The organism is Ruegeria sp. AB10 (genome assembly GCF_056542745.1).
The window spans coordinates 57,445-111,559 of the sequence record NZ_JBQGAI010000006.1; the positions used below are offsets into that span (position 1 = coordinate 57,445).

Here is a 54,115-nt window from a genome sequence, read left to right on the forward strand (position 1 = left end):
AGCCCGGTGCGATGGCTGATCCGGGCCAACGTGTCGTTGACATGTGCGCGGTCCGGACCGGTGGCGACGAACCACAGGTTCCAGTCATCCTCGCGCTGGTAATTGTGGTTCACGCCGGGTTCCGCGTCGATCATTGCGGCGACCTCTTCCAGGCGCTCATCGGGTGCGGCGACGGCGGCCAGAGTGCTGGCGGAAACCGCGCCGGGCGCGATTGTCGCCCCTACCCGCGTGATGCGGCCGGTTGCGCGCATCCGGGTCAGGCGGTCGATCACTTCGGCCTCATCCAGGCCCAGCGCAGTGCCCAGAACCTGAAACGGACGGTCGGTGATGGGAAAATCGCGCTGAAACTCATCCAGCAGGCGGCGGTCGATGGGGTCGGTGATATGATCCATCGGTCACAGCCCCGTTCTGTGCGCGCGTGCGGTGAAGAAGATGCCCGAGGGGCTGTCCGCATCGATCTCGCGCAGTTTTTCGAAGGTCTGCGTGTCGTAGACCATGACCTTGTTTGCATCGCGCACGCTGAGCCAGACCTCATGCCCGCGGGGCGTGAACTCCATGTGCAGCACAGCCGGCCCCGGTTTGAATTCGTGGATGATCTCTTTGCTGACGCTGTCGATGACCTGAATCGTGTCGTTCAGCGGGTGGGCGAAATTCACCCAGACCTGACGCCCATCGGGCCGGGCCATGGCAAAGACCGGCTGGCCATGCGTCTTGGTGCGCCCGGTTTCGGTCAGGGTGTCAGAGTCGATCCACAGAACCTCGTGATGGCCAACGGCGGGCAGAACAAACTCGCGCCCGGTCAGAGCCCAGCCTTCCAGATGGGGCATCTTGTAGACCGGCATTTCCTCTTGCCCGCGCCCATAGTCGGGCAGCACGCGGATGGGTTCGGGATTATCGGCCCAGAGGTCCAGCGCGGTCAGGCCATCCTCACCGAACAAGCCAGTGATATAGGTGCGGCCGTTGGCTGTGATCAGCGCGTCATAGGGGTTTTTGCCCATGTCGGTGATCTTGGTGATCGCGGGGTCGCCCTTGGCAAAATCGGCAATCCAGGTCTCGCCCGTATCCCACATGGTGAACACAAAGCGACGGCCCGGCGCGTCGACCAGACCGATGGTCTTGCTGTCGGTGGGGATGTCGGCAACCATCTCCAGCGTCTCGGCATCAAAGACACGCACGCCACCGGGTTCATAGTTCGACACGGCGACCAGTTTGCCATCGTCCGAGATCGCGCCACCGATGGCGTTGCCTGCCTGCACGACGCGGTTCACGATCTGGCGGGTGACGATATCGACCTTGGTCAGGCCACCGTCACGCCCAAACACATAGGCAAAGCGTTCATCGGGCGAGTAGACCAGCGAGGCATGGGACAGATCGCCCAGCCCCTCAATCCGCGCGAGCGCGGCCCGGTCGGATTGGTCGACCAACAGAACCGACCCCTTGGCGCGTTCAATCACCAGGCCCAGGTCTCCGGTTGCGGTCGGTTCGGCATGTGCCGTTGTCATCATCAGTGCGGCTGCAAGGCCGAGGACGAGATGTTTCATTGTGCCTCCTGTTCCAGCAGGTAACGGGCGATCCATTCGGCCTCTTCTTCGCTGATCAGAGGCCGCCATGGGGGCATCGCAGTGTCGGGAATGCCATCGAGGATGACGCCGGTCAGAACGTCAGGGTCATAGTGTTCCAGCGTCTCAGATCGCAGATCAGGACCAAGGCCACCTTTCAGCGACAGCCCGTGGCACGAGCCGCAATCCTGGTGGACAAGCCGTTTCAACGCGTTGGGGTCAATCGCATCGGCGGCAAAGGCGGACGTGGCCAGAACCACGGCGGTCGTCAGCACGGCGTGCACCATCCAGCCCGGACGTTGGGCCGGGCGATGCCCCGTATTCTTTTGACCGAGCCTAGCCATGAGCCTGTTCCAGCAGGTCCGCCAGCGGTCGTTCTGCATAAAGTGACACCACCTTGCCGATGATGAACAAGGTCGGCGCTTTCAGCTCTGCCTTGCGCACATCCGCCGCCAGCTGATCAAGGCGGGAGACCAGTCGGCTCTCTTCGGGCGTGGTGGCTTTGCCCACGGCCAGAACGGGGGTCGAACCGGGCAGGTTCTCGGTCATCAGCCCCACGGCGATCTGGCCGATATTGGCCACGCCCATATAAACCACCAGGGTCGAATCGGGATCGGCCAGCCGTTTCCAGTCCAGGTCCAGCACCTTGTCGGCCTGACGGTGGCCGGTGACATATTGCACCGAGGTCGCCAGCCCGCGATGGGTCAGCGGCACGCCGGTCGAGCACGAGGCCCCCTGTGCCGCCGTGATGCCCGGCGCGTATTCAACGGTGACACCGTGGGCCATCAGATAGGCCGCTTCTTCCGAGCCACGGCCAAAGATCATGGGATCGCCGCCCTTCAGGCGCGCGACGGTGTGCCCGGCCAAGGCCTCTTCTTTCAGGATTTCGTTGATACGGTCCTGCGGTACGGTGTGGCATTGGGGGGCCTTGCCCACCGGGATCAGCCGCGCACCGTCGGCATGGAGCTCGAGGATGTCGTCCGAGACCAGCCGGTCATAGACTACCACGTCGGCCTCTTGCAGCATACGCAGGGCGCGCAGGGTCATCAGCTCGGGGTCGCCGGGGCCGGCGCCAATCAGAAAAACCTTACCGCTCATGTGCAAACTCGCTTGTTCTGAATGTCTTCGGAACCCGGACCTTCCGGCAGCTTCCACGCGCGAATAGGGGACGTTGCTGGGGGGACCGGGCGTGTCATGAGTGCAAGTTGGCGCAATCGTAAACCAACCTCCTTGACATAAGTTAAGGAGCGCGGGATTTGCGCCCGCGCTCCTTTGAACTTGCCTGTATTATTGCCTCGGCTCAGGGTTCGACGGTGATCATGCCGATCATGTTCTGCGTTTCCCAATGCGGCCCGCACAGATATTCCTGCGGCCCAGGCGTGAGGAAGGTCATGTCCACCGATTCCTCGGGGAACAACCGGTCGCTTTCCGGTTCGCTGCCGTCTTTCAGCAAAACCGAATGGCTGGTGCGTTTGTCCACATTCACCCAGCGCACGGTGGTGCCCGCCTTGACGGTCAACTCACCGGGGCAGAAGTTGTATTTGTACATCAGCACCACCTCGGCGTCCTCGACGGCGGAAGAAGGCTGACCGAACTGCTCGGCATAACGCTCTTCGGCCTCGGCGCAGATATCGGCGGCTTCATCGGCCCAGGCGGGCGCGGCCAGAAGCAGCAGCGCGGGAAGAAGGCGGTGGGGTTTCATCGTCCATGTCTCCTTTCCAAAGGGGAAGGGGCCGGATCATCCGGCCCCCTCATTTATTGTTTTACCACGTTGATGTTAGCCGAGTCGTCGTCCAACGCAAGGCTGGTGTTCAGCGTCACATGGTGGAACCGCGCGGCGGCAAAGTCGTCGTGGATAGCAAAGCCGACCGTGTAGGTCTTGCCGGCCTCCAGCGGCACGTCGCCGGGCGCGCCAGAGTTCAGCGGGCGGCTGAAGACCACCGTCCACATACCACCGGACAGCTCGGCCGAGGCGGCGATCTCGCCGTCATTGACCACGCGCTGTTCCAGCAGATAGCCGTTGGTGGCGCTGCCGTCCGCATAGACACGCATCAGGTCAAGATAGGTGCCGTCGGCCAGATACTGCTCGATCTGCTCGGCGGTATGCAGTTTGTCCCAACCACCCATCGGCTTGCCGCGGCGGCCCTTGGTATCAACCTCGGTGCGGCTTTCGCTGATGTATTTGGTCACCGTGTCCTGTGCGGCTAGACGACCCGAGACGTCACCATTGGCGGCAATTGCATCCGCCTCGGGCGCGAAGGGCATATAGGTATTGTCTGCGTGGCACGAGGCCCAGCAGCCCACCTGATCGCCCAGCTCGATACCGGTGCCGGTGATCATCATGGCAACCTTGATCTGGTTGTCGGGGTCCATCTTGCCACCGTCCACGAACGGTGCCGGGTTGTGGCCTGCATCCGGCCATTGCAGGCGGATATACAGGTTCTCGTCGTCATGTGCGGCCTGAACGGTTGCGTCGATCACACCACGTTTGCCAGGGATCGGCGTCGGTTCCAGCTCACCACCGGCGACAATCTTGTTGCCGATCGTGTCCAGTTCCTTGGCGTGACAGGTCGAGCACTGATCGCCGCCTTTGGTCAGCGGACGGGCCCCACCGTGGAATTTGCCGTTCTGCACCCATTCAAACGAAGCCTGACCGGGGTAGAACAGTTTCAAATCCGCGCTTGCTACGGCGTTCCAGTCGACGTCGCCACCGACATCACTGCCACCGCCGCCTGCGGGCGCTGCGGCCTCTTCTCCGCTTGCCTTGGCGCGCTCTTCGGCAACAGCTGCGTCAACAGCGGCTGCGATCTGGGCCTGAACGGCCTCTTGCTGCGCAGTCTTGGCGGCTTTTTCAGCCTCTGCGTCGGCGGCTTCCTTGGCTTCGATCTTGGCAAGGCTTGCCAGGTATTCCGGCGGGATCGGGCGGATGAAGGCCGGATTCGGGGCTTCAAGCTCTTCCAGATACTCTTCGTCGGCCCGGTCACGGGCATCCGAGTGCGCAATCCCCTTGTGGCAGTCGATACAGGTCTGACCAACGGTCATCGCGTTCAGGTGCTGCTGACGTGCGCGGGGTTTCTGGAATTCCGGCATCATCGATTCGAAATCGTGACAGTTGCGGCATTCGCGCGAGTCCGAGGACTTCATCCGCTCCCACTCGTTCATGGCCAGATGTACGCGCTTGGCTTCGAACTTTTCGCGGGTGTTGATAGTACCGACCATCTTGCCATAAAGCTCTTTGGACGCCTTGATCTTGCGGATGATCTTGTGGGTCCAGTCCTTGGGCACGTGGCAGTCGGAACAGACCGCGCCCACGCCGGAACGGTTCACGTCGTGGATCGTGCCGGTGTATTCCTCATAGACGAAATCGCGCATCTCGTGGCACGAGATGCAGAAATCCTTGGTGTTTGTGGCTTCCATGGCGGTGTTGAACCCGCCCCAGAAGATGATGCCGCCGACAAAGGCCGCGGCGATTCCGGCCACGGGCATTCCCCACAGGAAATACCGGCGCCAGATTGGTGGTTTTTTATCCGGTTCGGAGGTCATATCCGGGCTCCGTTATGGCTGTATTGACTGGCCCGGTATGTCGGGCGGGCGTGTTTGGCTGAATTGTCAAACGAGGAAAAGGGCGGGCGAGGGGCCCGCCCTTTCCGGTTCTTGTATCAAACCCGTCAGGTGACGTGGTTCGAGCGGTTGTAGACGTTGAACTTGCCGGTCGGGGCATACAGCCCTTCGATGCGGCCGATTTCTTCCAGCGTCTTGGCGTCGAAGATCACGATCTGACCGTTGGGTTCTTTCGAGTCCGACAGGTTCCACTTGGAGACCCAGACCTCGGTACCATCCGCGTTGAACTCGAAGTGAACGGCAGCGCTGCCTTCATCTTCGGTGATCTGGATGGTTTTCACGATCTCGCCGGTCTCTTTCGAGATGACCTGCACCGATTGCTGAATTTCAGGCTCGGGGTGCTTGGTCTGGTCCGCCCAGATGTAATCCGAGTTCGGGTGGGTCCGAACAAACAGGCCGGGGCCGTCGGTTTCCACTTCGTAGCAGGTTTTCCAAGCCTGATCCGGATGGCCTTCCGGGTCGTTACCCCAGACGGTTACGGTGCCCACGCCAAGGTGGGTTGTACCGGCCACAGGACCACAGTTCGGGTCGATCCAGTTCGCGCCCGGTCCGGGGTGCGGCAGGGCAGCGGTGTCGATCATCGCTTCCAGCTTGTGGGTCTCGGTGTCGACGACGACCATCTTGTTCGACGCGTTTGCGGCGATCTGGAAGTACCGGCCTGTCGGGTCAAAGAACCCGTCATGCAGGAACTTGGCCGAGTCGATCTTGTCGATCCGCAGGTTGTCCAGGTCGGTATAATCAACCTGCCACAGCTGGCCCAATTCCTTGATCGCGACGATCCAGGTCGGCTCGTTCGGCGTTGTGTAGATTGCGGCCACGCGGGCCTCTTCCACATAGTCGCCGTCCACGTTCACGCCGCGGGTCGAAACAACCTTGACCGGTTCCATTGTCTGGGCATCAACGATTGCGAAATGCGGCGGCCAGTAACCACCACCGATGACGTATTTGCCGTCGCCGGAAACGGCCACGTCACGTGCGTCATAGGCGATCTTGACTTCCGAAACCAACATGTTCTCAGGCTTCTGCCAGAGGTCGATCTTGGTCATCTTGCCGTCGCGGCCCATGGTGTACCAGAAGCGGCCGGGGTGTTCAGGCTCGGTAATGCTGTGGTGTTCCGATGCTTTCAGAACGTGCACGGCGTAACCGGTCGGGATGTGGGTCAGCACTTCTTTGGTGTCACCGTCGATAACGGCCACCTTACCTACGTCACGCTCGATGACGACGAAGAAGTTTTCCCAGTTGCGGCCGTGAAGCGGCTCGGTCGGGTAGTCGGCTTCTTCGACATAGACCTTGCGGGTCTCTTTCATCTGCTCCAGCGACATCTCCGGCGGCTTGGGAGCCTCCATCTGGATGTAGGTCGCCATATCCTTGATTTCCTGCTCGGTCATGATGTCCGAGAAGTTGTTCATCCCGCCTTCGGTACCCCAGGCGATGATTTTCTCGAGACGTTCCTGCCCAAGCGCAAGGGTTCCGCCTTCGGTCACGGTGCCGTCGGCTGCGGTTTTCTTCCAATGCGGCTCAAGGCTCTTGCCTGTGGCGCCTTTGCGCAGAACGCCGTGACAGCCTGCGCATTGTTCGAAATAAAGCTGTTTGGATGATTCAAACGCTTCCTCGCTGAGGGTTGGCTCTTCGGCGAAGGCTGGTGCAGCGACGCTGCCCAGCAGCATCGCCAAACCGGCCCCAAAGGCGCGGCCAGTTTTGTTGTAGCTGATTCCAAGTGACATGATCACTCTCCATTTGCGTGGTGAGGCACCTCCAAGGGTGGGACATCGCGCGGTAGCGCTCCTTGACGAAAGTCAACACAAAGGAAGCAATTCGGGCGGCAACCGGAAAAAACGCCAAAAAAACCTCGGGAAATTCTGAGTCTTAGGGGCATGTTTTCCGGTGTTTTGATTTTGGTTAAGTCGCCGGTTCGGTTGCGCTGCTAGGATTTGGAAAACCGTCGAGGAGAGCAGCCATGCCCGCAATGATCACCCGTGTTCTTGGTGAGGGTTTCCGTGTTTTCTTTCTGTCCGCCGGTCTCTATGGCCTGTTTGTCGGCGTGGTCTGGGGGCTGTGGCTGGCGGTGCCGTATATGGCGCCGGACTATGGCATGACGCCACCGATGTGGCACGCGCATGAAATGATCTTTGGCTATGCCACTGCCGCGCTGGGCGGGTTCTTTCTGACAGCTGTGCCCAACTGGACCGGCGCGCCCGAGGCGCGGGCACGCTTTATTACTCTGGCCGCTGCGCTGTGGCTGGCGGGGCGGATGGCCATGTGGTTTTCCGGGATGCTGCCACCGGTGTTCGTTGCGGTGGTCGATCTGGCCTTTGTGCCTGTTCTGGCAGCCAAAATCCTGACTCAGCTGATCCGTCGCCCGAAGCCGCAGAACATGATTTTCCTGCTGTTGCTCAGCCTGATCTGGGTCGCGGACCTGCTGACGCATCTGGAATGGATGGGAATCACCGCTGACACGCTGCAAACCGGGCTGCGCGCCGGGTTGCTGAGCTTGTGTGCGATGATCGCCATCCTGGGCGGTCGGATCACGCCGGCTTTCACCCGCAATGCGATGAAGCGCGAGGGCGTGCCCGAGGCGGATTGGCCAGTGTCGGTTGCAGCCCTGGACAAGGCAGGCATGATTCTGGCCCTGATTCTGCCGCTAAGCGCCCTGTTGTTCGGCGCCGGGCCGGTGGCCGGGGCAGGGGCGCTGGCATTGGGCGCGGTGCAGATTCTGCGCATGGCCCGCTGGCGCACACGCTGGGCCGCACGGCAGCCGATTCTTCTGGCGCTGCATCTGGGGCTTGGAATGCTGGCGGTGGGCCTGATTCTCTGGGGATTTTCGGTGCTGGGCATCGGCAATGAGGTCGCCGCCCTGCATGTTCTGGGAATCGGCTGCGTCGGAGGCATGACCCTGGCTGTCATGAGTCGCGCTGCGCTGGGCCACAGCGGTCGTGCGCTGATCGCGCCTGCCCCGATGGTGGTTGCATATGGGCTGATGGCCGTGGCCGCCCTGTCGCGCTGGATCGGTGCCGAGCTGAACGCAGGCTACATGGTGGCAATGTTGCTGTCTGACGGCCTGTGGGTCTGTGCCTTTGCCCTGTATCTGATCGCCATGTGGCCCGCCCTGACGGGGCCCAGGGCGCAGCGGGCAGGATGAATTCTAATTACTTCCGCTGGTCTTGACTTTCGTTAAGGAGACACCATGGCCCAACCGTCATGTTGTCCAGACTAGCTAATCTGCGCAAAGGAGAGCGCAATGCGAGAAGTCATGACCAAGAGCATGGCCCGCAACATATTTTATGGCGGGTCACTGTTCTTTATCCTCATCTTCCTGGCCCTGTCGGCCCATTCCCACTGGTATATCGTGAATTCCGAGAACTCGGCAAAGCTCGATGAAAGTGTGGTTCGGGGCAAGCATGTCTGGGAAAAACACGCCTGTATCAACTGTCATACGATCCTGGGTGAAGGTGCCTACTTTGCGCCCGAAGTCGCGAACGTAATGACCCGCTGGGGTGTCCTCGACGACCCGGAATCGGCCTTTGAATCCCTTAAAGGCTGGATGGAGGCGCAGCCGACCGGCATTCCCGGTCGTCGGCAGATGCCGCAATTCAACCTCAGCGACGAAGAACTCCGCGACCTGACCAACTTCCTGATCTGGACGGACAATATCGACGCTCAGGGCTGGCCGCCCAACGAGGCAGGCTGAGAAAGGGAACGGAGCAATGAAATACGAATCCCAAAAAATCGCCTATGCCTACTTTGCGGTAGCAATGGCCCTGTTTGCGATCCAGGTGATCGGCGGCCTGCTGGCCGGTCTGATCTATGTGTTCCCAAACTTCCTGAGTGAGCTTCTGCCGTTCAACATCGTACGGATGCTGCACACCAACTCGCTGATCGTCTGGCTGATCCTGGGCTTCTTCGGCGCCGCCTACTTCCTGATCCCGGAAGAATCCGAGCGCGAGATCCACTCGACCAAGCTGGCCTATCTGCAGCTGATCATTCTTGTGGTCGGTACTTTGGGCGTGGTTGTGACCTATGTCTTCAACCTGTTCGAAGGCAACTGGCTGCTGGGTAAAGAGGGCCGCGAGTTCCTTGAACAGCCCAAATGGGTCAAGGCGGGCATCGTCGTGGCCGCGCTGATCTTCCTTTATAACGTGTCGATGACCGTTCTGAAGGGCAAGAAGACCGCCATCACCAACATCCTTCTGTTGGGTCTGTGGGGTCTGGCGCTGCTGTTCCTGTTTGCCTTCTACAACCCGGGCAACCTGGCCCTGGACAAACAATACTGGTGGTATGTCGTCCACCTGTGGGTTGAAGGCGTGTGGGAACTGATCATGGCCTCGATCCTGGCCTACCTGATGCTGAAGCTGACCGGTGTCGACCGTGAGATCGTTGAAAAATGGCTCTATGTCATCGTCGCCGCCGCGCTGTTCTCGGGCATCCTTGGGACAGGTCACCACTACTACTGGATCGGTACGCCTGCGTACTGGCAGTGGATCGGTTCGATCTTCTCGAGCCTCGAGGTGATCCCGTTCTTCGCGATGATGGCCTTTGCCTTCGTCATGGTCTGGAAAGGCCGTCGTGACCACCCCAACAAGGCCGCACTGCTGTGGTCGCTGGGCTGTGCCACGCTCGCCTTCTTCGGCGCCGGTGTCTGGGGCTTCCTGCACACGCTGCACGGGGTGAACTACTATACCCACGGCACGCAGATCACCGCCGCACACGGTCACCTGGCCTTCTACGGTGCCTATGTCTGCCTCAACCTGGCGATCTTCAGCTATGCGATGCCGATCCTCAAGAACCGCGATCCCTATAATCAGGTTCTGAACATGGGTTCGTTCTGGCTGATGACCAGCGGCATGGTCTTCATGACCTTCGTGCTGACGTTCGGCGGTACCGTGCAGACACACATGCAACGTGTGGTCGGTGACTACTTCATGGACGTGCAAGACCAGATCGCGATCTTCTACTGGATGCGTCTTGGTTCGGGTGTCGTCGTTGTCCTCGGTGCGCTGCTGTTCATCTACTCGATCTGGGTTCCCCGGAAAGAGGTCATTGAATCCGGCGCAGCTGAAACCCCTGCGGAGTAATGGATATGGACGGCTCCATAAAACTGAATGAGGGGGCGGCTAACGCCCCCTTCTACCTGCCCCAAAGCGATGAATGCGATGTGTTCACCGCTGCTTACAACAACGATCTGCCGGTTCTGCTGAAAGGACCGACAGGCTGCGGCAAGACCCGGTTCGTGGCCCATATGGCCGCCAAACTTGGGCGCCCGCTTTATACCGTGGCCTGCCACGACGATCTGGCCGCTGCCGATCTGATCGGGCGCTACCTGCTGAAAGGTGGCGAGACCGTCTGGGTCGATGGCCCCCTGACCCGCGCGGTGCGCGAAGGCGCGATCTGCTACCTTGACGAGGTGGTCGAAGCCCGCAAGGACGTCACCGTGGTGCTGCACCCGCTGACCGACGACCGGCGCATCCTGCCGATCGACCGCACCGGCGAAGAACTTGAAGCCGCCCCCGGCTTCATGCTGGTGGCGTCGTACAACCCCGGTTACCAGAATATCCTGAAAACCCTGAAACCCTCGACCCGGCAACGGTTCATCTCGCTCGAGTTCGACTTCCCGTCGCCCGAGATGGAAGCCGAAGTTGTCGCCCAGGAAAGCGGGCTGGCGCTGGAGCGCTGCAAGCCGCTGATCCGGCTGGCGAACAAGCTGCGCGGGCTCAAGGGTCAGGACCTTGAGGAAGGCGTTTCCACCCGTCTGGTTGTCTATGCCGCGACACTAATCGCACAGGGCATGTCGACCGACCGCGCCATCCTTGCCGCTATGATCGAACCTCTGACTGATGACGAGGACATCAAACGCGGGCTCCTCGATCTTGTCACGGCCGTCTTTGGGTGAGGCCGGCCGATGGTCAGGATCGAATTTGAGCCATGGGAACCCGAAGAAACGATCGGGAAACTGTGGCACACCCTTGCCAGCCGCCTCGATGCACCTGAGGTGCATGTTGGAGCCGCGGTCGACCTCTCAGAGGTCGCGGGGCGGCTGGCAGTCCTCTTCCGAGGGCTTGGGGGTAGTCCGGGCGTTGAATTGCGCCCGGTCTCGCCCGAGGTTTCACGTCACCGCCTAAGCTGGCGCCGCAAGCTGGCGACCGAAGTCGAACTGATGCCGCGCGCCTCGTTCGATGGCGAGGTATTGCGCCTGCCGGATCGGTTGACTGTTTTTCCTGCGCGCGAGGCGAATGGCGCGCTTTATGTCTGGCTGGCCGCTGCGGCGGCTCATGCCGGAACCCGAATTGACGAAGATGACCCGCTGCGCGCCGATCTGCGCGCTCTGGCGGCAGCGCAGGCGATGGTCGAGGCCACACTGGACGACGCCCCGGGCCTGCGTCCCCTTTACACCGAATTGTGCAAGGGGGTGCTGCACCAGCGCAGCGTTCCCGATCTGCCGCCGGTCGAGGCCGCGGTGGAAGGTATCGTGCGCCATATGCTGGGCGATCCCGAGCCGTTGTCCGACCGCGCGAGGACGTTCTTGGAGATGGACGCTGAGATCACGGCCCCACGCGGCTATCAGCCATTTCGCCCGGTGCCGCTATGGCCCGAGCTGCGCGCTGTCGGCTTTTCCGAGCATAACGAGGTCGAAAATCCGGAAACCGAGGGCGAGCCCGAGGAGTCCGGTGAAAAGACCCACCGCGCCCGCCGCCGCAAATCCGACCAAGCCGAGCGGAAAGACAGCCTGATCCTGCACAAGTTCGAAGCGATCCTCAGCTGGGCTGAGTTCCTGAACCTCAACCGCCGGGTCGATGATGACGACCCCGACAACGCCAAAAAGGCTGCGGACGATCAGGAAGAGATCGGGCTGGGTCAAATATCCAAAGCACCGCCGACCAAGCTGAAACTGCATCTGGACCTTGCGCCCGAGGATGTGAACCGCGAGCGTTTGTCAGGCCGTATCCTCTATCCTGAATGGGACGTGCGCACCGGGCAGTACCTGCCGGATCACGTGAACGTTCTGCTGTCGGATGCCGATATCCGCGAAGACGCCGCCGAGTTTGGTAAAGATCCGGCCACCGCCCGTCGCATCCGTGCTGTCAAACGCCAGTTTGAGGCCCTGCGCCCGGGCCGCGTCATGACGCGTGGCCATCTTGACGGCGATCAGCTGGACATCGAAGCCGCGGTACGCGCTGAGACCGACCGAATGGCCAGCGGCGAAGGCAACGAACGCGTCTGGATGCAATCCCGCCCCGTGGCGCGTGATCTGGCGGTGTCGATTCTGCTGGATGTCAGCCGTTCTACCGAAAGCGCCGTCACGGGCCGCGCGGTGATCGACATCGAGCGCGAAGCACTGGCCGCGCTGGCCTGGGGTCTGAACGCCTGTGGCGATGATTTCGCGGTCCATGCCTTCAGCTCTCTGAAGCGTCAGCGGGTCTATGTGCAACGTTGCAAGCGGTTTGATGAGCCGATGGGCACAAGGGTCGAACAACGCATCGCATCGCTCCGCCCCGGCCACTACACCCGCCTTGGGGCCGCGATCCGGCATTGTTCGTCTGATCTGGCAGAGCAATCCCGCAAACGCCGGTTGCTGCTGGTGATCACCGACGGCAAGCCCAACGACCTGGACCATTACGAGGGCCGCCACGGCATCGAAGACACCTGCATGGCTGTACGCGAGGCCCGTCGGGCTGGGCAATCGGTCTTTGGCGTCACCATCGACAAAACCGGCAAAAGCTGGTTCCCGCGTATGTTCGGGCAGGGCGGCTTTGCCGTCATCCCCGACCCGCACCGCCTGACAATGGCTCTGCCGCAGATCTACCGCCAACTGGTCGGCGCATGAGCGAAACCTCTCTGATCGACGAGCTTCCGGGCGAGTTGCTGATGTGGGTCCTGATCATCTCGGAACTGCTGGTCTTCGGCGCCGGGATGATCGCCTTCATGGGGGTGCGGCTCACCGACCCGGCGGGCTTTGCCGAGGCACAGTCGCATCTGCACCGCACGGGGGCCGCGTTCAACACCGCCGTTCTGGTCACGTCCGGCTATCTGGCCGCACAGGCCCTGCATTGGCGCCAGGCTGCCCGACGTGGGGCGGCGCGTCTGGCCCTGATCGGGGCGGCTCTGCTGGGCGTGGTGTTCCTGATCATCAAGGGCACGGAATACGCAGACAAGGCGGCGCAGGGGATTGGATTCGAAACGCATCCGTTCTTTCTGTTCTACTACCTGCTGACGGGCTTTCACGCTGCACATGTGCTGGCCGGGGTCGGCATCCTTCTGCTGGTCTCCTGGAAGGATGATCCTCGCAATATCGAGGCAGGCGCCCAGTTTTGGCATATGGTCGATCTGGTCTGGATCATGTTGTTCCCCGTGATCTACCTGCTGGGATGAAAGCGATGCGCGTTTCTTCATCTTTTCCCAAATACTCCCGCCGGAGGCTCCCAAGCCCAATCACCCGCGCCTGGTTTGCCCTGCTGGCGCTCAGCGTCGCATCCGCCTTGCTGACATTGATACCCATACCACCGAAGCTATTGGGCGCCGGGATTCTGATCCTTGCGTTGACCAAATCCCGCATAATCCTTGCCCAATATCTGGACCTTTCCCACAGCCCGGGTTGGCTGCGGGGGTTCACCATGGTTCTGACCGCGTTTGCGGTGCTGATTTTCGGCCTCTACCTGATCTGAGAAAGAAAAAAGCCGCCCATGAGGGCGGCAGTCTTCCAAGCAAGGGGCGCTTTGGTTATTGGGCGGCCATCGGCATCCGTGCGATCTGGCACCGTTGCCACAGGGCTGACAGCGCATTGACCAGATGGTCGATATCGGCATCGGTGTGAACCGGTGACGGTGTGATCCGCAGACGCTCGGTGCCTTTGGGGACGGTCGGGTAGTTGATCGGCTGGATGTAGATGCCGAACTCTTCCAGCAGCGTGTCCGAGATGAATTTGCATTTCACCGGATCACCCACCATCACCGGGATGATATGGCTGGGGTTCGGCAGATGCGGAATGCCCTCGGCGTCCAGACGGGCGCGCACCTGCGCCACGCGGGCCTTTTGCAGGTCGCGCTCGGCGTTCGACTGTTTCAGGTGCCGGATCGAGGCCGCAGCACCTGCCGCGATCGACGGGGGCAGGGCGGTGGTAAAGATGAACCCGCTGGCAAAGCTGCGCACAAAATCGCACAGCGCGGCCGAAGCGGCGATGTAGCCGCCGACAACGCCAAAGGCCTTGCCCAGCGTACCCTCGATCACGGTCAGGCGATCCATCAGGCCTTCGCGTTCGGCAATGCCGCCGCCGCGCGGGCCATAGAGGCCAACGGCGTGGACCTCGTCCAGATAGGTCATGGCACCGTATTTGTCGGCCAGATCGCAAATCTCTTTGATCGGGGCGATATCGCCGTCCATCGAATAGACCGATTCGAAAGCGATCATCTTCGGCGCATCGGGGTCAGCGGCGGCCAGTTTCGCCTCGAGTTCCTCAAGGTCGTTGTGTTTCCAGATGACCTTTTGGGCGCGTGAGTGGCGGATGCCTTCGATCATCGAGGCGTGGTTCAAGGCGTCTGAAAACACGATCAGACCGGGGATTTTCGAAGCCAGCGTGCCAAGAGCGGCCCAGTTCGAAACATAACCCGAAGTGAACAACAGCGCGGCCTCTTTGCCGTGCAGATCGGCCAGTTCGGTCTCTAGCAGCACGTGATCGTGGGTGGTGCCCGAGATGTTCCGCGTGCCGCCCGCGCCTGCGCCGCAGCGGTCCAGCGCATCATGCATGGCCGAGATCACTGCAGGGTGCTGCCCCATGCCTAGATAATCGTTCGAGCACCAGATGCGCACGTCCCGCTGGACCTGACCATCGGTTTGGCGCGCGTTCGGGAAAGACCCGCAGCGACGTTGCAAGTCGATGAAGACACGATAGTTTCCTTCTTCCCGCAAACTATCGAGGCTCTGGCTGAAAAATCGCTCGTAGTCCATCTTTCTAGCTCCCCGGAATACTGGCTTTGGGGTGAAGGTATGCGCGTTGACGCCGCCGCAACATGACAATAGTCAAGTTGACCCGGGAAAAGACTGGTGCGTTGGGCTGAGCTTTGGCATAGCCTGAGCTTGAAGGATGTACCGGTCAGAAGATCGACTAGGGAAAAGGGGAACCTTCTTGGCCCACGAAGCGCAAAAAGCAATCGCTCGGCAATCGCTCCTGCTCAAGAGCTTGCCGGAACAGCATGTTGATACTCTGCTCAGCCACGCGATCTGGCGCAGCTATGATCGCGGTGAGACGATTTTCCTGCAGGAAGAAGAGGCCAAGGCCGTGCACGTGGTACTGGCCGGCTGGGTCAAGCTGTTCCGCATGTCCCCCACCGGATCCGAGGCTGTGGTCAGCGTATTTACACGCGGCGAAAGCTTTGGCGAGGCGGTCGCCCTGCGGAATGTCCCGTACCCGGTCTCTGCCGAGGCTGTGTCCGCCTGCGAGATCATGCATATCCCCAGCCCGGTGCTGCTGTCGCTGATGAAGGAAGACCCCGAGATCGGCGTGTCGATCCTGGCCTCGACCTTTACTCATCTGCACGCGCTGGTGGCGCAGTTGGAACAGCTCAAGGCGCAGACGGGTGCACAGCGGGTGGCCGAGTTTCTGCTGGGCCTGTGCGATGCCGATGCTGACGCCTGCGACGTGGAACTGCCCTATGACAAGATGCTGATCGCCGGGCGTCTGGGGATGAAACCGGAAAGTCTGAGCCGCGCCTTCTCGCGGCTCAAGACCGTTGGTGTGAAGATCAACCGCAACCACGCCGAGATTGCCGATATCGAACGCCTGCGGGACTATGCCGAAAGCGATCCGTCGGAAAAATGATCCCGGATCAGCGTTTCGGGGTCCATTCGGGTGTTAAAGAGGCAACGTGGAGAGAATTGGTGTCTGAGTACGTTGGCTTCCCTCGAAATGATGCTGAAATGAAGCTGGCTGCATTACCTTTGTCTGTGCTTATCTCTTATGCCCATTCGATCATTGAAAACCCGGAACACTGTGAGTTGATCAAAGCAGGTTGGGATCGAAACCGAACATCTTCTTGGACTGACGAGCAGCACGCGAAACAAGCTTGGAAAGAAGAGGAATTCGGTGAGGCCTTTCTGAAGACCGTTGGTTATGGTGGCCTTTACCGGCGGCATTGCCTAGCGCTGGCCCAGGTGGCAAAGGCGACCTTCAAATATCTATGCTCCACGCATGAGGACTTTGAGTCGTTTATCCTGAAGGAAATAAAGGATTCGCCATTTGTGAAGGAAATCACTTGATAGTGCGGAAAACCAGACGTCACTGGTCGATCCGATCACCATCCGAAACCGATGCGCCTATGAGTTATCTACGACTGGTAATTACCAGTTGGGTGGCACGATGCGGCTTGATCCGCCAGTGGTTACTATAAGTGTGGAGAATACGACACCGGATCAGATTGTCACTTCGGTTTCCGTGAACATCAACTCGACCGTAGATCAACCCGGAGTCCGTGAATTTGCGATGCCACGGACAAAATATACACCGGGGCGCACAGTCACAATTCCCGAGAACCGCTTCTTGATCGGTGACCTATGGATCGAGCCTGGCCGGTGGGGGACCGCAACTATTTCCAGATCTGACGTTGCAAAAGTTCTGCCGAATCTCACTGCAGCATTTGCTAGTGGCACCCTGGATCACCAAGCGTATTCCTGAAACTACCAATCCTACAGACACATTGAAATCAAGGTTAAATAACGCGGCAGAGCAGGTGCAAACAATGTAGCTTGCCTCGCTTGGTCAAATTCACAGCAAGGGTTCGGCGTGCATTTTACGCGTGCCCATGTGGTGGTAGCGGGGACAATGCACCCTAGTGGTCAAGCGAAGTCAGAACCTAGGGGAAATCCTGGTGCTGCTGGAGAGAATTGAACTCTCGACCTCTCCCTTACCAAGGGAGTGCTCTACCTCTGAGCTACAGCAGCGCTGTGGGCGGGTGATTAGACTCAAACGAAACGGGGCGCAAGGGTGTCTGGACGGTTTTTTTCGCCTCCTGTAGAGAAAGATTATGGCAGATAGAAATACACCCAAAAAACACGGCAAATCCGGGGATGCGCGCGAAGAGCGGCTGAAGGCGGCGCTGAAGGCAAATATGGCGCGGCGCAAGGCGCAGGCCAAGGCGCGTGCAACCCAAACCGACAAAGCCGACAAGGACGAGGGATAAGAGCAGATGGATTCGATTCTGGTGACGGGTAACGGGCCGCTGAACGGTCAGATACCGATTGCGGGGGCCAAGAACGCGTGTCTGACGCTGATGCCCGCGACCTTGCTGAGCGAAGAACCGCTGACGCTGACCAATGCGCCGCGGCTGAGCGACATCAAAACCATGACAGCCCTGCTGCAGTCTTTGGGGGCCGAGGTGTCTTCGCTGCAGGATGGGCAGGTGCTGGCGATGTCCAGTCACGACCTGACCAGCCACACTGCGGATTATGAGATCGTGCGCAAGATGCGGGCCTCGAACCTGGTGCTTGGCCCGTTGCTGGCCCGGTTCGGTGAGGCGGTCGTGTCGTTGCCCGGTGGCTGTGCGATTGGCGCGCGGCCGATGGACCTGCATGTGGAAGGGCTCGAGGCGCTGGGCGCCGAGATAGAGCTTGAGGACGGTTACCTGCACGCCAAGGCGCCGGGTGGTCTGAAAGGTGCGGTGCATGAGATGCGCTTTGCCTCTGTCGGTGCGACCGAGAACATCGTCATGGCGGCGACGCTGGCCAAAGGCACCACGGTGCTGAAGAACGCCGCGCGTGAGCCCGAGATCGTCGATCTGGTCGAATGCCTGCGCAAGATGGGCGCGCAGATATCGGGCGAGGGCACCTCGACCATCGAAATTCAGGGCGTTGATCGTCTGCACGGCGCGACTCATCAGGTTGTGACCGACCGGATAGAGTTGGGCACATATATGCTGGCTCCGGCCATCTGTGGCGGTGAGGTTGAGCTGCTGGGCGGGCGGATGCGCCTTGTCGAATCCTTCGCTGAAAAACTGTATGCGGCAGGGATCAGCGTTTCTGAAACCAACGAGGGTCTGAAAGTGGCCCGCAAGAATGGGCGCGTACGCGCGGTGGATGTGATCACCGAACCGTTCCCGGGTTTCCCGACCGACCTGCAGGCGCAGATGATGGCGCTGATGTGCACGGCCGAGGGCACCTCTGTTCTGGAAGAGCGCATATTCGAGAACCGCTTCATGCATGCCCCTGAACTGGTGCGTATGGGTGCGGAAATCGAAGTGCATGGCGGGACGGCTACGGTCACCGGTGTCGAGCAATTGAAGGGTGCGCCGGTCATGGCGACGGATCTGCGGGCCTCGGTATCGCTGATCCTGGCGGGGCTGGCGGCCGAAGGGGAAACCACGGTCAGCCGGGTCTATCATCTGGATCGCGGATATGAACATGTAGTGCGCAAGCTGGAAGGCGTGGGCGCCAAAATCGAACGGATCAAGGGCGAATGACAGACGCAAGTTTCCACGACGGGCGCGAGGCCCCGCTGAACCTGGGCGCGGAGGATGGCGATGACCTGCAGGTCATCTCGACCCTGACGCAGGATGCCGTATTCCCGGTGACCGAGATGACATGGCAACCGTCGCAGCGCCGTTTCGGCCTGCTGCTGAACCGCTTTCGCTGGGAGGACAAGGACGCCGCCACCCGCCGGAGGCGTGCGTTCGAGCGGGTGCAGTCGGTTCTGGTCTTCGATTCAGTGCTTTCGGTGGCAAGCCAGGGTGTGGATCGCAGCGACAAGGACATGGTGATGTCCCTGCTGTCGGTCGATTTCGAGCCGGGTGAGGACGGCGCGGGTCAGATCATCCTGACGCTGGCCGGTGACGGCGCGATCCGTTTGTCGGTCGAGGCGATTGACGCAACCCTCAAGGATGTGACGCGGCCCTATCAGGCCCCATCGGGGCAGGCCCCGCACCATCCGGAATAAGCGCGGCATATCGCAAGCGTTCTCGGGGCCGCCGACGGGTCTGGAAGTGCGTCGCGCGACCGTGTTCGACGTGTTCGATCTGAGCCGGGTTCTGATCCGCTCAATCACACAGCTGTGTCAGGCCGATCACCGGGGTGACCCGCAGGCCATCGCGAAATGGACGGCGAACAAGGACCCGGAGACGATCCGGGGCTGGATTAGGGATGGCGCGCAGATCTGGTTGGCCGAGCGCGTGGGGCAGGTCGCTGCCGTTGGTGGCCTGCGCGACGATGAGATCACGCTGCTCTATATCGATCCGGATCACGCCGGGCATGGCATCGGGTCGGCGTTGCTGCATCAGATGGAACAGGAATTGATCGCTTCGGGCCATACAGAAGCTCGGCTTGAGGCAACGCAAACGGCGCAGGTGTTTTACCGGCAGCACGGCTGGCAACCCACCGGACAATGCGGTGCGCGTGGCGATGTTTCCTGTTTCGCCATGCGCAAATCGCTGCACCCTGCCGAGAAGGGTTGAGGCCGGCCCATCCCGGCGATATGTCCCGGTCAAACGCCCCGGAGAGCCTGACCATGCCCGTTTTCCTCGATTCCTCATCGCCCGAGTTCGAAACCGCCTTTCAGGCGCTGTTGTCGGCCAAGCGAGAAGACAGCCCGGATGTGGACGCCACCGTGGCGCAGATCATCGAGGATGTTCGTGCGCGCGGTGACGCGGCAGTGATTGAACTGACCGCCAAATTCGACCGGCTGGACCTGACGCCCGAAACGCTGGCCTTTTCCGCTGTTGAGATCGCGGATGCGGTGGCGCAGGTCTCGGACGCGGACCGTGCGGCGCTGGAACTGGCGGCCGAACGTATCCGGGCCTATCACGAAAAGCAGATGCCCGAAGATCACCAATGGACCGAGGCCACCGGAGCGACCCTGGGCTGGCGCTGGTCGGCGGTCTCGGCGGCGGGGCTTTATGTGCCGGGTGGTTTGGCCTCTTACCCGTCATCGGTCTTGATGAACGCGATCCCGGCCAAGGTGGCGGGGGTCGAGCGGCTGGCCATTGCGGTGCCGACGCCGGACGGGCAGGTGAACCCGCTGGTCCTGCTGGCGGCGCAGTTGTCGGGTGTGGATACGATCTATCGCATCGGCGGTGCGCAGGCGATTGCGGCGCTGGCCTATGGTACTGAGTCCGTCGCGCCGGTGGACAAGATCACTGGCCCCGGGAACGCTTTTGTGGCAGCCGCCAAGCGCCGGGTTTTCGGCAAGGTGGGCATCGATATGATTGCCGGGCCGTCCGAAATCCTGGTGATCGCGGACAAGGACAATGATCCCGACTGGATCGCGCTGGACCTGCTGAGCCAGGCCGAGCATGACGAAAGCGCGCAATCGATCCTGATCACCGATGATGCCGGATTTGGGCAGGCGGTGGCAGAGGCCGTCAAAATACGTCTGGAAACCCTGCAACGCCGCGTGATCGCCGGGGCCAGCTGGCGTGACTTTGGCGCGGTTATCACCGTGCGCGATCTGGACGAGGCCGCGGCGTTGTCCAACCGCATTGCCCCGGAACACCTTGAGCTGTGCGTCGCCGACCCGGTTGCGCTCAGCCAGAAAACCGTCCACGCGGGCGCGATTTTCCTGGGCCAGTACACACCCGAAGCGATTGGCGATTACGTCGGTGGCCCCAATCATGTGCTACCGACGGCGCGGTCGGCGCGGTTTTCCTCGGGCCTCAGCGTGATGGATTTCCTCAAACGCACCACGCTCAGCCAGATGACACCGGAAGCGTTGCGGGCAATTGGCCCCGCGGCCGAGCAACTGGCACAGTCAGAAAGCCTGGAGGCGCACGGCCTGTCGGTCACCGCGCGGCTTAAACGTTTGAATGGCTGAACCTTATATGGCCTGCCGGCCACAGCGTCATTCAATCTGATGTCCGGCAAGCCGAAAAGGCTTGAACCGGATTGCCGACCTGCGGCGCAGTCGCAGCGGCAATCTGGTGGAAGGAGTTGAATTTGGAGCGCGTCGCTACCCTCTGGATCGGCAAGAGGTTCAGTTTCCTTGAACACCTGTGCCTGAAGTCCTTTGCCGATGTCGATCAAAAGCTGATCGTCTACCACTATGGAGACCTTGAGGACATTCCGGACTATATCGAAGTCCGGGATGCCCGAGAAATATACGATGCGCCAGAGATTTACCGCGATCCGATCCACCGATCCGTGGCGGTACACGCAGACTTGTTCCGGCTGAAACTGCTTCAGAAAACCGACTATATCTGGGTGGATGCGGATATCTATGCCCTTCGCCCACTGACAGCAAAGGACGGCTACCTTTTCCCTCTTGGAAACAAAAAAAACCAGCGGCTGATCAACAGCGTCATGGCCTTTCCAAACGACAGCCCGTCCCTCCAGACCATGTGCGATTTCGCATTTGACAGTGATCTGGTGCCACCTTGGTGGACGGACGCGCACAAACAGGCCTATCTGAAACTATATGGAAAATCCACGTATTGGAGCTTGCCTCTGTTTAGTCTGGGGCCGCCTATGCTGTATTATTTCATTAGCCAGAGTGGTGAAATGTCACGAGGGGTCCCACGCGCGGAATTGTATGCTTTGCCTCCACGATTCCGGCATCTTTGGAATGACCCGGACATGTCCAAGCTGGATTTCCTGGATTGGCAGAACAAGATGTCGATCCACTTTCATGGATCGTGGTTTCGGAAAATATTTGCTGATGCTCAAAGCCTGAACCGTGGCGCGCTGGTGGACCATTTGTTGCGAAAGCACCAGATCGATCCGAATATGCACCCGATTTAGTTTATTCCCGCGTTGTTCATGGTTTTCAGTTGCGATAAGTCTGTCTCGACCCGAACGGACCTGACGCAGATGACCCGCATTTCGCATATCGAACTGGATGACCGTAACCTGCCCCCGCCGACCCCCGAGATCGAGCAGGAGCGCAAGGTTGCCATTTATGACCTGCTGGAAGAAAATCGCTTTGCGCTGCCCCAGCGGGACGGGCGCGAGGTGCCTGAAGGGCCGTATCACGTCCAGCTGTCGATCCGGGACAAGCGGCTGGTGTTCGATGTCGCCACCGAGGCCGAGGAAAAAGCGGCCGAATTCCACCTGTCGCTGGGGCCGTTCAAACAGGTGGTCAAAGACTATTTTCAGATCTGCGAAAGCTATTTCAACGCGGTCAAGACCCTGCCGCCCAGCCAGATTGAAACCATCGATATGGCCCGGCGGGGCATCCACAATGAAGGCAGTCGCGTGCTGCAGGAACGGCTGGAAGGAAAAGCGGATATCGACACCGACACCGCCCGTCGCCTGTTCACGCTGATCTGCGTGCTGCACTTCGGGGGCTGACGGGTGACGCCTCTGCCGCAGTCGGTCCTGTTCTGTTGCGACCATAACTCGGTCCGGTCTCCGATGGCCGAAGGCATCATGAAGAAGTTCTATGGCACCGGCACCTATGTGCAATCTGCCGGAGTGCGCAATGATCTTGAGATTGACGGGTTCTGCATTTCTGTCTGCCAGGAGATCGGGGTCGAACTGTCCCGCCACCGGACGCGCTCGTTCGACGAGATGCAGGAATGGGGCGATGACCTCAGTTCCTTTGACCTCGTGGTTGCCCTGTCGCCCGCCAGTCAGCGAAAAGCGCTGGAACTGACCCGGATTTTTCACCTGGATGTCGATTATTGGCCAATAATGGACCCTACCGGGCTGGGCGAGAATCGCGAAGAAAAGCTACATCACTACCGACAGACCCGCGATCAGATCATCGGGCATCTGAAAGAACGCTGGGGCGAACCTACGGAGTGATAATGAACCAGACCGTCAAAACCTATTTCGAGGCATTCAACGCTGGCGATGTGGACGGCATGCTGGCCTGCCTGTCTGATGACGTGGCCCATCATGTAAACGAAGGCCAGATCCGTGTCGGCAAAGAGAAATTCGCCGCCTTCTGCGATCACATGAACCGCTGCTACCGCGAGAACCTGACCGATATCGTGGTGTTCGACGCCCAAGGCGGTACTCGCGCCGCAGCCGAATTCATCGTGAACGGCACCTATCTGGAGACCGATGAGGGCCTGCCCGAAGCACATGGCCAGACCTATCGTCTGCCCGCCGGGTCGTTCTTTGACCTGAAGGATGGCAAGATCACCCGCGTTACCACCTTCTACAACCTCGCCGACTGGACCAAGCAGGTCTCGAATGGCTGAGGTCACCGCCGTCCGCCCTCTGATCGGAGCGGCGCTTGAGGCCGCTCTGGACGACGTGGCGCGTCTGCGGATCGAAGTGTTTCGGGCGTGGCCGTACCTGTATGACGGTGATCTGGACTATGAACGCAGGTACCTGCAATCCTACCGCGACAGCGACAAGGCCATCGTGGTCGGCGCCTTTGACGGCGACCGCCTGATCGGAGCCTCGACCGGGGCGCCTCTGAATGAACACGCCGACGATTTCGCCGCGGCCTTCGATGGGTCCGGGCTGGATCTGTCCGAAATCTTCTACTGCGCCGAATCCGTTTTGCTGTCTGACTATCGGGGGCAGGGTGTTGGCCACAAATTCTTTGACCTGCGCGAGACCCACGCTCGCGCGATGGGGTTCAGCAAATGCGCCTTCTGTAGCGTGCAGCGCCCGGCAGATCATCCGATGCGGCCGGAAAGCTACCGCCCACTGGATGGCTTCTGGCGCGCGCGGGGATATGAACCGCTGCCCGGCGCGGTGGCGCAGTTTTCGTGGAAGGATGTCGGTCAAGAGGATGAGACCCAGAAACCGTTGCAATTCTGGATCAGGGATCTGTAAGCGCGTTTTTCAGCATCCGCTGTAATTCTTATTTCCGCTTGGCGTGATCGTATATGTCCCGCCGCGCGGACCGATATAGCACGTGCGCGATGCCGAGCGTTGCACCGGCGCGCGGTATCGCTTGGCGTTTTCTGTAAGGGTTCTACCCCACTCACAGGCCAACCCGTCTCCGTCCGCATCCAGATTGTTGGGATCTGACAGCGGACCGCCTGCGGCCAGAAACGCCTTTTGCGCCTCGGCGGCTGAGGCAAAGTCGCTGCAATCCAGATCACCGGATCGCTCGGCGTCCCGTTGGTACCGGGGCTTTCCATAAGCAACAGCCGTGCGCTGGCCCAGATAGGACACCCCAGAGCTGCGCTGCCCCCGGCTGGCCAGTTCAGCTTCGATATAAGCCAGTTCTAACGGCGATTGTGCTGCGCTATGCTGAACCCAAAGGTCCGAGGTGCTGGCTGTTTGATAGGCCGTTGGCGCAGTGCAGGCTACGAGCAGAGCACAAGCAAGGCTGGTCGGAAAGAGTGTTTTCATCGAAACCTCAGGATGTCGCCTGAACAGGTGAAAAGGTTGTTTTCGGAATTGAGCACATTTCTTTCCCATGTGAGAAAGCTCTGCAATGCTGGGCCGGGAAATCGGATGTCAAAACCTCTGACCTGTTGAATGGATGCCACCCATGAAAGTCGCAACTGCTGCCTATAACCTCGATTGGCTCGACAGTTGGGCGCAGTATGAGGACAAGCTGGATCACTGGGTTTCTGACGCGGCCAAACAGAGGGCCGAATTGCTGGTCTTCCCCGAATACGGCGCGATGGAGCTTTCAACGCTCGATGGCACCGAAGTGGCCGGTGACTTGGAGCGTTCGATCCGGGCAGTGTCGGATCGGATGGAAGACGCTCAGGCCCTGCACCAGCGTCTTGCGCGGGAATACAATACGTACATTCTGGGTGCATCGGCTCCGGTCGTCGACGGTCCGGGCCGTCCGGTGAACCGTGCCGTGATCTATGCCCCCGATGGTCAGCAGGGTCATCAGGACAAGCAGATCATGACCCGGTTCGAGCGCGAGGATTGGGATATCGCACCCGGCGGCCCGCTCAAGCTGTTCGATACCGCCTTGGGCAAGATCGGCGTTCTGATCTGCTATGACAGCGAGTTTCCCCTGCTGGGCCGCGCCCTGCAGGAAGCCGACCTGATCCTCGTTCCATCCTGCACCGAGGCACTGGCAGGCTATTGGCGTGTACGGATCGGCGCGATGTCGCGGGCGCTGGAAAATCAATGCGTTACGGCAATGGCTTCGCTGGTCGGCAGCAATGACTGGTCCGAGACGGTGGACATGAACACCGGCACCGGCGGCATTTTCGGCCCGCCGGACAAGGGCTTTCCGGCGACCGGCGTGCTGTCCGAGGGCACCCTGAACCAGCCCGGCTGGACCTATGCTGAGGTTGACCTGTCAGCCATTGCCGAGGTCCGCGCCGACGGAAATGTACTGAACCGCACCCACTGGGAAGAGCAGGCGCCCCGAGTCGATTCAGTCACAATATCCCCCCTTTAGGTGATTCCGCCCTTGAAATAAGCCCAAAATAGGCTCATTTAAGCGCACATCCTCGCAGATTCTGCGAGTGCAACGTAATGATGGAGACAACATGGCCAAGGAAGATACGCTCGAATTTCCCGGTGTCGTGAAGGAACTCCTGCCTAATGCGACGTTTCGGGTCGAGCTGGAAAACGGCCATGAGATCATCGCACATACGGCAGGCAAGATGCGTAAGAACCGCATCCGCGTTCTGGCCGGCGACAAGGTTCAGGTCGAGATGACCCCCTATGATCTGACCAAGGGTCGGATCAACTACCGCTTCAAGTAACGCCTGCCGCAATGGCGTTTATCTTAGGATCGGGCAGCCCAAGGCGGCTGGACCTGCTGTCCCAGCTTGGCGTGCAGCCCGATGCCATCCGCGCCCCCGACATTGACGAGACGCCTTTGAAGGGCGAGTTGCCCGTGCCCTATTGCAGCCGCATCACGCGGGAAAAAGTGCAGGCGGTTCAGGCGGATAATGACGATATCACTCTCTGTGCAGATACCACTGTCGCGCTGGGCCGCCGCATTCTGGGCAAACCCGAAGATGCAGGGCAAGCGGCTGAGTTTCTGCACGCTCTGTCCGGTCGGCGGCACCGTGTGATCACCTCGGTCGCTGTGCGGCGCGGGGACCGGGTGCTGCAGCGCGACGTGGTTTCTCAGGTCAAGGTCAAGCGGCTGTCCGATGTCGAAATCAATGCCTATCTGGCAACCGGAGATTGGCAGGGCAAGGCTGGGGCCTATGCCATCCAAGGCCCCGCTGGCGCGTTTATCCCGTGGATTTCGGGGTCGTTCACCGGCATCGTCGGTCTACCCCTTTCCGAAACAGCCGCCCTTTTGCAAGGCATCGGCTATCCCCTGTATCGTGAGGCATCATGAAGGGTCGCACCATCGTTCTGGACCACATCGACAACCGCGAAGCCGCCGCTTTGATGGTGGACGGCAAGCTAGACGATTTCCTGATCGCCGCAGATGCCCCTGCGCCGGGTACGATCTATCGCGCCCGCGCCGACCGTCCGGTCAAAGGGCAGGGCGGCATGTTCCTGACAACACCCGATGGCCCGGCCTTTTTGCGGCAGGTCAAGGGGCTTGCCCCCGGTGCGCTGATGCTGGTGCAGGTGACGGGTTACGCCGAGCCGGGCAAGGCGCTGCCTGTAACCGACCGCATCCTGTTCAAAAGTCGCTATGCGATTGTCACACCCGATGCGCCGGGCCTGAATATTTCACGTTCCATCCGTGACGAGGATGAACGCGACCGCCTGCTCGAGATCGCGCATGAGTGCATGGAGGGCAGCGATTATGGCCTGATCCTGCGGTCCTGTTGCGCGGGAGAGGACGCAGGCGAGATCGCTGAAGATATCAGCGCCATGCTGGCCCATGCCGATCAGGTTATCAACGACCACGGAACCGAGCCCGAACTGCTGCTGGAAGGGGACGGCCCGCATGTGTTGGCCTGGCGCGACTGGACCGACCCGGCTGAGGTCGTGACTCAAGCCGGAGGGTTCGAGTCGCATGGTGTACTGGATGCTCTGGACGTTGCGCGCGGAATTTCCGAGCCGCTGCCGGGCGGAGGGCATCTCTATATCCAGCCCACACGCGCGCTGGTCGCCGTGGATGTGAATACCGGCTCCGATACATCTCTGGCCGCCGGTACCAAGGTTAATTTTGCCTGCGCCAAGGCGCTGCCCCGCGCGCTGCGCGTGCGCGGTCTCGGCGGGCAAATCACCCTGGATCTTGCCCCCATGCCTAAGAAAGACCGCCGGGGATTTGAATCGGCCCTGCGCGCTGCGTTCAAGGCGGATGGGATCGAGACCACTTTGGCCGGCTGGACCCCGCTGGGTCACTATGAGCTGCAGCGCAAACGTGGCCGTATTCCCCTGACTGAGGGGCTGAAATGAGCTGTCCGATCTGTGGCGAAGACACGGTGATCAGATTCCGTCCGTTCTGCTCCAAACGCTGCGCTGACGTCGATTTGGCCAAGTGGCTGAACGGGTCATATGCGGTCCCTTCGCAGCGCGAAGAGGACCTGGACGCAGATCTCCCCGAAGGCGAAACCGAGCAATCGCGCCCACATTGAAAAAATGTCAAAAAGCCTCTGGACACCGCCTGTGGCAAGTCATAGAAGGCCTCCACCCAACGATAAACATCGTTCCCGTGCCCGGGTAGCTCAGGGGTAGAGCAGTGGATTGAAAATCCTCGTGTCGGTGGTTCGATTCCGCCCCCGGGCACCATTTAACTTAATGAAAAATAAGCGGTTTTCATTCATCTGACTCGATCTCCTTATCAGGGTTTGACGGTTTTTTGTGTGGGTTTGACAACTTTGCCTTTTGGGCCTTGCGTTCATACTCCCCTTCCCAGACCTGCATAGTCTTTCGGTTCTTTCGGGCCAGTGTATAGCGCGGCGCGGCTATTGGCAGGCACAGGCGCGGCTATTGGCAGTTAATCCGGACAGAAATCAGCACTGAGCGGTAATAGTGGCGCGCCGGATTGGACTGCCTCCACCAAGACCAGCTCCCGTTTCACCAACACTTCAACCGATTGTGCGGTTAAGATACAGCGTTGCCGCGCCGATATGATTGACGAGCTGCCTATTGGAGCGCCGTGAAAGTTGCAGCTTCTTCGGATATTGAACCAAACACCTTTAGTGAGTACCGGAACTTACTTGCTTCCCCACTAAGTTGTTGCCATTGTTGTGCTAACTACGACATCTCGAGATCAGAAACTCTATGCCCACACCACTAAAGGAATTCTTAACTGTCTTGGTGGGTACGACTGGTGTTCTAGGTGTAATATACATTGGACTATCGCTCACTCTCGGTCAGGATTGGATCGATACGAACGCCATGTTCGTTTTTGTGAATGGCGTGTACTGGTTATTGATTCCACCGCTTGTCTGGATGGTGCGCTTTCGTCCCGCAGCTCAATTTGGTTTCCGGTCTCCGAAAGTGAAGGTGATCCTTGAAGATGGCAAGATTATCACCGAACCCTGTGAGTGGATGGCATATCGGACTGCGGTCTCTGTCTTCAAGTTTCAAGATGATGTTGAGCAGTTCGTTTTTTCGGCATACGTCTTCAACATCCAATCGAATAAGCTTGTCCAGCTTGTGCCGATCTCGTCAGCAGAAGTAGACTTTGACGTAGGAAAACTAAAAGAAATGAAGGAAAAACTCCTCATAAAACCGGGGCACATGCATGAGTGAAGAACACAAGAAGCCAGCAGTAGTTGTACACGTTCTGAACGAGTTCAGTGTAGCAATCAACAAAGGCTCAGAACAGGGTGTGAAGAAAGGCGACACGTACCTTGTATACGCACTTGGCCCTGAATTAACTGATCCTGAAACTGGTGAATCTTTGGGGCAACTGGAGATTGTTCGCGGCAGAGCTTCCGTTCGACATGTTCAGGAAAAGGTCTCTACTCTCGAAGCTATCGAGTTTGAAGAAACTCCCGGAAGACGGAGGATTATTAAGAGAGATGGGGGGAGCAGCGGCATCTTGTCCTTAAGTTTGGGGCTCGCTCAAAGGGAAGAAATCGAGGAGAACCCAGAACGCACTAGACTGGCATTGGGTGCCGCTTTAGGCGACTTGGCAAGAATTCTAAAATCCAATTAGGCAGACTGCAATTTTTTCCAAGGTTTCGGTTTCCACAAATGCCGCTGCCACACACTTGCGTGGCAATCTACTGCTGGATGCTAGATTTGGGCCACAAGAACGCAATTGCCGCGACTGGGTTGTTATTGCGAACCCTAAATCTATGAGTAACTTACACGTTGAATTGCTTGGAGTTGATTGATGAGCGATAAAGAAAAACGGAACACCTCACATGATGCTCCATTCTCCGAAAACCCCAAGTCGGGTGATGCTGGACCGGAGTTTTATACCGAATTAAACTCGGAAAAGCCCAAGGCAGGTGAGGCGACTGAAACAGCTGTTGCGAAGTCAGAAAAGCCTAAGTGGTAAGGTACCTGACTTCTATAGACGCCACATTATCCTTTGGTATGTAGGTCATTTGTGCACCCAGTTCGGTCTTGGTCCAGGTCGCTTTGATCCATTCGTTTTCCGATGGCATTCGAACGTGCGTAGCATAAAGTGAGACTGAACCGTCCTGCCCGTAAAGGCACGGCCCATGCGGTAGATCTTCGAAACTTTTGAGGTAATCGCACATCAACGCCTGACCAGAGTTTGTTCTAACGATCAATTGAGTGGGGCGATCTGATGTCGATATTCTGAGTGTGTCCCAAGCACTGGACTTTCCGTCTGAGTAAGACACGTTCGTCAGGCGCAAAACAGCCTGAACTGCTTGAACCCCCCATTTCCTCCAAACAAGTGACATACAAATTGTAACGATGCTGGCAACGATCACTGCCATCTCATGCGTGTTGATGCACTGTTCTATGAAGATGATCATCAACTTTACAACCAGACCGAATGCCAGAGAAATAAATGTTACGTCGATCCCTGTGAGGTGACTTGATTGCCCGGTATAAGCAAGTTTGTAACAAACATATCCCGTCCCGAGGACAGCCAAAGTATCTAGGGGTAGATTGAGTAAAGTGGCAATTTCGTTCATTATTTGTTCTCTGCATTGGTTTTGAAGTGGAACGTACAGCGCGATACGAAGATTTGCAGCTAAATAGCGCAGCCACTCGGCCGCGTAGGGGTCGATTTCGTTTTACCAGGCGGTCACCCATCATTCCCCCCACCAGAAATTGCTGATCAGCAGTTCGGCCCGCGCTGTCCCGCGCGAGTCATTGGTTTTGCCGATGGTGTAGGTGGTCTCGACGGGTGTGATCCGGAACTCCGAGAAGATTTCGCGGATCTCGGGTACGTCGTTGATCGACAGCAGGAACTTGCCCCGGATGTCCTTCAGGTGAACGGCCATCCGCTCAAAATCAGCACGCTCAAACAGCGCCTTGCCATAGTCTGTCTCACAGCCCCAATAGGGCGGATCGAGATAGAAGAACGCGCTCGGCCGCTCAACGCGGCGGATGAATTCCGCATAGTCCATGCAAGTCACGGTGACGCCGGACAAGCGGGTGTGCAGCGCCTCGAGATCAGACTCCAGAGTGGTCAGGTTGAAGCGGGCCGGACGGTCGGCTGAGAGACCGAAGTTGCGCCCCGACACCTTACCACCAAACGCGGTGCGCTGCAGGTATAGGAACCGCGCTGCGCGCTGCATGTCGGTCAGTGTGGCCGGATCGGTTTTGACCAGGCGATTGAAGTTGGCCTGTGTGGTCAGCTGAAAGCGCATCAGATCCAGAAAGGCGACGTAGTGCTCCTGCAGGATGCGAAACAGGTTGTAGACGTCCTGCTGGGCGTCGTTGATGAATTCGGCGCGGGCCTGTTTGCGACGGCGTAGGAAAATCCCGCCCATGCCAACAAACGGCTCGGCATAGGTCAGATGTGGATCTGCATCGATGATGGCACAGATGCGTTTGGCCAGATTGCGTTTTCGCCCGTGACAGCATCGGCCATAGCCTCAACGGACTGCATCAGCGGTTTGTTCATCGCGGCCGAGGCATCGCCCAGCGTTTTCAGCATCCCGTTGGTGGGATCGAGGCCATAGGCGCGCAGTTGCACGAAAGACGCCATGACCTGGTCCAGCTCATAAGGCGTTTTGACGGCGAAATCCTCGACCCACTTCATGGCCTCCTGCGCGGCCAGCGCCGAACCTTCCGTGGTGGTGAGAACGGTCTGGAACCGCTCAAACTGACGGGTCGGGCTTAGCATCGCAGCACCCGCCGCCGAGACGGTGCCGCTATAGGCGGTCCAGAGGCCACCGGCGACTAACGCCGCCCGGCCGACGCCAATCGCACCGTCGCGCATCATCGCGGCCGAGGATCGCAACCGTGCGCGCTGTGTGGCGATGACCTGATTGGTGCGGCGCATACGGGCGCGCAGCGCGTCCTGTGCGCGACCCAAGCGGCCGACGGATCGGGTGTATAGATCGGTTGCACGTTTTGCCGCTGCCGCCGACCGTTCTGAAACACGATTGGGGTCGGGTGTTTCGATGCTGTCCAGGTCAGCGCCGTCCAGACGGTCGCGCGGCAGATCCAGTTTGCCTTCGCTGATGGCCTGCAGGCCCTTCATGGCGGCCTTGTATCGCTCCTCGACAGTGTCGGTGATCTGACCCTGACTGCCTTTCTTGTCACGCAGGCGGTACCGCACGATGTCGTAACCGAAGCCCTGCAGCAGGTTGGGCATGTCCTGAACATCGACCGTGCGCAGCCAGTCATGGCGCACGATTACGAACCCGGCGATCAGCTCATCAACAAAGGCGATTTCCTTGTCGATCTGCGCCACGTCGATCTGGCTGCCTTCCAGGCTGTTGAAGGCTCCGGTGCCCGCGATCAGCTGGGCTTCGGCCTCGCCGAACTGGGCAATAAAGCCGTCAGAGGTCAGGAAACGCCCCATCGTCGTTTACTCTTTGGATGCCTTGGCAACGGCGACGTTTTCAGCGGTCAGCTGCATCCCGAGCTTTTCGTTCAGCTCACGCAGCGCGTCGGCGCGGATATCGCCATCCTTCTTGAAGGCCTCATCGGGCAACTCCAGCACGGCCGCGCGCACCTTGGCGAATGTCTCGGCCTCAGCCTTCACAACGTCGGCGACGTTCTTGTCAGTATCGCCGGTTTCGTCTGCAGGCGCGTCTTCGGGATCCGCTTCACGCACCGCGCCGTCCGGCAGGTCCGCCAGATCGTCGTCGGTCAGCTCGATGGGATCTCCGGCCGCGTAATACTTGCCGTCTTTCTTGATGCGGTGGTTCGCAATATGGGACATTTCAGGTCTCCGTTGATTGGGGTTGGCAGTTTTCTGTCATGCCCAGGACGCCTGTGACGGGGTTGATCCCCGCTCTCCTGCTCTCAGGGGGGTATGGCTTAGATCGGGTTCTGGAAGAGGAAACCTGCATCCGCGCCGGTCAGCTCAGGCGACCATTCTTCCTTGATCTTGTAGACCCAGCTGTCGCAGCTATCGTCCGAATAGGGCTTCATGATCATCGGGTGGCCGCGCAGGCGGTAGGTGTAGCCAAAGGACGGAACCATGTAATTCGTGCCCTCCGGCTTGAACGACAGGATCGCATCGTCGCCCCAGATATCCTGCGCATCCGCGTCATCCGGCGCGGCGTCGTCCAGGAACACCGCCTTGCCGACAATGACCTTTTTGACGTCAAAATACTTCGCCAGCATCTCGACCGTGATCGAGTCGGAGCTGGTGTATTTAAACTGCTCCTTGATCTTGGGATGTTCGCTCAACACGTTGAACGTGGACGCGCCGATGGTCAGTTGGTTGGGGTAACGACCGATGCGGCGGCGGATCTGTTCTTTGCCTTCCTTGATGTCCTTTGCCGGTTCACTGTCGGGGTCCGACCACTTGTCAGTTCCGGTCAGAGACATCTTGTTGTTGGCACCGTAGTTGTTCGGATCCCGAACAATCCCGGCGATGTCGAATTCGCGGCCAAGGGCGATGATGTCGAGAACCATCTCGACGCTGCCGCGCGCCAGATCAACGCCGGGCACCTTGGAGGCTTCTTCCATGTTTTCCCACGGCACCTTTGCAGCCAGAGCTTCCTGCTGCAGGGCCACCGGGTTGGAGGCGTAGCCATACTGCACGGTCTGGTATTCCGCGCCGGGCGCGCGGCGCGTGTTCATCTTGCGGAAACTGTCCTTGCCGAATTTCAGCACGCGGACGCCACGGGTCGGAATATCCACCACCGGCAAAAGCAGGTGCCCGATCATTTCAAGATTGCGATAGCCCTGCGCGTGTGTTGACAGGATCGGGTCGATTACACGGGCCTGAGCAGTGTTCATGTTACGAGTCATAGTGGCCCCTTACTTCACAAGGATTTTGACGATGTCGCCGGGATTGGCGGCGGCGGTCAGGGCCAGCCCGGTGGCAACCCCTGCGGCTTTGGTGATCGGCTGCCCGTTTGCGTCCGACTGGACCTCGGCCCCCTTGGCGATGGGGGCACCGGCGATCATGTCGCGCACGCCGATGATATCGACGGCAACGGCGCGACCGGTGACTTCGTCGTTATGCGACACGCCGATTGCGGCCTCACCGTCACCGGCTTGTGTGCCGTTGACCGTGACGAAGCGATGCGCGGTGACATTCCCCGTCAGCGTGACGGAAATGCTCAGAACAGAAATGGAGGACAAAAGCGGTCCCATGGATCAGACTCCCTGCACAGCGGCGACGGCGTCGATATAGGCCGTGCCGGGGTTGGCTTTTTGGAACGCGACCGCTTTGCCGTGCAGCGCGAGGTCTTCGCGATCCACCGACAGACCATCCGGTGCGGCAAAGGACACATTGGCCGAACCCGGCTCATCGCCCAGATCGGTCTCGCCTTGCGGCACGATCTCCGGCTGCGCATTCAGGATGTCTTTCAGCAGGTCGGCCGGGTTGGTGGTTTTCTCGGTCCCATCATCCGAGAACGAGATCTCGGTCTCAGACAGACCGCCCAGTTCATCCAGCAGCGCAGCCACGCTGTCTTTCTGGACCGGCAGCAGCTTGCCCTTGGCGATCAGATCGTCTGCAAAGGCAACGCTTGCAGTATGCAGCAGCTTGCGTTCGCGCTTGGCCAGATCAGCCTCGCGGGCCGCGAGGTCTTTGGGATCTCCACCCATTGAGGTCTCCTTTGGTTCAGGTGAGGTAAAGCCGGGGGCAGTTTCAGGCTCATCGCCTGCCTGCTCGATCCAGCGGATGTGATATTCAGGGACGGCTTGGTCTGCGGCATCCATCCCGTATTTCTCGATGAAAAACTCGCGGATGCGGCGGAAGATCGAGCCGCTGCTCTCGGCGATCTCTGGCAGCGAAAACGCCACCTCGATCAGATCGTCATCGCCACTGTCAGCAAATTCGACCGGGGCCAGACCGCTCACGGCCGGGGCGGCACCGCCCAGAAAACCGATATGGCGCGGGTAGTAGTTGCCAGGGACTGGGTTGTTCGAGGCATCAGGCGCGAAGAACTTCATCGACACCTTACGGTAGCGGCCTTCTTCAACGGCCTCGACGAACTCGGGGGCCAGCTTGTTCAGCTCGGCCACCAGCGTGCCGTTCTCGTTGACCTCAAAGCCTAATGCCCAACCGAAAGCCGGATCGTCGTGCTTGGGGTGGCCAACAACAACCGGAGCTGGCGCGGCCTCGGGATCGTACCCGGATGCCATTGCGGCCACGTCAGCTTCGGTGAACGCGTATTCCTGGCCGTTCATCGCCTTGAAGGTGCCCGGCCGGAACACCTCCACCTTGCGTGTCGCCGCTACATTGGTCTGCCCCTTGGGTTTGGTGGACATGGATAATTTGCTCCATCGAATAACTCGTGGAGGCAAATTAGCTGGCTGATTGTAGGGGAAATACCTGAACTGAGTTCAGGGGAGGTGCGATGCACCCGCTGCCCTGATCATGCCGAAGATCGGGCCGTTCGCAAGCGATTTGTGAAATCGGAGACGAGGGAACGATATCAGGACCGCCGTACAGCGTTTTTAACGGTGGGTTTAACGCAGGTGGCAGAGTTTCGGGTGAGAAGATACCCGTAGGGTTGTTTGTGCCCCTGTAAGAGGCTCAAATCAAATTATCCCTGGGCGGTGCAATTTGCCGCCGCCCAGGGGTAGAGATTTTTATACGAACGAGAATTGATCTTCTGTCAGCGATGCGACAGCAATGCCATCGAGTTCAACCGAGCCGTTGTCCCACTCGATGCGTGTACCGGACCCGGTGTCAACGAATGTAAGATCTGCGTAGGAGCCTCCGGAGAGATGAATCTGGTCTGAATTCAACTCAAAATCGGTGATCCGATCAGCACCACTGGCCGTCTGGGTATCAAATACGAACTCATCAGCGCCAGCTCCGCCAGTTAGAACGTCATCCCCAGCACCGCCAGAAATCAAGTCGTCTGTTGAAAAGCCGACAATGGTGTCATCACCGGAGCCACCCAATAGAGACTTCGCGGCGATCCCGGCCAGATCTAGTACAGTACCGTCCGCAAATTCGATCTGTTCCATCTGCTCCCTGGTATTGTCGAAGTGATCGGTGACGGTGACTGTGTCGCCATTGCTCAGCGTGATCACCAAGTCCTCACCGGAATTTTGCGAAAACACCACGTCGTCAACGTTCACATCGGTGAAGACAAGCCGGTCGTCCTCACTCCGAGTGCTATAGTCCTTGATCGTATCACTGCCATCGCCGAGGCTGTAGATGTAGGTGTCGGCGCCAGTGCCACCGATCAGCGTGTCGTTACCAACGCCGCCGTGGAACGTGTCAGAGCCGGTGCTACCGCGTACCACGTCGTCGCCGTCACCATTTTGGTCGCTGATCGCTTTTGCGGCAATCCCTGCCAAATCGAGCACGGTACCGTCAGCAAACTCGATCAACTCCATATCTTCCCAACCATTGTCAAAATGGTCGGTGATGGTGATCGTGTCGCCATTGCTCAACGTGATGATCAGGTCTTTACCGGAATTCTGCGAGAAGGTTACGTCGTCGGCATTCACATCGGTGAAAACAAGACGGTCGTCCTCGCTCCGGGTGCTATAGTCTTTGATCGTATCACTGCCATCGCCGAGGCTGTAGATGTAGGTATCGGCGCCAGTGCCGCCGATCAGCGTGTCGTTACCGACCCCGCCGTGGAACGTGTCAGCGTCGTTGCTGCCACGTACCACATCGTTGCCATCGCCATTCTGATCGCTAATCGTTTTTGCGGCAATCCCGGCCAAATCGAGCACGGTACCGTCAGCAAACTCGATCAACTCCATATCTTCCCAACCATTGTCGAAGTGGTCGGTGATGGTGATCGTGTCGCCATTGCTCAATGTGATGATCAGATCTTTACCGGAATTCTGCGAGAAGGTTACGTCATCGGCATTCACATCGGTGAAAACAAGGCGGTCGTTTTCACTACCTTTGGTGCTATAGTCGCGGATCGTGTCACTGCCGTCGCCAAGACTGTAGGCGTAGATATCCCCTCCAGCGCCCCCATTCAGCGTGTCGTTGCCTTCACCACCGAAGATTAGGTCGCTCTCTGAACTTCCAGCAACAATGTCATCACCAGCGTCAGCTTTGATGTAACTTGCACCGTTTGCCGTAATTGTGTCGTTGCCTGTTGTGCCGTCTAGAAGTTGCTGACCCTCCAAGGAAGTTAAGGAGGTTAGGAATTCGGTAGACGGGTCCAAACCAGCCTTTACTGCAGCGACCTGTAGTAAGAGTGTAAATTCTTCTTTGCTAGCACTCATGTCTTCTTGCAGAAGCTCTACGGCGGCAATTGCGCTAGACGCAGTGATCGTTCCATTCCCAATTGAATTTTGCAACCCAGAAAGGACTTTAGATAAGTCACCGCTCAACGCCGGACTAGTCGGCGAATAGTTTGTTGTTAGAATTGCTAGAGCACTTAGAGGATGACTTGAGAATTCTGTGTAAAAATCATCCAAGCTGCTCATCGAAAAAAATGCACTCGCGGTTGCCGATTGCGCCATAAACCGCCCCGCAAGCTTCTCTAATAGTTGATCAAAGGACTCGCCAATCTCTCTGCCCGCATTAACGCGCGGGTCAGAGCCGCCATATTGGTCAACGTAGCCAGTGCCATATGCTTTCTCTAGAAAAGCCAATTTGCGAGCGTCAATGTGGCTGCCACGGCTACTTGGGTCTACATCTGCAACATCAGCCCAGTTAAAAAGAAAGCTTTCGAACTGGGACTTGAAACTGGCTATGTCACCCGCCGACAGTAGTCCCATTAAGTCAGCGGCCTCAGAACGCAAGTCATCGTCCAAAGACAAGGCAACCCAAGTCGAACTGATTTGCCCGTAGCCCCAGAGCACAGGCATAGCCAAAGCTTCCGCGTTGTATTCGAAATTTTCGGGAAGAACTGCGACTGATATGCCCGTGTTGTTTTGGAAATGAATATCTTCGACTAATCCAGTGCTGCCATCAGAAAAGGTCACGTTACTGCTGTGAGACACCAAGTGTTCTTGGTTGGTTTCATCAACCTCAGTAGCATTAAGATCTATTGAGGTTATACCCACATCACTCAGGCTTTGAAGTTCACCGTCGTCAGACTTGCCGTCCTGATCCAGATCGCGCCAGATGAGGAGATTCGCAAACTGATCATCATTTTCGTCAATTACTCCATCGGAGTTTGAATCCAATTGTTCCAACTGAGCAAAGCCATTACTGTACCCAGTTGCGTTGCCAAATAATTCTGAATTGTCGTCAATGTTACCATTGCCGTTTGCATCCATGGCAAGCAACCCGTCGTCAGGGGCAACCCACCCGGTGTGCTCGGCAAAGCCATCGACATTTAAATCGAAGAAAGTCGGGGATTCATCAAGTGACGTCAGCTCAATTCCATCGCCATCCAAATCAATGACGAGAGGGGAAACTGGCGGACTATTGAAGGCATCATCGCAATTTAAATCGTCTTTGTTACCAAATTCAGCGCCCATAAATAGATCACTAAAAAGATCGTCCAGGAAGGGGCTGAGTGCGGGGTCAAATCCGTCCTCACCATACATAGAGTCTCCCAAGGCATCTACTGCTTCACTAGTTATCCACGTAAATCCACTCAATACCCCCATGCCAAGTGCCGTCCACCCGAGAACGGCAGCTGTGCCCAGTATTCCTGGAAAAAAAAGCACGCCAAGAGCAGTGGCTCCGAGAGCTGCGGCACCTAAAGATACTGCCGAAAGCCCAAAGACACTGGTCACGGTTTCAAATGCGTTATGAAGCTGCCCAAAATTCGGATGTGGTTTTTGTTCACAAGTCATTCCTTACCCCTTCTATATGCTCTGGTCAGAATTGCTATTGCGAATGAATTAAGAATTAATTCACCTAACCCCCAATAAATGCTATTGAGGAGGTTAATAGAGACTGCCGACAAAATCGACATAATCCCCAGAATTGGGAACAAATGTTTATCATTTATTTTCGCCTCAAAGTTTATTCTTCCAATAAGTGAAGTATATGCAATGTGGGCAAAAATTAGAGAGCTCCCCGGCTGTTGCTTCAGAATGGAAACCGCCAAGAACATGAAGATAGAAAACAATCCTATTGCTTTGTTTTTGGATTCAAAACCATCAAATTTAATCATGGGCACAGTTCCGCTTCAACCACAATCCGCTAAACCCAACATCCAAGAAAAACACTGCCAGAACTCCCCAACGCTAGGCGTCAAAATCTAAATCTGTCAACAGCTTTTACGGGAAAAGTTCATGATTTGCTATCGCTAAGGGCATTTCTCGGAAGATTGAGTAAAATCTTTCAGGGTATTCCTATGCTCTGGCAACTCTGCACCCGTGAGGTCTGACCAGGGAACTGGTTCAGGGAGGGCCGTCTCATTTGGCAACATATCATTGCGGAAGTTTTTTCCAATGTCGTCGTCGCCGCACGCCATCGATTGTTTATCCCTCTACTTATTCAGATTTTTCAACACGTTCTTGCAAGCGTCTCTGCACTGTGAGCAGAACTGCAAAGGCAATCATCGCGCCATTGCAGACCCAGTACTTTTGCGCGGCGAATGGGCTAGGGAGGAAGTTCAAATCAGGTAGATCTACATTTGGCAGATCTATTAGCAGAAAGTATCTGATCGCGACGAGGAATGTTGTTGCGGTGAGAATTTTGCAAACCGCTAGCAGAATCTTCTCTTTTTTCACGTCCACCTCGTTGTAGTAGAGACATTGCCTTGAGCCACTCTCGAACTTGCATGACAAACGTGTGGAACAACCACGTCAAAGGCGAGGCGGCAATGCTTCGATTTGAAAGAAAAAGCTCGGTACATGTGTCGCCTGACACGCCACAAGTACGCTAGAAAATCGGATCTCATCAATCACTGTGTAAATAACCTGTCGTATGAACTTAGAATTGCCCTAAGATTGACTATCTTTCACTTGTCGTCCTCCTAGGTTGCAAGAGAAAATGCACGCAAAAGAAGAACTTCCGAGGCGTTAACTTAGCGCGACACCAATAAATTCAGGATGTGCATAAGCCATACACGAGCTGAGCGAATCCAAAAGAGGAACGAGCTATGCGACGAAATCCGACAGGGTTTGGTACAGCCACGTCTGTTTCGAAGCCCTAAATCAAACGACTCAATTTTCCCAAAACCCAAACAGGTCTCGTTCTATAAGATCTACGTCGTCAGCAGAAAACCCGAGATACGGGCGTCCCGGAATAACTGCCTTCAGGCCACGCCCCGCCTTTCCACCGAATTGATGAATGGCGGCGTAGGCTTCAACCTCCTTGCCGGTGCCGATTGTCAGAACGCCGCCGCTGACCTGATAGTTGATCGACCCAGCCAGATAGCCCCGCATCCGCAGGATGGTCGCCGGCGCGTTGCCGTATCGCTTTTGACGGCGCCGTCTTTGCGATTCCGAAAGCGGTGCCCAGGGCTTGCCGTCGGGATCGCGCTCATTTTTGAAACGCAGATTGATCACACCCCCGGCACCGGCGAATTCCTCACCTATAGACTTGAGGAATGGTTCAGGGTTTTCCAGTTTAGACAGGCGCACACGCAGATCCGCACGCAACGCCTCGTCGTTGAAGCTGAATTCCAAACGTGCACCAGTCATCTGCCTTTTCCTCCTGAATCACGTGCGACAATACCTGGGCATTGCCCCGTTATACGGTCCAGCCTGTTGTTGCTGCGCGATGTAGGTGCCAGCCGGGTCGTATCTGGCGCACCGACCGCATTCGCGGACCAGAATCAATTCCCCACCGATGTCGCGGCCATCCGGCAAACTGCACCGGCCAACCTCACGATCATAGGTTTTTTCACCTGTCAATTTGCAGGACAGTGTCTGTCCGTCGACCAGTTGCGTCATGGCGCGTGTGGCGCTCACTCCTCCGGGTGTCCCGCGTTCGTCACAAGTCACTCCAGCCAAACGGATCGAAACACCCTCGACCTCAATGGTGTCACCGTCTCGAATATGTGTGACACTGCCGGTCAGATCAGCTGAATTGTCATTTTCGATCTGACAGGAGCTCAATACAAGAGCGGATAGACCCGCCATCATCCAGTTTTTGACTTTCATTTTCTGCTCCCGGGCCATTTGGTGCTTTTTATCTTGCAAGTGTTGATTTTCTCACCTCCATGCAAGATTTAGCTGTTTCTTGCGAAGTGACTTCAATTTGAGGTTGCCCACCATCATAAGAGAAACGAATGAGCACCACCTCGGAAAACACCCCTTCGAATAAAGTAAAGCCGACAATCTCTGAAAATATCCATCGGGTTGACGCTGTATCGGCGCATCTACGAAACTACATCGTTGGCGCATCGTTCGGCTTTGTTGGCATTGCGATCATTTTTAACAAGGACGCGTTTCAAAACAGTTTGCATTTGGGTCCTTGGCGCCTTCAGTTTGTTTCTCCATGGGATGACGTTGCACTTGTGCTTTTCGGGCTGTCTTTTGGGCTAGTGGGGGGGCTTCTCCTTATATGGAACGCAGTGTCTGGCTTCTTAAAGCTTCTTGAGGCATTCAATGTACCTGAGCCAAAGAGTTCCCCGCTTCGTCATACGTTGTTGTTAGTATTTGTGTTTTTTCTTTATCTTCTGTTTGTCATGACAATTGTCTTTACTTTGGGCACGTTCGCGGAAAACCTAGCTAGACAGAAGTAGTGTTGAACTGTTGAGAGCTGTGAAGTACCCTTTGTTCGCGCAGCGATGGAACCCGTTGGGTGGGTATCAGATCCTATCGCTGGCTGGCGGCAGATCCCAACCTCTGCCGCCTTAGCTTTCCCTCCTGAAGATCAAGGCACCCCGGCGGTGACGCTCGAGGTATTTGACGTCCGGCTTGTTGCGCCGACCTTTGGTTGGGGAGAAGGACGTTGTCCCGAACCACGCGCCAGACGTCCAGTTGAACGAGGAATAGGTGGACGTCTCCGGATCCCAGCGCAGGTACCGGCGTACCAGGCGACGGACACCATCCGGCATATCAACCCAGTCCACCCAAATCTCATCCGGATCAAAGATCGCCTCAGCCAACCGCTCGGCGTCTACAGCTCGACCGAACTTCAGCACCTTCCATGCGCCATCCGCGTTCCGGAACAGCTGATCGGAAATCACCACTGCCTGACCGGCGCGATCCCGATACAGCACGCCCCTGTCGATATCTGCGCCAAAGCGCTGCAGGAACCGCTGAACATAGAACTCAGGTTCCTGGCCTTCAGGCAAAACCGGCGCAGAGAATGGGCGGCCCAGATCCGAGAGCGGCGGCGAAACCGGTAAGGGCAGGTCCGGCCGGGTCAGGTTTAACGGTTTCTGCAGCTCACGCGGCACGATCCCGCGCTCCCAAGTATTGCCAGGTTGATACCCCCAGCCGAAATCAATCCCCTCGGGCACCTCGATCCGCTCGCCCGTGGTCGGATCCTGAACCTTGCGCATCTTGAGCGTCGGCGCGGTGTCCGGGCTGTCCTTACCCAGACGTCGCAACCCGGCCGCGCTGATAGCACGTACACCGCAGGAGCATTTCCAGCCGTTGGGCGGGTAGATCCGGTCCCAAATCGGATTATCGTGCATGAAGACCTTGCCGTCCCATACCAAGTGCTGCTCGCGTGGCTGTTTCGGCTCGCGGGTTTCAGCATGGACGTACAGCCAGTACGGACGCGTTTTGACCACGTCCGGATCCCGCATCTGTTTCAGGCGACCGGCTTGGTGGGCGGTGCGCAAGTTGGTGTCGTAGATGACCCGCGTGCGCCAGTTGCGCCCGCCGTTGTAGTCCCAGCCATGGCGGGTGACGATCTCGTCAAACTCCTTTCGGAACGCATCCAGACCGCCACCGCCATTCATAGCCTTGTCCAGCGCGCCCCGCAGATCCTCGACCAGGGAAACGGAATCGGCACCGGCCACAACAAAGGCGCGGTCGTGCGCCTGGTGCAACGTGTCCGTCCAGACCCGGCTCGGCAGGCTGACTTTCTGACGCTGGAACTCCTGCGCCTCTTTGAATGTCACCGTGCCGATCTTAGGCTCGGACAGCGCCGGGCCGTCCTCGTCCAGCACTTCAGCGCGGCCGACCAACTCCGCCAGCGCCAAGGCATCCCCCAATGCCTCGGCATAAGGGATTTCATCGACCAGACGCGTCTGCCAATCCAGCAGGGCCTGTCGGGTTTCGTCTGCAGTGTCTGTCAGGCCGGTCGCCGTCTTCAGCTCGCGGACCCACGCCTCGTGCGTCGGGCGGGCCGCCGCCTCGGTGGCCGCGATCAGATCCTCAAGGCGGAAGGGCGAGTTCAACGACCTGCTGATGCTCCAGCTGCGGCCGGGCTTCCGCCTCGATCTCCTCAATCTTGACTTGATTGCGACGCTGTCTGCCCCGGACCCCGAGGATATTTCCCGAAGGTGAGGATTGAAAACTCCCTAGCTCGGCCCGCTAGATTCGTTCGTTCTGATAGACCAAGTGGCAATGATGCCTTAACAATCGAACATGAAATCCCGAGGGACGCCGAAGCAATCCTCAATTGGCTGTGAAAAAGGAGTGTCATGCCGGATAATTCAGAAGACTGGCATCCTGGTAGCTTCACCAAGAACTTTGGTTGGGGACGAGACGGTCGTGGCCTAGCCGAGTTACACAGAGCCATTAGAGTCGGATTCGGTGGAGAGTACGCAGATGTAAGCCGAAGCGGTTTCCGTGAGCGGTTGGAAGCGGAGAAAATCAACTTCTACATCCCCGCAAATTTTTTTCTTTTTAACTATTCAGATGGAACCGGGGATAGGATCGCGTTCGATGAACTTGTTTTTCAGGCTGTATCGTTTGATCATTCGGCTCACTTCGATAGGCTCGCGCTCTTTGCCTTCAACCTGTCTCTGGTGGGTGCCTGGCAAGGCGCGCGGCAATATCAGCGGCGGCCTGCTCTATGGTCCAACCGATACATCGTAGAAAGGCTAGCTGGCGCGCATCAATGGGACGTTTCCAAAGTGAATGCCGATGACATTCAGTCATTTTTGGACGGTGATGAGCGATACAAAGCGAAGACATCTCGAAAGCTCAGCACAAACTTGAACTTTCTTTATCAAATTGGCGGATTGCGCTCGATGGTGGCTGAAACAATAGAGCGCTGGTGGATGAATGCTTCATTTTTGGCGGCGGATCGGCTCTGCCGCCTTAATTATGCTCGGCGTCTGACGACTTCTTCGATTAGAGAGGCCCTTGATGAATTCGAGTTCGCCTCACTCACCGGTGGGATAAACATAGAAAAATCATACGCTCTCGGTCGCCTGTTGGAGATGTATGTGTCTGTCGGCGGACCGTCCAGATTCGAACGTTCCGCCGAAGCCATTAGTTCGGGCAAAACAAACGACCCCCGCCCGTATGGCTTGGTGGATAAAAAACTTCCAAGAGCACCAAAGTCTCTTCCGGCGGGTGTGGTGAACACGATGGAGTGGCTTGACGCCTCATATGAGTTGCTCGACCATGATGAATTGAAGGCTTTCGACGTCGATATGTTCGTCAGGGAGGCTTCAGTACGTGCGCTCTCAAATATTCGCAACCGAGGTATCAAGCCTACAATGAGTTCGTCAGATCTCATGTCATTGATGAGAGGCTGAATTGGAACCAACCTCTGCATGTATGGACACGTCCGCTTTGATTGCGCTTCTTAATGATGATGAAGACGCACACGCTGCGGTACTAAGTGAATTTCAAAAATACAAATCAAGTGGCATGGTGTTTGTCACCGAGGTTGTATTTGCCGAAGCGTCGGCGGGTATGAGCTCGGCGGAAGAGCTCCGCTTGGCCCTTGATGAACTTGGAATTGCCAACTTAAGCGCTGATGATGAAAGCCTTTTTTCCGCAGGCCAAGTCTTCAAAGAATATCGGCGCAGCAAAGGCACTGGAAAGAAGGATGGTGTTTTGCCCGACTTTATGATCGGCGCTGTGGCGAAGACAAAAGGGGTTGCACTGATCACACTCAACGACCGGGATTTTGTAAATAAATTTAGGGGCTTGGCAGTCGTCAATCCCATCAAGACTGAATGACGGAAAGAGAACTGGGAGGAAACCTGCGTATCGTACCTTCATTGGTTGGCGACGTTGGTTTCTCTTGGATGAATTAAGGAAGATGAATGTTTGAGACCTATACCTATGATGACCTTGGTGTAACGCCGCGCGAGGCACGAGATCATTGGTCGTTCATGGAAACAAACTCTGCATCCGCTGTCATGAAGGCCGTGTGCCCCGAGGAGTGGAATGATATCGTAAGCATCCTCTCTACGTACCGGCTGGAACCCCGGTATTGGCTGCGCGCGGGCGGCAACAGGGGCGACATAGCCGAACAGATCGACAATGCCTTTCATGATAGAGGCTGGCAGGAAACTCGATTAGACCTATCCACCAAGGGAATTTTGTTCTCAAAAGAGGAAGAAAAAATTGGAGAGCTGCCCGAGGTATACCAAAAGGGCTATTTGGTCGACAACTTCAAGAACAGGGTGGTTCTCGATGTTGAGTGGAACGCCAAGGATGGAAATTTGGACCGCGATTTGGCTGCTTATCGCTCATGGTATGAAGCAGGGGTGATATCAGCTGGCGTGATAATAACGAAAGATCGATTGCCGCTTCTTAGATTGGCGCGACAGCTATGGGCCGATTATCAAGAGACGCTACCCGAAGAAGAACGCACCAAAAAGCTCCCAATTGACCTTACAACGTCGACGGTCACTGCATTTGACAAAGCTCAAATCAGAGTGAGGCGCGGAGTTATGGGTTCTTGTCCAGTGTTAATTGTGGCTGCAAATGAAACCACATGGGACGGAACGCCCTATCCCACTGATTGAGTATCTATTCTGAGGCAGGAGGCCGACCGCGTTTTCTCAATGGCGTCTCCGCCAATTCAAGCAGTGATCTAACACGTTGAATCGGATAGCCTGTTTCAACTGCAAGGTCCCTGATGCTCGCGCCCGCCTCATAACGAGCCCCCATCTCGCGCCCAATTTCGGATGCGACAGTTTCAGGGATTTTTTCACTAGAATGTAGTGGTGGGAACATCTCACCGCCGGCATACCCTTTGTGCACTCGACCGCGCGGTTCCACTTCCTCGGATGACTCATCACCCCAACGCGTCCATCCCTCCTGCGGATGGCGAGCGAACATCTCCAGGTAGGGGCCAGGCGAACAGGCCGTAATTAAGTCGTACTGTTCATCTGGCTTACGGGAGTGCTCACGCTTGCGGGTTTCAATCATATTCACCTGCGACCTGGCTGGAGCGAGAGTTCGCATAGACCCTTTGACCCCGAATAGGAGAATTTCAGTTACATTTCGGAAATAGAAACCCACTCCACGACCATCAGGCCCACCATCTTTGCGTCGCTTCGCCCAAATAATGTTTGACACATAGCGAAACCCCCAAGCCTCCATAACAGCGAGGCCATCTGGCAATAGCGCGTTAGGTACCCACAGATATAGATGAGCGTTCTTGGCACAAACATCCGAAACGGGGAGAGCTTTGATTGCCTCAAGATCCATAGTTGAATAACGGTCGAGACGACGGTGTTCCGGAGCCACTTTGCCTGTGCGGTTGGTGAAGCGCCAGGGCGGGTCCGCTAACACGGTAGAGAACCCACCAACTACTTTGGGCAGAGCTGGAGGTTGCGCTTCTGGCCGCAAAGGTTCTACAGTTTTCTTAGGCATTCACTGCTCCCGGATCTTTTTTCAGATCTTTACATTGTTGAGCTTAAAATGACTAGTCCAAAAAAGCAGATTTGCCCATTTAAAGTACTAAGAGCTGATTTTGGCGCATGAGGCTCTTTGCCGACATTCACGACTCTTTGAAGAATCTACCTTCAATTTTTCAGAATAGCCAAGGCGGGGTGCAACGACATGTATCCCCGCCTTAAGACAGTATTTCGGTAGTCAGACAGCCAGTACAATTCGAGAGTCAGAGGTGCCGGAGGGTTGCGATACTTACTTTTCGAACCGGTCCACAATTTCAGGGGGCAGCAGGTGCCGCCATTGCTCTGGCGTATTTTTCCAAAGCTCCTCGTCGGAGACCGGCTCTGTACTAACCTGCATACGGTTTTCCGTGCTTGCCTGAGCATTCTCAACGTCTATGCCGAGCGATTTCAGCAGTTCGCGAGTCTTAGCTTGGCCTTCTGGTGTCTTGCCGTGGCGACGAAGGACTTCTTTCAACGCTTTAACTTTGGCTTTGGCCGTTGTTTTGGCTTCAGGTCCGTGAATATCAGCTCAGGTGAAATTAGGGTTGTTTTCCTTAGTCATCGTCTACTAGCGCTCCCTGCTGGGTTGTTCCCGCTTCCACCGCCTGCCAGGCGACGGCCAAGATATCTCTCCGCACCTCTTTGTAGCGCACCTGTGGACGCCTGCGCACCCGCTGATAGCGCGGCGGCAATTGAAGGCAGCAGGAAGAAGAAAATGATGCCAGTGACGGTGACGCCTGCGAAATAGAACATAGCCAGGGTCGCCGGAAGAACGTCAGTTTGAAGCACTGCTCGTTCCAGCATCAGAATGATGGTCAGTGACAGGACGTAAATCAGCAGCTTGAAGATGAGAAAGTTCAATATCTGCCCCCAGCCAGGAGAAGAACCAGCCGCGTGTCACATCAAATAAAGCGAAGCAGATGAAGATCGGTCCTATTGCGGCCATGGTGTCGTTCTGGAGCATCGCTGTCTCGACCTGGAGGCGCGCTGACAGCGCATCGATCTCTTTCTGTGTCGAGGCCCCGCCAATCGCCTGCCGTAGCCGTTCCAGACCGGCCAGGCGGTCATCTGCGGACTGAACGATGCGGTCGCCAAGGGCCGCATCACGGGCCGATTGCGCGCCGATACGGTCCAGCTCTTGCCGGTAGAACTCTTCTGCGGAGATATCGGCCGAGGTGACGCGCGTATGATCCAGGTATCGGCCCGCAGTGTGGGACAGGTCGCCCAGACCGTTGATGTCCACTTCAAGCAAGCTGGCAATCTCGATAGCCTCCGGCCCCAGAAGTTCCCGCACCTTCGGATCGTTGAGCGCGTTGGCGATATCGGCCATGTCAGTGATGCCGTTGACGGAATCATACAGCCGTTTGGCCTCTTCCAGTTCTTTCACCATCTGGGCAATTTCTTGTGCGAATTGCTGCTTCGCATTCGCAATCTGGGTGGCATCGATCACAGGGACACCCTGCGCGAACGCAGGTTGCGCCAGAGCGATGGTTGCAGCAGCGAGAAATAGATTCAGCTTCATAGTTTGTACCTTTTCAATTGTTTGATTGCGGTTTGGTGGCCAAGGTCAGCGGCCTTGGCCATCCAGAGTCTTGCCTGGCCCTCTGCGCCTCGATCTGAGTAAAGCTCAGCCAACGCGAATGCGGCCTCCGGCATTCCGTTTGCGGCGAGGGATCGCAGCTCGTCGGAAATCGCGATTGAGCACGCCCATGGCTTGATCAGCAGTTCGGTGATCAGGAGACCGGCGGCTATGGGGAGCGCGAATGCTCCCTTCCTGGTCTCGATGAAATCGTCTTACCTGTGCGACACGCGGGGCTGTACGAGCAACCGCAAATCAGTTCCGCGAGCAAAGATCGAAAACGGATTCTCCGAGATTTTGAGGGCGTTGCAGCCACAAAAGCAGCTCTTCGCTCTGGTCAGGGAGATGTTTAACGACGCATGGAACATGCGCCTCATAGAAGCCAAGAACGACAAGGCTGCTCTCAAGCGGCAGATAGCCGACCTCGATAAACAGATTCAGGGCCTTCTGGACAGGATTATGGATGCGACTAGCCCTTCTGTCATTGGCGCATATGAAGCGCGTATAGACAAGCTTGAGCGCGAGAAAATCCTGCTCACCGAGCGAGTTGACCAAATCATGCCTCCGAAAGGCAGGCGAGAGGAGTCTATCGAACCGGTCTTGGAATTTCTGTCAAAGCCTTGGAATCTTTATGAAAACGGTAGCTTACTACTCAAGCGAACAGTGCTTAGATTGACCTTTTCGGAACCCCTACGATACTCCCGCGAAAGGGGTTATCGAACCGCTAAAATCACCTTTCCATTCAAGGTGTTAGCGGATTTCTGCAACCAAAAATGTGAGATGGTGGAGCCTAGGGGAGTCGAACCCCTGACCTCTTGCATGCCATGCAAGCGCTCTCCCAACTGAGCTAAGGCCCCATCATGGTACTGCCGAAGCAGTGGACGGACGTTTATGAGACGGTGGCGATGAGCGCAAGTCCAAAAAATGGAAAATGCCAAAAAGTTTCCGCCCCGCGTCCGGGGTGGGCATGAGGCGGCGTGGGCCGCCTCTGACCGGTCTTAGTTTTCGTCTTCCGACGACATGTCGGTGATATCGTCCAACGAGACGTTATCATTGTCGTCGTCATCATCGTCCAGCAGATCATCGTCCAGTTCGACATCGACATTGTCGTCATCGTCCAGAACCAGTTCCTCATCCGAAGCGTCTTTGCGCGCTTTGGCCGAGGCGGCGTCTTCCGCATCTGCGGCGATCATCCGGCTTTTGCCGGTTTCAAGCTCCACGATCTCGCCAGTGTAGGGGCTGATGATCGGGTCCTTGTTCAGGTCGTAAAACCGCTTGCCGGTTGTCGGGCAAACGCGCTTTACGCCCCATTCTTCCTTGGGCATGTCAAATCCCCTTGATATCAGGTGAGTCGTAATAATGATTCAGGTCACGTGCCACATGCAGCAGGCACTGTCAAAGCCTTTGAGCAGGAGAAACAGGCATATGGGAGATCACGCACTGCCCGGGACGCCTCCGGTGCCGCTGACGTTGCGCAAATCGGCGCGGGCGAGGCGGATCAGCCTGCGGATTTCCCAACTGGATGGGCGGGTTACGCTGACCTACCCGCAGGGCGTGCCGGAGACCGAGGCGCTGAGTTTTGCCCGCACCAAGGAAGAGTGGATTCGTCAGCATTTGCAGGATCGCCCCGATCCGGCAATCGTTCAGTTCGGTCAGACCATCCCCATCGAAGGCATAGAGCGGCGAATCGTGCCGGCAACGGGGCGTCGTGTTCTGTTGCAGAACGATGAAATCGCCGTGCCTGCTGGGGCCGAGACGCGGCGCCTGGCACGATTTCTCAAGGAACTGGCGCGGGACCGTCTGACCGGGGCCTGCGACGATTACGCGGCCATGCTGGGTCGGTCGTATTCCAGCCTGACCATCCGCGATACCCGATCCCGGTGGGGGTCGTGCAGCTCGGCCGGGGGGTTGATGTTCTCTTGGCGGCTGATCCTCGCGCCGTCCGAGATTCTGCACTACGTCGCCGCGCATGAGGTGGCGCATCTGGCCGAGATGAACCATTCCCCTGCATTCTGGGCACAGGTCGAACGGATTTTCGGGGACTACCGCGATCAGCGGCGTTGGCTGCGCGACAACGGGGCGCAGCTGCACCAGTACAGATTCGATGCCGTGGTGAGTTGACCCCGCGCCCGTTTGTGATCACAAATTGGGAATGCTGACCACACGCCCCTCAGACTCTCACAGCGCGACACATGACCGGGTGTACCGCGCGTTACGTTCCAGAATCATGCATGGCGAGATGGCGCCGGGGCAGGCGCTGACCCTGCGCGGGATCGGCAAGGAATTCGGTGTCTCGATGACCCCCGCGCGTGAGGCCGTGCGGCGGCTGGCGGCCGAAGGTGCGTTATTCCTGTCTACATCGGGCCGCGTTTCAACGCCTGAACTGACCAATGACCGGATCGAAGAACTGGCCGCCTTGCGCGCCTTGCTTGAGGTCGAACTGGCCAGCCGCGCCCTGCCGAGGGCGCATATGGCGTTGATCGACCGGTTGCAGAGCATCAATATGAACGTGGCCGAGATGGTCACCAAACGGGACGCCGTCGGCTACATCCGCACCAATCTGGAGTTTCACCGCACGCTCTATCTGCGGGCACAGGCCCCGGCGATGCTGGCGATTGCGGAAACCGTCTGGCTACAGCTTGGCCCCACCATGCGCGCGCTTTACGGGCGGCTTCGGCGGACCGACCCTCCGCATAACCACAAGCTGATCATCGCGGCGTTGCAGGCCGGAGACGAGCCCGGTTTGCGGCTGGCGGTGCGCTCGGATGTGACACAGGGCCTGCGGTTGCTGGTCAGTTAAGCGGCTTGTTGCCGAAGGTCTGAAATTGCCTCTGATTGGCTATGTCGTTGTGGTTTGGAAGTTGGGTCTGGGTTACTCTGACCCAAATCACAACAAGAGCAGATTTCAATCATGATCGATCGACGGATTTTTTCATTGGGCCTCGGGTCGGCCCTGTTGACCGCCTGTTCCACCGGCGCCCCGACCAGCGCACCCGCCTCGCGGATGCGCCCGGTGCCCAATGCCGGGTGGGATGCATGGGTTGCAGGCTTCAAGGGCAGGGCGGCGGCGCAGGGGATTTCTCAAACCACCCTCAACCTTGCCTTTCAGGGGGCAGGCTATCTGCCCGAGGTGATCGAGCGCGACCGCAATCAAGTCGAATTCAAGCGCTCGCTCGAGGATTATCTGGCCATCGCAGCCTCGGACGAGCGGATCGCGACCGGCAAGCAGATGCTGGTGCGCCACGCCGGGACCCTGTCGCAGATCGAGGCGCAGTATGGCGTCGATAAAGAGGTCGTCGTTGCCGTCTGGGGCCTGGAAAGCCGCTATGGCGCGCGGCGCGGGGATGTGCCGGTGATCTCGGCGGTGTCCACGTTGGCCTATGACGGGCGTCGGGGTGCGTTCTTTGAAAAGCAACTGATCGCGGCGCTTCAGATCATTCAAGAGGGCGACACGAGCCCCGCCAACATGACCGGCAGCTGGGCCGGTGCGATGGGGCATACGCAGTTCATCCCGACGTCCTATCTGGCCTATGCGGTGGATTTCACCGGTGACGGGCGGCGGGATATCTGGTCCGAGGATCCGACGGATTCTCTGGCCTCAACCGCCGCCTATTTGGCGCGCGCCGGTTGGGTGCGGGGACAGCCCTGGGGGGGTGAGGCCGGTACGGTTTCGGGCACGCCCGTCGCTGTGCTGCAGCCGCAAAAACCGGGGCCGCGCATTGCCGTGTTCCGCAATTTTCAGGTCATCAAACGCTACAACAACTCGGACAGCTATGCGATTGGAGTCGGGCACCTGTCTGACCGGATCGCGGGCGGTGCGCCGTTTCAGGCCTCGTTCGGGCCGGATGCCACGGGTCTGACGCTGGAGGACCGCAAGGAGCTTCAGCGCCGTCTGACCTCGGCTGGCTATGACACGCAGGGGGCGGACGGGGTGATCGGCAAGAATACCGAATCCGCGATCAGCGCGTACCAGCGCGCCAACGGGCTGGCCGTTACCGGCAAGCCTTCGGTTGAGTTGCTGCGGCGGTTGGGCGGTTAGGCCGCCAACCCTTTCGAGCCGATATCCAGAAACTTCTGGCGGCGGTCTTGAATCAGGGCCGCTGCATCTTTGCCGTCCAGCTCTTGCAGCATGGCGGCAATTGCAGTGCGCACCGATTCAACGGTGGCTTCGCGATCCCGGTGGGCACCACCCTTGGGTTCGGTGATGATCCGGTCGCAGACGCCCAGCTTGTGCAGGTCCTGAGCGGTCAGGCGCAGCGCTTCGGCGGCCTCGCGCATCTTTTCGGCATCCTTCCACAGGATCGAGGCACAGCCCTCGGGCGAGATCACCGAATAGACCGAATGCTCCAGCATCGCGACGCGGTTCGCGGTGGCAAAAGCCACAGCCCCGCCCGAGCCACCTTCGCCGATGATCACCGACACCAGCGGCACACCGATTTTCAGGCACATCTCGGTTGAGCGCGCGATGGCCTCTGACTGTCCGCGTTCCTCAGCCCCTTTGCCGGGGTAGGCACCGGCGGTGTCGATCAGAGTGATTACCGGCAGGCCAAAGCGGCCGGCCATTTCCATCAGGCGCACGGCCTTGCGATACCCTTCGGGGCGGGCCATGCCAAAGTTACGTTCGATCCGCGATTTGGTGTCCGAGCCCTTTTCGTGGCCGATCACCATGACGGGCTGATCGTTGAACCGGGCCAAGCCGCCGATCACCGCCAGATCGTCGGCAAAGTTCCGGTCCCCGGCCAGCGGAGTGAATTCGGTGAACAGCTCTTTGACATAGTCCTGACAATGCGGGCGTTCAGGGTGGCGCGCCACCTGACATTTCCGCCATGGGGTCAGGTCGCCATAAAGCTCTTCCAGCAGCTTGGCGGCCTTGGCGTCCAGCGCGGCGGCTTCTTCGGCCACGTCCATCTCTTCATTGGCACGGGCCAGCGCGCGCAGTTCCTCGGCCTTGCCTTCGATCTCGGCCAGGGGTTTTTCGAAATCCAGATACTGGGTCATGACGCCTCTCAACGCGGAAGTTCCCTGCTATATGACCTGTGGTTGCCCGGGATGCAACTCAGCAAGATTTGTGGATGCGGGATATGCGACCACGGATGGGCAAAGAGAAGGAAGGGCGTCAATGCCAGCCAGCTATGAAAACCGCATACTGCGGGTACTGGAGTACATCCACGACCACCCCGCCGGGGATCTGTCGCTGGATGCGCTGGCCGACGTGGCGGCGATGTCCCGATTCCACTGGCACCGGGTGTTTCGCGCCCTGACCGGGGAAACCTGCGCGCAGGCGGTGCGTCGGATACGGCTGCACCGGGCGGCCATCGCGCTGGTTCGGTCCGACAAGCCGGTGGCTCGGATCGCGTCGGACGTTGGTTATCCCAACCTGAACTCCTTTGCGCGGGCCTTTTCAGAGGCTTACAGCCGCAGCCCTTCTGCATTTCGCAAGGCCGGGCAGTTTCTGCCCGCCCATCCACATTTCAGAACCGGAGAATATCCCATGTATCCTGTAACCACCCGAACCGAACCCGTCCGCCGCGTTGTCGGCCTGCCGCACAAGGGCGCCTATGCCGAGATCGGAAAAAGCTTCGAGGCCTTCAGCGCCTTGTGCGAATCCCGCCAGTTGTGGTCGCAGGTTGGGCCTGTAATCGGCGTCTATCTCGATAGCCCCGACGCCGTGCCTGTCGACGACCTGCGCAGCTATGCCGGGGCCGAATTTTGCGGTGCCGACACACCCGAAGGCATGGAGGCCGTGCAGATCCCCGGCGGCAAGACGGCCGTTCTGACCTTCAAGGGCCCGTATTCGGGGCTTGAGGCCGCTTATCACAGCCTGTTCGGCAACTGGCTGCCGGAATCGGGCGAAGAGCCCGCAGATAAGCCCTGTTACGAAATCTATCTGAACGATCCCCGTGACACCGCACCCGAAGAACTGCTGACGGAAATCTGTTTGCCGCTGAAGTAGCTCAATTCGGCCACAGGACCGGGTAAAGCGATGCAACCAGCAAAGCGGCCATGGTCCAGTTGAACGCCACCAATCGGCGCGGGTTCGTGAGGACTCGCGCCATTTGCTGCCCCAGAACGGTCCAGGTGCTGACCGAGGGCAGGTTCACTGCGCCAAAGACCAACGCCACGATCACGATAGCCTGCAACGTGTGATCCGGCGTGTAGGCGGTGGTGGCCGTCAGGGCCATGGCCCAGGCCTTGGGGTTGACCCATTGAAACGCGGCGGCCTGCATGAAGGTCATGGGATCGCCCTCGGACGCCTGGCCTCTGGTGGGCGCCGCGTGCGCGATTTTCCAAGCCAGATATAACAGATACCCGACCGAGGCGACTTTCAGAACCGTGTAGCTGACCGGGTACCTGTCGAACAACTGCACCAGCCCGGCTCCGACCAGCAGGACCATGACGGTAAAACCCAGCCCGATCCCCAGCATATGCGGGATGGTCCGGCGAAACCCAAAATTGGCGCCCGACGCCATCAGCATCAGGTT

At 58.1% G+C, this 54,115-nt stretch carries 64 protein-coding genes, 3 tRNA genes and 1 pseudogene (2 of these 68 running past the window's edge); 36 read left to right on the plus strand and 32 right to left on the minus strand.

The annotated features are described in order from the left end of the window. The 7 genes from ahbB to ACR0NT_RS13125 form a co-directional block, all read right to left on the minus strand. Positions 1-392 carry the 5' end (the start) of a siroheme decarboxylase subunit beta gene (ahbB, locus tag ACR0NT_RS13095; protein ID WP_170674196.1) on the minus strand. The gene continues 598 nt to the left of window position 1, outside the view, so only the first 392 of its 990 coding nucleotides appear in the window; its start codon is at positions 390-392; the stop codon falls past the left edge of the window. A 3-nt stretch (positions 393-395) separates the two neighbouring features. Then, positions 396-1,541 (minus strand): cytochrome D1 domain-containing protein, encoded by a 1,146-nt coding sequence (locus ACR0NT_RS13100; RefSeq protein WP_170448409.1) that lies wholly within the window; start codon positions 1,539-1,541, stop codon positions 396-398. Then, the gene (locus tag ACR0NT_RS13105; protein WP_480443198.1) at positions 1,538-1,903 is read right to left on the minus strand and encodes a c-type cytochrome; all 366 of its coding nucleotides are present in this window, start codon (positions 1,901-1,903) and stop codon (positions 1,538-1,540) included. The genes ACR0NT_RS13100 and ACR0NT_RS13105 overlap by 4 nt, the downstream gene beginning before the upstream one ends. After that, the gene (gene cobA, locus ACR0NT_RS13110) at positions 1,896-2,657 is read right to left on the minus strand and encodes a uroporphyrinogen-III C-methyltransferase (protein WP_170674194.1); all 762 of its coding nucleotides are present in this window, start codon (positions 2,655-2,657) and stop codon (positions 1,896-1,898) included. The genes ACR0NT_RS13105 and cobA overlap by 8 nt, the downstream gene beginning before the upstream one ends. A 202-nt stretch (positions 2,658-2,859) precedes the next feature. After that, positions 2,860-3,261 (minus strand): plastocyanin/azurin family copper-binding protein, encoded by a 402-nt coding sequence (locus ACR0NT_RS13115; RefSeq protein ID WP_170674192.1) that lies wholly within the window; start codon positions 3,259-3,261, stop codon positions 2,860-2,862. A 53-nt stretch (positions 3,262-3,314) separates the two neighbouring features. Beyond that, positions 3,315-5,102, minus strand: a complete 1,788-nt coding sequence (locus ACR0NT_RS13120) for a NapC/NirT family cytochrome c (RefSeq protein ID WP_170674190.1) — start codon at positions 5,100-5,102, stop codon at positions 3,315-3,317. 125 nt (positions 5,103-5,227) lie between these two features. Further along, the gene (locus tag ACR0NT_RS13125) at positions 5,228-6,904 is read right to left on the minus strand and encodes a cytochrome D1 domain-containing protein (RefSeq protein ID WP_170327964.1); all 1,677 of its coding nucleotides are present in this window, start codon (positions 6,902-6,904) and stop codon (positions 5,228-5,230) included. A 233-nt stretch (positions 6,905-7,137) separates the two neighbouring features. Here ACR0NT_RS13125 and ACR0NT_RS13130 point away from each other — a divergent pair, with 233 nt between their 5' ends. The 7 genes from ACR0NT_RS13130 (at position 7,138) to ACR0NT_RS13160 (ending at position 13,837) form a co-directional block, all read left to right on the plus strand. Beyond that, complete coding sequence (locus tag ACR0NT_RS13130) at positions 7,138-8,319, plus strand: NnrS family protein (RefSeq protein ID WP_170674188.1); 1,182 nt, start codon at positions 7,138-7,140, stop codon at positions 8,317-8,319. 99 nt (positions 8,320-8,418) lie between these two features. After that, entirely contained in the window at positions 8,419-8,868 is a 450-nt protein-coding gene (locus ACR0NT_RS13135) for a c-type cytochrome (protein WP_170448418.1), read from the plus strand. Between the two features lie 16 nt (positions 8,869-8,884). Continuing rightward, positions 8,885-10,252, plus strand: coding sequence for a cbb3-type cytochrome c oxidase subunit I (locus ACR0NT_RS13140; protein ID WP_170332379.1), 1,368 nt, complete (start codon positions 8,885-8,887; stop codon positions 10,250-10,252). Between the two features lie 5 nt (positions 10,253-10,257). Beyond that, positions 10,258-11,067, plus strand: coding sequence for an AAA family ATPase (locus ACR0NT_RS13145; protein ID WP_480443201.1), 810 nt, complete (start codon positions 10,258-10,260; stop codon positions 11,065-11,067). A 9-nt stretch (positions 11,068-11,076) separates the two neighbouring features. Continuing rightward, complete coding sequence (locus ACR0NT_RS13150; protein WP_170448422.1) at positions 11,077-12,999, plus strand: VWA domain-containing protein; 1,923 nt, start codon at positions 11,077-11,079, stop codon at positions 12,997-12,999. Then, positions 12,996-13,544: a cytochrome c oxidase subunit 3 gene (locus ACR0NT_RS13155; RefSeq protein WP_170448424.1), complete on the plus strand. Its 549-nt coding sequence runs from the start codon at positions 12,996-12,998 to the stop codon at positions 13,542-13,544. Before ACR0NT_RS13150 ends, ACR0NT_RS13155 begins: the two co-directional genes overlap by 4 nt. A 5-nt stretch (positions 13,545-13,549) precedes the next feature. Next, positions 13,550-13,837, plus strand: a complete 288-nt coding sequence (locus ACR0NT_RS13160) for a cytochrome C oxidase subunit IV family protein (RefSeq protein ID WP_170448516.1) — start codon at positions 13,550-13,552, stop codon at positions 13,835-13,837. A gap of 55 nt (positions 13,838-13,892) precedes the next feature. Here the strand turns inward: ACR0NT_RS13160 and hemA are convergent, their stop codons facing one another. Next, a complete protein-coding gene (hemA, locus tag ACR0NT_RS13165; protein WP_170448425.1) occupies positions 13,893-15,116 on the minus strand; it encodes a 5-aminolevulinate synthase in 1,224 nt (407 codons plus the stop codon). A gap of 178 nt (positions 15,117-15,294) precedes the next feature. Between hemA and ACR0NT_RS13170 the strand changes: the two genes are divergently transcribed. Both ACR0NT_RS13170 and ACR0NT_RS13175 read left to right on the plus strand, forming a co-directional pair. Beyond that, complete coding sequence (locus ACR0NT_RS13170; protein ID WP_170448427.1) at positions 15,295-15,987, plus strand: Crp/Fnr family transcriptional regulator; 693 nt, start codon at positions 15,295-15,297, stop codon at positions 15,985-15,987. Positions 15,988-16,046: 59 nt separating this feature from the next. Beyond that, positions 16,047-16,424, plus strand: a complete 378-nt coding sequence (locus tag ACR0NT_RS13175; RefSeq protein ID WP_170674186.1) for a hypothetical protein — start codon at positions 16,047-16,049, stop codon at positions 16,422-16,424. 606 nt (positions 16,425-17,030) lie between these two features. Here the strand turns inward: ACR0NT_RS13175 and ACR0NT_RS13180 are convergent. Next, a tRNA-Thr gene (locus ACR0NT_RS13180) sits at positions 17,031-17,105 on the minus strand. Positions 17,106-17,188: 83 nt separating this feature from the next. Between ACR0NT_RS13180 and ACR0NT_RS13185 the strand changes: the two genes are divergently transcribed. From ACR0NT_RS13185 to ACR0NT_RS13230, 10 genes are all read left to right on the plus strand, one after another. Next, entirely contained in the window at positions 17,189-17,344 is a 156-nt protein-coding gene (locus tag ACR0NT_RS13185; protein ID WP_170327942.1) for a hypothetical protein, read from the plus strand. 6 nt (positions 17,345-17,350) lie between these two features. Continuing rightward, complete coding sequence (murA, locus tag ACR0NT_RS13190) at positions 17,351-18,619, plus strand: UDP-N-acetylglucosamine 1-carboxyvinyltransferase (protein WP_170674184.1); 1,269 nt, start codon at positions 17,351-17,353, stop codon at positions 18,617-18,619. Next, positions 18,616-19,092, plus strand: coding sequence for a DUF2948 family protein (locus tag ACR0NT_RS13195; protein WP_170674182.1), 477 nt, complete (start codon positions 18,616-18,618; stop codon positions 19,090-19,092). The genes murA and ACR0NT_RS13195 overlap by 4 nt, the downstream gene beginning before the upstream one ends. A 46-nt stretch (positions 19,093-19,138) precedes the next feature. After that, the gene (locus ACR0NT_RS13200; protein ID WP_480443204.1) at positions 19,139-19,606 is read left to right on the plus strand and encodes a GNAT family N-acetyltransferase; all 468 of its coding nucleotides are present in this window, start codon (positions 19,139-19,141) and stop codon (positions 19,604-19,606) included. Between the two features lie 53 nt (positions 19,607-19,659). Continuing rightward, positions 19,660-20,961, plus strand: coding sequence for a histidinol dehydrogenase (gene hisD, locus ACR0NT_RS13205; RefSeq protein ID WP_170674180.1), 1,302 nt, complete (start codon positions 19,660-19,662; stop codon positions 20,959-20,961). Between the two features lie 122 nt (positions 20,962-21,083). Then, on the plus strand, positions 21,084-21,884 hold the full coding sequence (locus ACR0NT_RS13210; RefSeq protein WP_480443206.1) for a glycosyltransferase family 32 protein: 801 nt from the start codon (positions 21,084-21,086) through the stop codon (positions 21,882-21,884). A gap of 69 nt (positions 21,885-21,953) precedes the next feature. Continuing rightward, positions 21,954-22,433 (plus strand): UPF0262 family protein, encoded by a 480-nt coding sequence (locus tag ACR0NT_RS13215; RefSeq protein WP_170448440.1) that lies wholly within the window; start codon positions 21,954-21,956, stop codon positions 22,431-22,433. Between the two features lie 3 nt (positions 22,434-22,436). After that, positions 22,437-22,889: an arsenate-mycothiol transferase ArsC gene (locus ACR0NT_RS13220; protein WP_170448442.1), complete on the plus strand. Its 453-nt coding sequence runs from the start codon at positions 22,437-22,439 to the stop codon at positions 22,887-22,889. Positions 22,890-22,891: 2 nt separating this feature from the next. After that, positions 22,892-23,290 (plus strand): ketosteroid isomerase-related protein, encoded by a 399-nt coding sequence (locus ACR0NT_RS13225; protein WP_170327935.1) that lies wholly within the window; start codon positions 22,892-22,894, stop codon positions 23,288-23,290. Beyond that, the gene (locus ACR0NT_RS13230; RefSeq protein ID WP_170674176.1) at positions 23,283-23,876 is read left to right on the plus strand and encodes a GNAT family N-acetyltransferase; all 594 of its coding nucleotides are present in this window, start codon (positions 23,283-23,285) and stop codon (positions 23,874-23,876) included. The genes ACR0NT_RS13225 and ACR0NT_RS13230 overlap by 8 nt, the downstream gene beginning before the upstream one ends. A 9-nt stretch (positions 23,877-23,885) precedes the next feature. Here ACR0NT_RS13230 and ACR0NT_RS13235 read toward each other — a convergent pair whose 3' ends face one another. Then, complete coding sequence (locus ACR0NT_RS13235) at positions 23,886-24,401, minus strand: excalibur calcium-binding domain-containing protein (protein WP_480443208.1); 516 nt, start codon at positions 24,399-24,401, stop codon at positions 23,886-23,888. A gap of 142 nt (positions 24,402-24,543) precedes the next feature. Between ACR0NT_RS13235 and ACR0NT_RS13240 the strand changes: the two genes are divergently transcribed. The 9 genes from ACR0NT_RS13240 to ACR0NT_RS13280 all read left to right on the plus strand — a co-directional run bounded on the left by ACR0NT_RS13240 (position 24,544) and on the right by ACR0NT_RS13280 (position 29,397). After that, positions 24,544-25,419 carry a carbon-nitrogen hydrolase family protein gene (locus tag ACR0NT_RS13240; protein ID WP_170674172.1) on the plus strand — a complete coding sequence of 292 codons (876 nt, stop codon included), beginning with the start codon at positions 24,544-24,546 and terminating at the stop codon, positions 25,417-25,419. 91 nt (positions 25,420-25,510) lie between these two features. After that, the gene (gene infA, locus ACR0NT_RS13245) at positions 25,511-25,729 is read left to right on the plus strand and encodes a translation initiation factor IF-1 (protein ID WP_005978431.1); all 219 of its coding nucleotides are present in this window, start codon (positions 25,511-25,513) and stop codon (positions 25,727-25,729) included. Between the two features lie 11 nt (positions 25,730-25,740). Then, entirely contained in the window at positions 25,741-26,319 is a 579-nt protein-coding gene (locus tag ACR0NT_RS13250; RefSeq protein WP_170674170.1) for a Maf family protein, read from the plus strand. Then, entirely contained in the window at positions 26,316-27,338 is a 1,023-nt protein-coding gene (locus ACR0NT_RS13255) for a ribonuclease E/G (protein ID WP_170674168.1), read from the plus strand. Before ACR0NT_RS13250 ends, ACR0NT_RS13255 begins: the two co-directional genes overlap by 4 nt. Beyond that, the gene (locus ACR0NT_RS13260; protein ID WP_170448454.1) at positions 27,335-27,517 is read left to right on the plus strand and encodes a DNA gyrase inhibitor YacG; all 183 of its coding nucleotides are present in this window, start codon (positions 27,335-27,337) and stop codon (positions 27,515-27,517) included. Before ACR0NT_RS13255 ends, ACR0NT_RS13260 begins: the two co-directional genes overlap by 4 nt. A 79-nt stretch (positions 27,518-27,596) precedes the next feature. Further along, positions 27,597-27,671: transfer RNA gene (locus ACR0NT_RS13265), tRNA-Phe, on the plus strand. 495 nt (positions 27,672-28,166) lie between these two features. Continuing rightward, the gene (locus ACR0NT_RS13270; protein ID WP_170674166.1) at positions 28,167-28,640 is read left to right on the plus strand and encodes a hypothetical protein; all 474 of its coding nucleotides are present in this window, start codon (positions 28,167-28,169) and stop codon (positions 28,638-28,640) included. Further along, on the plus strand, positions 28,633-29,049 hold the full coding sequence (locus tag ACR0NT_RS13275; RefSeq protein WP_170674164.1) for a hypothetical protein: 417 nt from the start codon (positions 28,633-28,635) through the stop codon (positions 29,047-29,049). The genes ACR0NT_RS13270 and ACR0NT_RS13275 overlap by 8 nt, the downstream gene beginning before the upstream one ends. 180 nt (positions 29,050-29,229) lie before the next feature. After that, on the plus strand, positions 29,230-29,397 hold the full coding sequence (locus tag ACR0NT_RS13280) for a hypothetical protein (RefSeq protein ID WP_170674162.1): 168 nt from the start codon (positions 29,230-29,232) through the stop codon (positions 29,395-29,397). Here ACR0NT_RS13280 and ACR0NT_RS13285 read toward each other — a convergent pair. From ACR0NT_RS13285 to ACR0NT_RS13340, 12 genes are all read right to left on the minus strand, one after another. Next, entirely contained in the window at positions 29,387-30,007 is a 621-nt protein-coding gene (locus ACR0NT_RS13285) for a hypothetical protein (RefSeq protein WP_170674160.1), read from the minus strand. The two genes, ACR0NT_RS13280 and ACR0NT_RS13285, sit on opposite strands and share 11 nt — an antisense overlap. A gap of 120 nt (positions 30,008-30,127) precedes the next feature. Further along, positions 30,128-30,880: a DNA adenine methylase gene (locus ACR0NT_RS13290; protein ID WP_170674270.1), complete on the minus strand. Its 753-nt coding sequence runs from the start codon at positions 30,878-30,880 to the stop codon at positions 30,128-30,130. Beyond that, a complete protein-coding gene (locus ACR0NT_RS13295) occupies positions 30,835-31,851 on the minus strand; it encodes a phage protein Gp36 family protein (RefSeq protein ID WP_170674158.1) in 1,017 nt (338 codons plus the stop codon). Before ACR0NT_RS13295 ends, ACR0NT_RS13290 begins: the two co-directional genes overlap by 46 nt. Before the next feature lie 6 nt (positions 31,852-31,857). After that, positions 31,858-32,214: a hypothetical protein gene (locus tag ACR0NT_RS13300; RefSeq protein WP_170674156.1), complete on the minus strand. Its 357-nt coding sequence runs from the start codon at positions 32,212-32,214 to the stop codon at positions 31,858-31,860. A 98-nt stretch (positions 32,215-32,312) separates the two neighbouring features. Beyond that, positions 32,313-33,254 (minus strand): major capsid protein, encoded by a 942-nt coding sequence (locus ACR0NT_RS13305; RefSeq protein ID WP_170674154.1) that lies wholly within the window; start codon positions 33,252-33,254, stop codon positions 32,313-32,315. A gap of 9 nt (positions 33,255-33,263) precedes the next feature. Further along, a complete protein-coding gene (locus tag ACR0NT_RS13310) occupies positions 33,264-33,602 on the minus strand; it encodes a capsid cement protein (RefSeq protein WP_170674152.1) in 339 nt (112 codons plus the stop codon). Positions 33,603-33,605: 3 nt separating this feature from the next. Next, positions 33,606-34,724, minus strand: a complete 1,119-nt coding sequence (locus tag ACR0NT_RS13315; RefSeq protein ID WP_170674150.1) for a hypothetical protein — start codon at positions 34,722-34,724, stop codon at positions 33,606-33,608. Between the two features lie 324 nt (positions 34,725-35,048). After that, entirely contained in the window at positions 35,049-38,186 is a 3,138-nt protein-coding gene (locus ACR0NT_RS13320) for a calcium-binding protein (protein ID WP_170674148.1), read from the minus strand. Further along, on the minus strand, positions 38,183-38,509 hold the full coding sequence (locus ACR0NT_RS13325; protein WP_170674146.1) for a hypothetical protein: 327 nt from the start codon (positions 38,507-38,509) through the stop codon (positions 38,183-38,185). The genes ACR0NT_RS13320 and ACR0NT_RS13325 overlap by 4 nt, the downstream gene beginning before the upstream one ends. Positions 38,510-38,831: 322 nt before the next feature. Continuing rightward, positions 38,832-39,071 carry a hypothetical protein gene (locus tag ACR0NT_RS13330; protein ID WP_170674144.1) on the minus strand — a complete coding sequence of 80 codons (240 nt, stop codon included), beginning with the start codon at positions 39,069-39,071 and terminating at the stop codon, positions 38,832-38,834. Positions 39,072-39,506: 435 nt separating this feature from the next. Then, positions 39,507-39,986 (minus strand): phage virion morphogenesis protein, encoded by a 480-nt coding sequence (locus ACR0NT_RS13335; protein ID WP_170674142.1) that lies wholly within the window; start codon positions 39,984-39,986, stop codon positions 39,507-39,509. Positions 39,987-40,004: 18 nt separating this feature from the next. Then, positions 40,005-40,487: a thermonuclease family protein gene (locus ACR0NT_RS13340; RefSeq protein ID WP_170674140.1), complete on the minus strand. Its 483-nt coding sequence runs from the start codon at positions 40,485-40,487 to the stop codon at positions 40,005-40,007. 89 nt (positions 40,488-40,576) lie between these two features. Between ACR0NT_RS13340 and ACR0NT_RS13345 the strand changes: the two genes are divergently transcribed. After that, a complete protein-coding gene (locus ACR0NT_RS13345) occupies positions 40,577-41,032 on the plus strand; it encodes a hypothetical protein (RefSeq protein ID WP_170674138.1) in 456 nt (151 codons plus the stop codon). Between the two features lie 111 nt (positions 41,033-41,143). Here the strand turns inward: ACR0NT_RS13345 and ACR0NT_RS13350 are convergent, their stop codons facing one another. After that, the gene (locus ACR0NT_RS13350) at positions 41,144-42,643 is read right to left on the minus strand and encodes a PBECR2 nuclease fold domain-containing protein (RefSeq protein WP_170674136.1); all 1,500 of its coding nucleotides are present in this window, start codon (positions 42,641-42,643) and stop codon (positions 41,144-41,146) included. A 246-nt stretch (positions 42,644-42,889) separates the two neighbouring features. Between ACR0NT_RS13350 and ACR0NT_RS13355 the strand changes: the two genes are divergently transcribed. From ACR0NT_RS13355 to ACR0NT_RS13365, 3 genes are all read left to right on the plus strand, one after another. After that, entirely contained in the window at positions 42,890-43,954 is a 1,065-nt protein-coding gene (locus ACR0NT_RS13355; protein ID WP_170674134.1) for a hypothetical protein, read from the plus strand. A 22-nt stretch (positions 43,955-43,976) separates the two neighbouring features. Further along, positions 43,977-44,384, plus strand: coding sequence for a type II toxin-antitoxin system VapC family toxin (locus ACR0NT_RS13360; RefSeq protein ID WP_480443255.1), 408 nt, complete (start codon positions 43,977-43,979; stop codon positions 44,382-44,384). Between the two features lie 86 nt (positions 44,385-44,470). Further along, positions 44,471-45,178: a BglII/BstYI family type II restriction endonuclease gene (locus ACR0NT_RS13365; RefSeq protein ID WP_170447841.1), complete on the plus strand. Its 708-nt coding sequence runs from the start codon at positions 44,471-44,473 to the stop codon at positions 45,176-45,178. 4 nt (positions 45,179-45,182) lie between these two features. Here the strand turns inward: ACR0NT_RS13365 and ACR0NT_RS13370 are convergent, their stop codons facing one another. From ACR0NT_RS13370 to ACR0NT_RS13400, 7 genes and pseudogenes are all read right to left on the minus strand, one after another. Beyond that, positions 45,183-45,389 carry a helix-turn-helix domain-containing protein gene (locus ACR0NT_RS13370; protein WP_480443257.1) on the minus strand — a complete coding sequence of 69 codons (207 nt, stop codon included), beginning with the start codon at positions 45,387-45,389 and terminating at the stop codon, positions 45,183-45,185. 21 nt (positions 45,390-45,410) lie between these two features. Next, positions 45,411-46,031, minus strand: a pseudogene (locus tag ACR0NT_RS13375) (MT-A70 family methyltransferase); the annotation flags it as partial. 273 nt (positions 46,032-46,304) lie between these two features. Further along, positions 46,305-46,529, minus strand: a complete 225-nt coding sequence (locus tag ACR0NT_RS13380) for a hypothetical protein (protein ID WP_170674132.1) — start codon at positions 46,527-46,529, stop codon at positions 46,305-46,307. A 300-nt stretch (positions 46,530-46,829) separates the two neighbouring features. After that, positions 46,830-47,576 carry a type IV secretion system protein gene (locus tag ACR0NT_RS13385; RefSeq protein WP_170674130.1) on the minus strand — a complete coding sequence of 249 codons (747 nt, stop codon included), beginning with the start codon at positions 47,574-47,576 and terminating at the stop codon, positions 46,830-46,832. 312 nt (positions 47,577-47,888) lie between these two features. Next, complete coding sequence (locus ACR0NT_RS13390; protein ID WP_170447849.1) at positions 47,889-48,188, minus strand: hypothetical protein; 300 nt, start codon at positions 48,186-48,188, stop codon at positions 47,889-47,891. Positions 48,189-48,414: 226 nt separating this feature from the next. After that, positions 48,415-48,490: transfer RNA gene (locus tag ACR0NT_RS13395), tRNA-Ala, on the minus strand. Between the two features lie 141 nt (positions 48,491-48,631). After that, positions 48,632-48,958, minus strand: coding sequence for a TIGR02300 family protein (locus ACR0NT_RS13400; protein ID WP_170447851.1), 327 nt, complete (start codon positions 48,956-48,958; stop codon positions 48,632-48,634). A 100-nt stretch (positions 48,959-49,058) separates the two neighbouring features. Between ACR0NT_RS13400 and ACR0NT_RS13405 the strand changes: the two genes are divergently transcribed. From ACR0NT_RS13405 to ACR0NT_RS13415, 3 genes are all read left to right on the plus strand, one after another. Beyond that, on the plus strand, positions 49,059-49,754 hold the full coding sequence (locus ACR0NT_RS13405) for a M48 family metallopeptidase (RefSeq protein WP_480443212.1): 696 nt from the start codon (positions 49,059-49,061) through the stop codon (positions 49,752-49,754). A gap of 31 nt (positions 49,755-49,785) precedes the next feature. Continuing rightward, the gene (locus ACR0NT_RS13410) at positions 49,786-50,433 is read left to right on the plus strand and encodes a GntR family transcriptional regulator (protein ID WP_170447853.1); all 648 of its coding nucleotides are present in this window, start codon (positions 49,786-49,788) and stop codon (positions 50,431-50,433) included. A 111-nt stretch (positions 50,434-50,544) separates the two neighbouring features. Then, positions 50,545-51,672, plus strand: coding sequence for a lytic murein transglycosylase (locus ACR0NT_RS13415; protein WP_170674128.1), 1,128 nt, complete (start codon positions 50,545-50,547; stop codon positions 51,670-51,672). Here the strand turns inward: ACR0NT_RS13415 and ACR0NT_RS13420 are convergent. Next, positions 51,669-52,631 carry an acetyl-CoA carboxylase carboxyltransferase subunit alpha gene (locus ACR0NT_RS13420; protein ID WP_170674126.1) on the minus strand — a complete coding sequence of 321 codons (963 nt, stop codon included), beginning with the start codon at positions 52,629-52,631 and terminating at the stop codon, positions 51,669-51,671. The two genes, ACR0NT_RS13415 and ACR0NT_RS13420, sit on opposite strands and share 4 nt — an antisense overlap. Positions 52,632-52,752: 121 nt before the next feature. Here ACR0NT_RS13420 and ACR0NT_RS13425 point away from each other — a divergent pair, with 121 nt between their 5' ends. Beyond that, positions 52,753-53,586 carry an AraC family transcriptional regulator gene (locus ACR0NT_RS13425; RefSeq protein WP_170674124.1) on the plus strand — a complete coding sequence of 278 codons (834 nt, stop codon included), beginning with the start codon at positions 52,753-52,755 and terminating at the stop codon, positions 53,584-53,586. Position 53,587: 1 nt separating this feature from the next. Here the strand turns inward: ACR0NT_RS13425 and ACR0NT_RS13430 are convergent, their stop codons facing one another. Then, positions 53,588-54,115, minus strand: partial view of a LysE family translocator gene (locus ACR0NT_RS13430; RefSeq protein ID WP_170674122.1) — the 3' portion only. It continues 69 nt past the right edge of the window; only the last 528 of its 597 coding nucleotides appear in the window; the start codon falls outside the window, past its right edge; the stop codon is at positions 53,588-53,590.

Bases quoted from the DNA above. Each gene is read 5' to 3' on its own strand.
- ACR0NT_RS13120 (WP_170674190.1), bottom strand. From the start codon at position 5,102: ATGACCTCCGAACCGGATAAAAAACCACCAATCTGGCGCCGGTATTTC.
- ACR0NT_RS13100 (WP_170448409.1), bottom strand. From the start codon at position 1,541: ATGAAACATCTCGTCCTCGGCCTTGCAGCCGCACTGATGATGACAACG.
- ACR0NT_RS13255 (WP_170674168.1), top strand. From the start codon at position 26,316: ATGAAGGGTCGCACCATCGTTCTGGACCACATCGACAACCGCGAAGCC.
- ACR0NT_RS13355 (WP_170674134.1), top strand. From the start codon at position 42,890: ATGCCGGATAATTCAGAAGACTGGCATCCTGGTAGCTTCACCAAGAAC.
- ACR0NT_RS13240 (WP_170674172.1), top strand. From the start codon at position 24,544: ATGAAAGTCGCAACTGCTGCCTATAACCTCGATTGGCTCGACAGTTGG.
- ACR0NT_RS13280 (WP_170674162.1), top strand. From the start codon at position 29,230: ATGAGCGATAAAGAAAAACGGAACACCTCACATGATGCTCCATTCTCC.
- ACR0NT_RS13135 (WP_170448418.1), top strand. From the start codon at position 8,419: ATGCGAGAAGTCATGACCAAGAGCATGGCCCGCAACATATTTTATGGC.
- ACR0NT_RS13320 (WP_170674148.1), bottom strand. From the start codon at position 38,186: ATGACTTGTGAACAAAAACCACATCCGAATTTTGGGCAGCTTCATAAC.
- ACR0NT_RS13225 (WP_170327935.1), top strand. From the start codon at position 22,892: ATGAACCAGACCGTCAAAACCTATTTCGAGGCATTCAACGCTGGCGAT.
- ACR0NT_RS13295 (WP_170674158.1), bottom strand. From the start codon at position 31,851: ATGGGGCGTTTCCTGACCTCTGACGGCTTTATTGCCCAGTTCGGCGAG.
- ACR0NT_RS13370 (WP_480443257.1), bottom strand. From the start codon at position 45,389: ATGTTCCCACCACTACATTCTAGTGAAAAAATCCCTGAAACTGTCGCA.
- ACR0NT_RS13195 (WP_170674182.1), top strand. From the start codon at position 18,616: ATGACAGACGCAAGTTTCCACGACGGGCGCGAGGCCCCGCTGAACCTG.
- ACR0NT_RS13410 (WP_170447853.1), top strand. From the start codon at position 49,786: ATGCTGACCACACGCCCCTCAGACTCTCACAGCGCGACACATGACCGG.
- ACR0NT_RS13150 (WP_170448422.1), top strand. From the start codon at position 11,077: ATGGTCAGGATCGAATTTGAGCCATGGGAACCCGAAGAAACGATCGGG.
- ACR0NT_RS13145 (WP_480443201.1), top strand. From the start codon at position 10,258: ATGGACGGCTCCATAAAACTGAATGAGGGGGCGGCTAACGCCCCCTTC.
- ACR0NT_RS13155 (WP_170448424.1), top strand. From the start codon at position 12,996: ATGAGCGAAACCTCTCTGATCGACGAGCTTCCGGGCGAGTTGCTGATG.
- ACR0NT_RS13260 (WP_170448454.1), top strand. From the start codon at position 27,335: ATGAGCTGTCCGATCTGTGGCGAAGACACGGTGATCAGATTCCGTCCG.
- murA (WP_170674184.1), top strand. From the start codon at position 17,351: ATGGATTCGATTCTGGTGACGGGTAACGGGCCGCTGAACGGTCAGATA.
- ACR0NT_RS13115 (WP_170674192.1), bottom strand. From the start codon at position 3,261: ATGAAACCCCACCGCCTTCTTCCCGCGCTGCTGCTTCTGGCCGCGCCC.
- ACR0NT_RS13325 (WP_170674146.1), bottom strand. From the start codon at position 38,509: ATGATTAAATTTGATGGTTTTGAATCCAAAAACAAAGCAATAGGATTG.
- ACR0NT_RS13345 (WP_170674138.1), top strand. From the start codon at position 40,577: ATGAGCACCACCTCGGAAAACACCCCTTCGAATAAAGTAAAGCCGACA.
- infA (WP_005978431.1), top strand. From the start codon at position 25,511: ATGGCCAAGGAAGATACGCTCGAATTTCCCGGTGTCGTGAAGGAACTC.
- ACR0NT_RS13400 (WP_170447851.1), bottom strand. From the start codon at position 48,958: ATGCCCAAGGAAGAATGGGGCGTAAAGCGCGTTTGCCCGACAACCGGC.
- ACR0NT_RS13420 (WP_170674126.1), bottom strand. From the start codon at position 52,631: ATGACCCAGTATCTGGATTTCGAAAAACCCCTGGCCGAGATCGAAGGC.
- ACR0NT_RS13305 (WP_170674154.1), bottom strand. From the start codon at position 33,254: ATGACTCGTAACATGAACACTGCTCAGGCCCGTGTAATCGACCCGATC.
- ACR0NT_RS13230 (WP_170674176.1), top strand. From the start codon at position 23,283: ATGGCTGAGGTCACCGCCGTCCGCCCTCTGATCGGAGCGGCGCTTGAG.
- ACR0NT_RS13275 (WP_170674164.1), top strand. From the start codon at position 28,633: ATGAGTGAAGAACACAAGAAGCCAGCAGTAGTTGTACACGTTCTGAAC.
- hisD (WP_170674180.1), top strand. From the start codon at position 19,660: ATGCCCGTTTTCCTCGATTCCTCATCGCCCGAGTTCGAAACCGCCTTT.
- ACR0NT_RS13405 (WP_480443212.1), top strand. From the start codon at position 49,059: ATGGGAGATCACGCACTGCCCGGGACGCCTCCGGTGCCGCTGACGTTG.
- ACR0NT_RS13270 (WP_170674166.1), top strand. From the start codon at position 28,167: ATGCCCACACCACTAAAGGAATTCTTAACTGTCTTGGTGGGTACGACT.
- ACR0NT_RS13360 (WP_480443255.1), top strand. From the start codon at position 43,977: ATGGACACGTCCGCTTTGATTGCGCTTCTTAATGATGATGAAGACGCA.
- ACR0NT_RS13415 (WP_170674128.1), top strand. From the start codon at position 50,545: ATGATCGATCGACGGATTTTTTCATTGGGCCTCGGGTCGGCCCTGTTG.
- ACR0NT_RS13365 (WP_170447841.1), top strand. From the start codon at position 44,471: ATGTTTGAGACCTATACCTATGATGACCTTGGTGTAACGCCGCGCGAG.
- ACR0NT_RS13215 (WP_170448440.1), top strand. From the start codon at position 21,954: ATGACCCGCATTTCGCATATCGAACTGGATGACCGTAACCTGCCCCCG.
- ACR0NT_RS13105 (WP_480443198.1), bottom strand. From the start codon at position 1,903: ATGGCTAGGCTCGGTCAAAAGAATACGGGGCATCGCCCGGCCCAACGT.
- ACR0NT_RS13140 (WP_170332379.1), top strand. From the start codon at position 8,885: ATGAAATACGAATCCCAAAAAATCGCCTATGCCTACTTTGCGGTAGCA.
- ACR0NT_RS13125 (WP_170327964.1), bottom strand. From the start codon at position 6,904: ATGTCACTTGGAATCAGCTACAACAAAACTGGCCGCGCCTTTGGGGCC.
- ACR0NT_RS13385 (WP_170674130.1), bottom strand. From the start codon at position 47,576: ATGAAGCTGAATCTATTTCTCGCTGCTGCAACCATCGCTCTGGCGCAA.
- ACR0NT_RS13285 (WP_170674160.1), bottom strand. From the start codon at position 30,007: ATGAACGAAATTGCCACTTTACTCAATCTACCCCTAGATACTTTGGCT.
- hemA (WP_170448425.1), bottom strand. From the start codon at position 15,116: ATGGACTACGAGCGATTTTTCAGCCAGAGCCTCGATAGTTTGCGGGAA.
- ACR0NT_RS13315 (WP_170674150.1), bottom strand. From the start codon at position 34,724: ATGTCCACCAAACCCAAGGGGCAGACCAATGTAGCGGCGACACGCAAG.
- ACR0NT_RS13300 (WP_170674156.1), bottom strand. From the start codon at position 32,214: ATGTCCCATATTGCGAACCACCGCATCAAGAAAGACGGCAAGTATTAC.
- cobA (WP_170674194.1), bottom strand. From the start codon at position 2,657: ATGAGCGGTAAGGTTTTTCTGATTGGCGCCGGCCCCGGCGACCCCGAG.
- ACR0NT_RS13235 (WP_480443208.1), bottom strand. From the start codon at position 24,401: ATGAAAACACTCTTTCCGACCAGCCTTGCTTGTGCTCTGCTCGTAGCC.
- ACR0NT_RS13130 (WP_170674188.1), top strand. From the start codon at position 7,138: ATGCCCGCAATGATCACCCGTGTTCTTGGTGAGGGTTTCCGTGTTTTC.
- ACR0NT_RS13250 (WP_170674170.1), top strand. From the start codon at position 25,741: ATGGCGTTTATCTTAGGATCGGGCAGCCCAAGGCGGCTGGACCTGCTG.
- ACR0NT_RS13185 (WP_170327942.1), top strand. From the start codon at position 17,189: ATGGCAGATAGAAATACACCCAAAAAACACGGCAAATCCGGGGATGCG.
- ACR0NT_RS13310 (WP_170674152.1), bottom strand. From the start codon at position 33,602: ATGGGACCGCTTTTGTCCTCCATTTCTGTTCTGAGCATTTCCGTCACG.
- ACR0NT_RS13425 (WP_170674124.1), top strand. From the start codon at position 52,753: ATGCCAGCCAGCTATGAAAACCGCATACTGCGGGTACTGGAGTACATC.
- ACR0NT_RS13335 (WP_170674142.1), bottom strand. From the start codon at position 39,986: ATGACTGGTGCACGTTTGGAATTCAGCTTCAACGACGAGGCGTTGCGT.
- ACR0NT_RS13160 (WP_170448516.1), top strand. From the start codon at position 13,550: ATGCGCGTTTCTTCATCTTTTCCCAAATACTCCCGCCGGAGGCTCCCA.